The organism is Conyzicola lurida, assembly GCF_014204935.1.
Classification (GTDB): domain Bacteria; phylum Actinomycetota; class Actinomycetes; order Actinomycetales; family Microbacteriaceae; genus Conyzicola; species Conyzicola lurida.
On the sequence record NZ_JACHMJ010000001.1, the window covers coordinates 2053434 to 2109536 of the forward strand.

Consider the following 56103-nt stretch of genomic DNA (forward strand, 5'->3'; position numbering starts at 1 on the left):
GACCGTGCTGCTCGACGAGAACCGCTACTCGGGGCGGCGCGACCGTGACCGCGCCGAGCTCGCCGAAGTCGCCGAGGCGCGCACCGAACTCCGCCGTATCTGGTCGCTCGAGCGCGACGTCATGGTGGTCGAGCTCAACCGCATCCTCGCCGACGTGCACGCCGTGCCCCGGCTCGAACGGCACGACGGTTTCGACTGGCATCTGCACGCCACTCCCCCGGAGGCGCCGCTCGCCGACCGCATCCGCGTGGAGGTCGCGCTCGCCCTGGTCGACGTCGTGCGCGCCGACGAGACCGGCCGGCTCCGCGTCTGCGCGGCGACGGACTGCGACGGGCTGCTCGCCGATCTGTCGAGGAACGGCTCGAAGCGTTTTTGCAGCGTGCGCTGCGGCAACCGCATGAACATGGTCGCGTTCCGCGACCGGCAGGGTTAGACCCCGGTCTCCAGCGGCAGCTCCGGGTTCGCCGACCACTCCTCGAGCGAGCCGTCGTAGATGCGCACCGCTTTCACCCCGATGGCGGCGAGGGTGAGCGCGCCGGCGGAGGCCGAGATACCGCCGCCGCAGTAGAGCAGCACCTCTTCGGTGCCGGTCGCACCGACGGCCTGAGTGTCGACGCCCGCGCCATCGTAGGCGAGGATCACTTCGAGGCGGCTCTTGAGGGTGCCGTCCGCCTTGAACAGGTCGCGGCTCGAGACGTTGACGCTGCCCGGGATGTGCCCGCGGCGCGAGTACCGCGTCGGGTCGGTGCCTGCGAAGTTGCCGGCGGGCAGGCTGCAGACGAGGGGCCGCTCGTCGTCGGCGCTGCGCTCGGCGAGTTCCTGCTGGCTCACCCAGGCCCTGCGCGCGACGGTCGCCTCCCAGCGCGCGACCGGGGCGGACTCGACGGCCTCGCCGCTCTCGGTGGGCTGGCCCGCGGCGGTCCAGGCGCCGTATCCCCCGTCGAGCACGCGGACGTGCACGCCGATCCAGCGCAGCAGGTACCAGAGCCGCGCCGCCCACATCGTGCCGGTCGTGTCGTAGACGACGACCTCGGTGTCGGCCGCGACGCCGAGGCGGGCGAGCTCGTCGGCGAGCTGCTGGGGTTCGGGGTGCGTGTAGTTGAGCTTCGCGGTCGTGTCGCTGAACTGGGTGGGCACGTCGACGTGGTGCGACCCGGGGATGTGCCCGGCGAGCCAGCGCGGCCGGCCGTTGTCGCGGCGGTAGTCGCCGTCGAATCGGGGCGAGTGCAGCTCCAGACTGGCGTCGAACACCACGGGAGGACGGTCGCTGGCGAGGGCGTCGGCGAGCTCGGACACGGAGATGAAGGGAGAGGTCACGCGACCACTCTCGCACCCTCTCGCGGGCGTGTCGACAGGAGCGACCGCCCCTGACGCACGCTCGACAGGGTGAATCGGGCGGCGCCGGACGCGGCATCCTGTCGGCTGGTCGTCGGGAGGCCCGGTTCGGCCGGGCAGCCAGTCGCCGTGACTACCGTTCAACCGCCGAGCAGCGCCCGCCAGCGCGCGAGTCCGACCGTCACGTCGTGGCCGTCGACGATCGCGTCGGCGAGCCCCGCGGGATTCTCACGGGTGAGGAACACGTCCTCCTGCGCCGCCCACTCGTCCCAGTGCGGCGCGTAGGTCTCGCCGTCGCGGGCCAGGGCGCGGCGTTTACGCAGCTCGGGGTCGAGGGCCACCCAGATGCCGAAGGTCGCCAAGGAGCGGTTCTGCCGGCTGAGCGCCCCGCAGCCCTCGATGACGAGCGGCCGGTCGCGATCGAGGGTGTGCCATTCGGCGTGCCGGCCGGTGACCCAGTCCCAACGCCGCCAACGCGGGCTTTCGGCGTCGAGGATCTCGTGCGCGGCCTGGCTGCCGGCTTCGAGGCCGCCCCACCCCGGGTACACGTCGTCGAGCCGCACGAGCTGCGCCGTCGGGTGGCCGGCGACGACGGCGCGGGCGAGCTCGGTCTTGCCCGACCCCGACCGTCCGTCGATCAGCAGCACGGGGGCCCTCACGGCAGAACCGCGATTCCGGCCGGATCGAACCGGACGCCGACGGCCGAACCGACGACCAATGGATGACGCGGGCCGGCGACACCGTCGACCTCGCCGATCCCGTCGAGCAGCACCCGCACGCGCGCGCCGTCGACGGCCGGGGTGCTGGAGACCAGCGTGCCGCGCACGGACGCGTCATCCGTCACCACGACCGCCGCCGCCCGCAGGGCGATCGCACCCGTTGCCTCCGGCACGACCAACCGGGCGCGGTCGGGGTCGAGCACCGTCGTGTACCCGAGGAAGCGCGCGACGGCCGCGTTCACCGGTCGGCGCCACACCTCGGCGGGCGTGCCGACCTGCTCGAGGCGGCCCCGCATCATGACGGCGACGCGGTCGGAGACGGCGAACGCCTCGTCCTGGTCGTGGGTGACGAAGACCGCGGTGGTGCCGGTCGCGACGAGGATGCGACGCAGGTCGCCGGCGAGACGCTCGCGCAGTTCGCGGTCGAGCGAGCTCAGCGGCTCGTCCAGCAGAAGCAGCCGCGGCTTGCCGGCCAGCGATCGCGCGAGGGCCACGCGCTGCTGCTCGCCGCCCGAGAGCTCGGTGACGCGACGCTCGCCGAAGCCCGGCAGCCCGACGAGGTCGAGCAGATCGACGACGCGCTCGGCCTGCCCGGAGGCACGCGTGATGCGCAGCGGGTACGCGATGTTCTGCGCGACGGTGCGGTGAGGAAACAGCTGCCCGTCCTGGAACATCAGCGCGAACCCGCGCCGGTGCACGGCCAGCGCGGTGATGTCGTCGCCATGCCACGAGACCGATCCGCTGCCGAGCCTCTCGAGGCCGGCGACCGCCCGCAGCAGCGTCGACTTGCCGCTGCCGGACGGGCCGAGGATGCCGAGCACTTCGCCGGGTGCGACACCCAGCGTCACGCCGTCGACCGCGGGCACGCCGTCGAAGCTGACGCCGACGCCGTCGATACCCAGTGCGTCCATCAGAAAGCTCCCATCGTTCCCACGCGTAGACGCTCCACGAGCGCGATGACGCCCACCGTGACGGCGGCCAGCACCACGGATGCCGCGAGGGCCATCCCGAAATTGTCCCCGCCCGGCAGCCCGATCAGCCGGAAGATCACGACCGGCAGGGTCGGCCGGTCGGGCCGGGAGAGAAAGCTGGTCGCCCCGAATTCGCCGAGGGCGACGGCGAAGGCGAACCCGGATGCCGCGAGGACCGGCCGCGCCACGATGGCGAGGTCGACGTCGCGCAGTACCCGTCCGGGACCGGCGCCGAGCACCGAGGCCGACTCGCGCAGCCGGCCGTCGATCCCGGTCAGCACCGGCAGAATAGTGCGCACCACGAGCGGCAACGCGACGAGGGCCTGCGCGATCGGCACGAGAATCGGCGACGAGCGGAGGTCGAACGGCGGCTGGTTGAGCGTGATGAGGAATCCGAACCCGACCGTGACCGCGGAGACCCCGAGCGGCAGCATCAGGGCGCCGTCGAACCCGGCGAGGGCGCGGCGGAGCCCCCGAGAGCGAGGTTGGCGCGAGATGACGAGCGCGGCGGCCAGACCGATCACCAGGGCGACGAGCGTCGCCTGCACGGCGATCGTCAGCGAGTTGCCGAGCGCGACCCAGACCGTCACGACGAGGGCGTTGCGGCTGCCGGTCGTGCCGAGGGCGAGGTAGTTGCCGATGCCCCAGCCGTCGGAGGTCTGCAGCGACCGCAGCACGAGCGCGACGATCGGCAGCGCGAGCAGCACCGCGACCACGAGCGTCACCGCGATCGCCGGCCCGTCTCCGAGGCGTGGACGGCGGGAGGCGAGCGCCGCGTCGACTCGGCGCAGGGCGGTGCGGCGGCCCCGGGCCCGCGCCGCGAGCAGCAGTAGCAGCACGACGACGACGAGCTGCGTGACGGAGAGCACGCTCGCGCCGCGCAGGTCGAGGAACTGCGTGGTGAGCAGGTAGATCTCGGTCTCGATCGTGCCGAAGCGCGTTCCGCCGAGCACGAGCACGACCCCGAACGCCGTGGAGCAGAACAGGAAGACGATCGACGCGGCCGACACGATCGCCGGGGCGAGCCGGGGCAGCGTGACCGTGAACCACACGCGCGCCGGGCCGGCGCCGAGCACCCGGGCCGCTTCCTCCTGCCGCGAGTCGAGGCCCTCCCACGAAGTGCCGACGGTGCGCACCACGACGGCCACGTTGAAGAAGACGAGGGCGAGCATGATGGCCGTGAACGTGCCGTCGAGTCCGAGGCCGCCGAACAGACCGCCATCGCGCAGCAGCGTGCGGAATGCCACGCCCACGACCACGGTGGGCAACACGAACGGGAGAATGACGAGGGCCCGCAGCATCCGCTGGCCCCTGAATTTTAATCGGTAGAGAACGTGCGCCATCGGCAGACCGAGCAGCACGCAGATGACGGCCGCGAGTGCGGCCTGCCCGACGGTCAGCCCGATGAGCCGCAGCGTGCGCGGGCGGGCGAGCACCTCGACGAAACCGCCGAGGTCGAGTGCGCCGTCGACGAAGAATCCGCGGCCCACCATCGCGAGCACGGGCCAGGCGAAGAAGACGCCGACGAACGCGAGGGGTACGGCGGCGCCGAGCACGATCGCGAAGATCGTGCCCGGTGCCGGCCGTACGCGGGGCGGGGTCACGGGGTGGCGATCGCCGCCCACTCGGAGAGCCAGGTCTCGCGGTTCGCGTCGATGTCGTCGGGCGAGACCACGAACGGGTCCTCGGCGATCTCGGCGTAGTCGCTCCAGCCGTCGGGCAGGGTGGCGAGCGCGTTCACCGGGAACACGTACATGCTCTCGGGGATGTCGTTCTGCACGTCGACGGAGAACAGGAAGTCGACGAGCTTCTCGGCGAGGGCCTGGTTCTCGGTGCCGGCGATCACGCCCGCGTACTCGGTCTGGCGGAAGCAGGTGTCGAGCAGCGCTCCGGTGGGCGCCTCGGTGTCGCCCTCCTGCACCTCGAACGGCGGGCTCGACGCGTAGGAGACGACGAGCGGACGGTCGCCCTCGCTCGACGGGCCGGAGAAGTCGACGTAGTACGCGTCGCTCCAGCCGGCGTCGATCTTCACGCCGTTGTCCACGAGCTGCTGCCAGTAGTCCTGCCAGCCGTCGTCGCCGTACGCGGCAACGGTAGCCAGCAGGAAGGCGAGTCCGGGCGAGGAGGAATTCGCCGCCGGGGTCACGAACAGGTCCTTGTACTCGGGCTTGACCAGGTCGTCGAGGGTCACGGGTTCGGCGATGCCGGCCTCCGCGAACCACTCGTGGTCGACGTTGACGCACACGTCGCCGTTGTCGATCGGGGTGAGCTGCTCGAGGCCGCTACCCGCGGGGAGCAGGTACTGCGACTCGGCGTCGGTCAGGTCGGGCGACGCGTAGTCGGCGAGGACGCCCTCGTTGACCGCGCGGCTCGCGAAGGTGTTGTCGATGCCGAAGACCACGTCGCCGAGCGGCGAGTCCTTGGTGAGTACGAGCTTGTTGACGAGTTCGCCCGCGTCTCCCGCGGCCTGCACCTCGACCTCGATGCCGGTCTCCTCGGTGAACTTCTCGAGGGTGCCCTCGCTGAGGTTGAACGAGTCGTGCGTGACGAGCACGAGCGGCGCCGGGGCGTCGCTCACGGTCTGGGTGGTTCCGCAGCCGGCGACGCCGACGGCGATGATGCCGACGAGCGCGAGGCCCGCCGTTTTTTTGCGTGTTTGCACTGTTCGTGCCCTTTCAGTCGCTGAAAAGAGGGCACGGGTTCGGGAGAATCGTCTCCCCGTGAGAATGCCTCCCTGCGCTGGCATGATCCAGATCAGGTTCGACGGTCGAAGCTTGGGTTAGCTTCCTCTCAGCCCGGCTCACCGGACTCCCGTGTTCGAGGTCAGTCTAGCGCCGTCGACGGCAGAGGGTTGAGCCCTCGAAACCCCTCCGCCGGCCCGATTGCCACGAATCGACCCGTTTCCCACGCGAATGGGTCGATGTGCGGCATCCGGGCACCGGCTTCGCCCCGCCCGGTACCCGCCGTCGACAGGATGCCGCGGCCGGTGCTGCCCAAAAGACCCTGTCGACCGTGCGTCACAGCCGATCGATCCTGTTGACGAGGGGATTTCGACAGGCTCAATCCGCTAGCGAGCCCCGCAACGGGGATTTCGACAGGCTCAATCCGCGAGGACGACGGGCAACAGACTCGATCCGCGGGTGGGGCTAGCGGCGGTACGCCGCCACCAGCAGCTCCCCCGCGATTGCCGCGAGTTCCTCGTCGAGACGGTCGATCAGCCGGTTCGAGACCGAGCCCACGACCAGATCGTGCGGGCCGAGCGGCTGCAGCCTGCCCGTGCGCACCCGGATCACTTCCCAACCGGCGGCGCGCAGCATACGGTCTTTGCGCCGGTCTTTCTCCTCGTGGCGGCCGACGTGCTCGAGGCCGTGGCGACCGACGCTGTCGTACTCGATCGCGACGCGCAGCTCGGGAACGATGATGTCGGGCCAGATCTCGAGGTTGTTGAAGAACGGTTTGGCCACGCGGATCGCGGTGTTGGCGAGGTCGAAGTCGAAACGCTCGGCGATGCGCGCGCGCAGGTCGGCCTCGACAGACGACGCGGGCTTCGGGGCGAGCGCGCTCACGAACGCCTCGCCCACCGCGACCCGGTCGGCACCCGCGGCCGCGTTGCGACAGACCCGGCATCCGCGGCCGGCGAGCATGCGCTCGACCGTCGACTCCCAGGTGCCGTGACCGCGCGAACACACCCAGCGGTACGCGCGGGCCGTGCCGGTCTCCACCGCGAGGTCGTCGCGTTGACCCGGCGTGACGATGGCGAGCAGCCGCTCCCGGGTGACCGCCGACCCGTCGAGGCGGCGGCAGAGGTAGCAGCGGTCGTCGTCGCCCGCCTCGATGCGGTTCGGGTCGCGCGGGTGCCCGCACGCGTACGGCGGCGCCACGTCGACGGGAGCCGCCGGCTGCACGATCCGCTTCGGCGCGGCGAGGGCGGCGCACTCCGGGCACCAGCTCGACCGCCGCCGCTCGCGGCCCGGACGGTTGCGCTGTTCCTCGGGCGTCGCGACGAAGGTATGGCCGCCGTCGCACTGCCAGACCAGCAGCACCTCGGCGAGCGGCGGTATCTGCGTGAGGGTGATGCCGCCGTTGAGATCGGGGTGGTACTGGCGGATCAGCACGGGGTACCGCTCCCAGTCGCCGCGGTAGGTACCGACGGCGTAGGGCACGGCGGCGCCCTTCGACCACTGGCGGCGCGCCCACCACGCCTCGACCGGCTCTGCCACGAATCCTCCCGCGGCGAGGGTAGGACGGACCACCGACATTCGCTTGGTGAGGGCCTCGACGAGCTCGACCCGCCTGGGTTTCGATACGCGCCCCAGACGGGGCTACTCAGCCACCGACGAGAGCCACCGACGACAACCACCGACGGTGCGTTCAGCCAAGCTCGAATACTCTGGACGCATGGGAGACCCGCAGGCAGCCGAGTACGGACTCTCCCTCGGCGATCTCGTCGACGAGATCCTCCGCCGGGCGGAATCCCCCGAAGCGACCCGCGACCTGCTCGCCCGCCTCATCTCCGCCACCCAGGCCATCTCCTCCGACCTCGAGCTGCCCGCCGCGCTGCACAACGTCGTCCAGGTCGCCTGCGACCTCGTGTCCGCGAGCTACGGTGCGCTCGGCGTCATCTCCCCCGACGGCATGCTCGAGGAGTTCGTCCACGTCGGCATGAGCGACGGCGTCGTCGCCGAACTCGGCACACCGCCATCCGGCCACGGCCTTCTCGGCGCCGTCATCACCGACGCCCGTCCGATTCGCCTCGAGAACATCTCGCACGACGAGCGGTCGGTCGGATTCCCGCACGGCCACCCGCCGATGGAGAGCTTCCTCGGCGTCCCCGTGCGCATCGGCGGCGTCGTCTACGGCAACCTGTACCTCACCGGCGCCCGCCGCGGCTCCTTCGACAGCGTCGACGAGCAGATCATCCTCACCCTCGCCACGATGGCCGGCCAGGCGATCGCCAACGCCCGGCTGTACGAAGAGGCACGCCTCGGGCAACGGTGGCTCGCGGCATCCGAGGAAATCAACCAGCTCCTGCTGTCGGGAGAACTCGCCGACAACGAGGTCGCGCCCATCGCCGGGCTGATCCTCACCCTGGCCGAGGCGTCGTTCGTCGGTCTCGTGCTTCCATCAGATAAGCCGGATGCCGCACCCTACGCCCAGCTCTTCGGACCGCTCGCGGACTCGACCTCGGCCTACGCGGACCAGGAGATCGGCGAACTGCCCGACCGTGTGCGCGCCGCCCTCGAGCTGAAGGAAGACCGACCGGCGGCGTTCCAGGCGATCGAGATCTGGGCGAGCTCGCTGATCGGGTCGACCATGGTGATCCCGTGGGGCGACACCGAGGCCACCCGGGCCGGCGCCCTCGTGATCTCGCGCGACGGCCGGCAGCACCCGTACACGGTCGCCGAGCGGCGCATGACGAAGCGCTTCGCCCGCAGCGTCGCGATCGCCCGCGAACTCGCCGCCGCCCGCAACGACCGCGAGCACGTCGCCCTCACCGATGAGCGCGACCGCATCGCCCGCGACCTGCACGACCACGTCATCCAGAGCCTGTTCGCCGTCGGCCTCGGCCTGCAGAGCATCGTCGGCTCCGCGACCGGCCAGGTGGCGGCGCGCATCGCGTCGCAGGTGGACGCGATCGACGTGACCATCCGGCAGATCCGCCAGACGATCTTCCAGCTCGGCTCGACCCCGAGCGCCACCGCGTGGAGCCAGAAGAAGCGGCTCAACCAACTGGTGCGCGAGATCCTCGAGGGCGAGGGAATCGATTCCTCGCTCGACTTCCGCGGTCCGGTCGACACCTTGATCGACAGCGAGCTCGGCGAAGAGGTCTCGGCGGTGCTGCGCGAGGCGCTCAGCAACGTCGTGCGTCACGCGGAGGCGACGCGCGTCGACATCCTCATCGCGGTCTCGTCGACCGAGGTTCGGGTCGTCGTCACCGACAACGGCCGGGGACTCGGCGAGCTCGGCCGACGCAGCGGGCTCGACAACCTCGACCGACGCGCGACCACCCGCGGTGGTACGTTCACCACGGCGGCACGCGCGCCGTCCGGAACGACTATCGATTGGGCAGTGCCCGTGGTGACCCAGTGACCGACCCCGTCCGCCTCTTCCTGCTCGACGACCACGAGATCGTGCGTCGCGGGCTGATCGACCTGCTCTCGGGCGAACCCGATTTCGCCGTCGTCGGCGAGAGCGGCGTGGCCACGGGGGCCGCGGCCGCGATCGTGGCGTCCGGAGCGACCGTCGCGATCCTCGACGGGCGGCTGCCCGACGGCAGCGGAATCGACGTCTGCCGCGATGTGAAGTCGGCCGATCCCGGCATCCGCTGCCTCATCCTCACCTCGTTCGACGACGACGAAGCGGTGCTCGCGGCGGTGCTCGCCGGCGCCGACGGCTACCTGCTCAAGGAGGTGCGGGCGACGAGCCTGGTCGACGCCATCCGCTCGGTCGCGGCCGGCGCGAAGCTGCTCGACCCGGCGGTCACCGAACGCGTGCTCGACCGCGTGCGCTCCCCCGGCACACACGACTCGCCCCTCGGGCTGCTGACGCCGCGCGAGACCGAGATCCTCGCGCTCATCGCCGAGGGAATGTCGAACCGCGAGATCGCCGGCGCGCTGTTCCTCGCCGAGAAGACGGTCAAGAACAACGTCAGCGGAATCCTGTCGAAGCTCGGCATGCAGCGACGCACGCAGGCGGCGGTGCTCGGCGCCGAGTGGCTGCCGAAGCGCAACCACTAGCTTCCGCTCGCCGGCCGACAGGACGACACACCCCGTTCGCACGATCGACAGGGACGAATGGATGCCGCCGGCCGCGGCATCCTGTCGAGGCAGTCGGCGCTAGCCGGCCGCGGTCACCACACCCTCGTAGTGGCGCAGCGTGGCCACGATGAGGTCCAGGTAGTCGTCGACCTCGTCCTGGTCGTACCCGGTGCGGAGCGAGGTGACCTTGAAGCGCACGTTCACGACGTCGTCGCCCGTGAGCGCGATTCCCGTGGCGGCCGCGCCCTCCCGCTCGTAGGTCGCGATGACCGCGCGGGCGGCGGCGAGGAAGTCGTCGACACCGGCGGTCGAGTACCCCTCGCGGAAGCGGGTGTTCGTGAAGGTCTTGTCGAGGAGGCTCGACGAGCGGAGCGCGGGCCCGCCCTCGTTCTCGGACGGTGCGGGGATAGTCATGCGCCCACCCTAATCGTCGAGCATCGCCAGCAGCTTCTCGACGGTGCGCACGTTGCGCCCCGTGGCGACGGCGCCGAGCGACGTGAAGAAGCGCGGTGGCACCTTCGACTTGGAGATTCCGTCGGGACACCACTGGTAGATCGCGGAATCCCCGAGCGCCAGGCGTTCGGGAGCCAGCGACTCGGCGCTCGGCGCGGCGACGGCCGCGGCATCCAGGGGCCCGTCGAGAAAGCAGACGATCGCCCGGGAGGGGTCGTCGATGACGTCGGCCAGCGGGTTGGCCGCGGCGACCGCGCGGAAACGGTCGGCGGTCAGCAGCACGACGTCGGAGCTCACACCCGTCGCCGCCTCGGTCGCCCGCGAGAGGGTCGCGGCGTCGACCGGGCCGTCGCTGTCGAAGACGACGTTGCCGCTGCGCAGGAGCGTGCGCACGTCGGTGAGTCCGAGCGACTCATAGACCGACGTCAATTCGGACATTGCCAGGGCCTTCGCGGTTCCCACGTTGATGCCGCGCAGCAGGGCGACGTAGCGGTCGGTCATGCGACCCACCATAGGGCTCGGCGGGTGTCAATGGAGTCAGGCTGGATAGCCACGTTCAGGTCGTACGGCTATGTTGAGATTCGGTTTCACCACTCTCAAGGGGATTAATGACTGTCTGGCCCGGATCCGCATACCCGCTCGGCGCGACTTACGACGGGAATGGCACGAACTTCGCACTCTTCAGCGAATCAGCGGAGCGGATCGAGCTCTGTCTGTTCGACGACGACCGCGTGGAGACCCGCTTCGAACTGACCGAGGTCGACGCCTACGTCTGGCACGGCTACCTGCCGCAGGTACAGCCGGGCCAGCGCTACGGCTACCGCGTGTACGGCCCGTACGACCCGCTGAACGGCGAGCGCAGCAACCCGAACAAGCTGCTGCTCGACCCGTACGCCAAGGCGACGACGGGCCGCATCGAGTGGAACCCGGCCGTGTTCCCGTACAACTTCGGCGAGGAGCTCTCGCGCAACGACGAGGATTCCGCGCCGTACACGATGCTCGGCGTCGTCATCAACCCGTTCTTCGACTGGGCCGGCGACCGTCATCCGCGCACGCCGTACTCGGACACGTTCATCTACGAGGCGCACGTCAAGGGCCTCACCAAGCTGCACCCCGGGATCCCCGAGGACCAGCGAGGCAGCTACGGCGGCGTCGCCCACCCGGTCATGATCGAGCACTACCAGAAGCTCGGAGTGACCGCGGTCGAGCTGATGCCCGTGCACCAGTTCATCAACGACTCCTCCCTCGAGGAGAAGGGCCTCAACAACTACTGGGGCTACAACACCATCGGCTTCTTCGCACCGCACTCGGGCTACGCCTCGAACGGCGAACTCGGCCAGCAGGTCCAGGAATTCAAGGGCATGGTGCGCTCGCTCCACGACGCCGGCATCGAGGTCATCCTCGACGTGGTCTACAACCACACCGCGGAGGGCAACCACCTCGGCCCGATGCTGTCCATGCGCGGCATCGACGACAAGGCGTACTACCGTCACGTCGACGGCAGCCCCGAGTACTACATGGACTACACCGGCACGGGCAACTCGCTCAACGTCGGCCACCCGCACACCCTACAGCTCATCATGGACAGCCTGCGCTACTGGGTGACCGAGATGCACGTCGACGGCTTCCGCTTCGACCTCGCCTCCACCCTCGCCCGCGAGTTCTACGACGTCGACAAGCTGTCGACCTTCTTCGAGCTCGTGCAGCAGGACCCGATCGTCTCCCAGGTGAAGCTCATCGCCGAGCCGTGGGATGTCGGCCCCGGCGGCTACCAGGTCGGCAACTTCCCGCCGCAGTGGACGGAGTGGAACGGCAAGTACCGCGACACCGTGCGCGACTTCTGGCGTGGCGAGCACTCCACCCTGGGCGAGTTCGCCGAGCGGCTCACGGGGTCTGCGGACCTGTACGAGCACTCGGGACGCCGCCCCGTGGCATCCATCAACTTCGTCACCGCCCACGACGGGTTCACGCTCGCCGACCTCGTCTCGTACAACGAGAAGCACAACGACGCCAACGGCGAAGACAACAACGACGGCGAATCGCACAACCGCTCGAACAACTTCGGCGTCGAAGGCCCCACCGACGACACCCACGTGCTCGAGATGCGGGCCCGACAGCAGCGCAACTTCCTCGCCACCCTGCTCATCTCGCAGGGTGTGCCGATGATCCTGCACGGCGACGAACTCGGCCGCACGCAGGACGGCAACAACAACGTCTACGCGCAGGACAACGAGCTGAGCTGGGTCGACTGGGAGAAGGCCGACGCGCCGCTCATGGAGTTCGTCTCGGCGATCGCCCACCTGCGCAAGGAACACCCCACCTTCCGCCGCAGCCGTTTCTTCGACGGCCGCCCCGTGCGCCGGGCCGAGGGCGAACCCCTGCCCGACATCGGTTGGCTCGCCCCCGACGGCAGCGCCATGTCGCCGGAAGACTGGGATTCCGGCTTCGGCCGCTCGGTCGGCGTGTTCCTCAACGGCGGCGGAATCCGCGGCAAGGACGTGCGCGGCGAACCGATCACCGATGTGCACTTCCTCATCCTGCTGAACGCGCACGTCGAGTCGGTCGAGTTCACGCTCCCGGAAGACGAGTACGCCTCGGCCTGGGAGATCGTCGTCGACACCGCGGGTGCCGGCGTATCGACAGACCCCCGGATGGCGGGCACCACGGTCACCGCGCAGGCGGTCTCGTTGCTCGTGCTTCGACAGTCGTCCGGTCCGGAACCCGACGGCGACAACTCGGTCGCGGCTTCGCTGATCGCTCTCTCCGGTGCGGCCGCTTCGGCGCCCATCAACAACCCCTCGCGACCGGCGGTCTGAACCATGCCCGACATCACCCCCCTCCCCGTCTCCACCTACCGGCTGCAGATCACCGCGGACTTCACGCTGTTCCACGCCGCCGAACTCGTCGACTACGTCAGCTCCCTCGGCGTGGACTGGGTGTACATCTCGCCGATCCTTCGGTCGGCCGACGGTTCCGACCACGGCTACGACGTCGTCGACAACTCGATCATCGACCCCGCACGCGGTGGAGCCGAGGGCCTCGCCGCGCTGTCGGACGCCTGCCACAGCGCCGGCCTCGGGCTGCTCGTCGACATCGTGCCCAACCACCTCGGCGTCGCCGACGCCACGCAGAACGCGTGGTGGTGGGACGTGCTCGAGAAGGGCCGCGACTCGCGCTACGCCGAGGCGTTCGACATCGACTGGGACTTCGGCGGCGGCAAGCTGCGCATCCCCGTGCTGGGAGACGGGCCGACCGCGCTCGACGACCTCACGATCGTCGGCGACGAACTGCACTACTTCGAGAACCGCTACCCGATCGCGCCCGGCACCGCCGACGACGGCGCCTCCCCCGCCGAGGTGCACGACCGCCAGAACTACGAGCTGATCAACTGGCGCCGTGCCGACTCCGAGCTGAACTACCGCCGCTTCTTCGCCGTCAACACCCTCGCCGGTGTGCGCGTCGAGGTGCCGTGGGTGTTCGAGGAGTCGCACGCCGAGATCCTGCGGTGGATCCGCGAGGGCCTCGCCGACGGCCTCCGCGTGGACCACCCCGACGGACTCGCCGACCCCGGCGGATACCTCGACACTCTCGCCGCGGCGACCGGCGGCACCTACGTGCTCGTCGAGAAGATCCTCGAGGGCGACGAGCGCCTCCCCGCTTTCTGGGCCGCCGCCGGCACCACCGGCTACGACGCCCTCGCCGACATCGACCGCGTGCTCGTCGACCGTTTCGGCCGCAAGCGCCTGGACGCCATCGACACTGCCCTACGCGAGCGTGTGCAGCCGGTCGAGTGGAAGACGCTCATCCACGGCACGAAGCGCGGCATCGCCGACGGCATCCTCAACTCCGAGGTGCAGCGGCTGGCCCGCGAATACCACGCGACCCGCCCGCGCGACGAGAAGGACCTCGTGCCCGACGCCGTCGCCGAACTGCTGGCCTGCTTCCCGGTCTACCGCTCCTACCTGCCGAGCGGCGCCGAGCACCTCGAGGAGGCCGCGGAGCTCGCCCGCCGTCACCGTCCCGAGCTCGCCGCGACGATCGACGAGATCCTCCCCGTCCTGCTCGACCCGGCCGAGCCGATGGCCGTGCGCTTCCAGCAGACCTCGGGCATGGTGATGGCGAAGGGCGTGGAAGACACCGCGTTCTACCGCTACTCGCGTCTCGGTTCGCTCACCGAGGTGGGCGCCGACCCCGAGGAATTCAGCATCGGGGTGCCCGAGTTCCACAGCCGCCAGGCCGACCGCCAGGCCACCCTGCCCGGCTCGATGACCACGCTCTCGACCCACGACACCAAGCGCGGCGAAGACACCCGCACCCGCATCACCGTGCTCTCCGAAGTGCCCGACCGCTGGGAGACCGTGCTCGGCACCCTGCGCGAGCTCGCCCCGCTCGGCGACGGACCGCTCGAGAACCTCCTCTGGGAGGCGACCATCGGCGCGTGGCCGGTGAGCGCGGAACGCCTGCACAACTACGCCGAGAAGGCGTCGCGCGAGGCGGGCAACTCCACCAACTGGCTCGACCCGGACGAAGAGTTCGAGAAGCGCATGCACGCGGTCATCGACGCCGCATTCGATGACTCGCGTGTCACCACGGTGATCGAGGACTTCGTCGCAGAGATCGCTCAGGCCGGCTGGTCGAACTCGCTCTCGGCCAAGCTCATCCAGCTGACCGCGCCGGGCGTGCCCGACGTCTACCAGGGCAGCGAGCTGTGGGAGACCAGCCTGGTCGACCCCGACAACCGCCGCCCGGTCGACTACGACATCCGCCGCCTCTACCTCGCGGCCGTCGACGCCGGAGCGCACCCCGAGATCGACGAGACCGGCGCCGCCAAGCTTCTCGTCACGGCGAACGCCCTGCGACTGCGCCGCGACCGCCCCGAGCTGTTCACCCGCTACGCGCCGCTCGAGGCCATGGGCGAGAAGAGCGCCCACGCGATCATCTTCGACCGCGGCGGCGCCGTCACCATCGCCACGCGCCTCCCCGTCGGCCTCGCCGCGAGCGGCGGGTGGGACGACGCCAGCGTCATGCTGCCCGGCCACGAGCTCGTCGACGTCATCAGCGGACGCCGCTACCCGGGCGGCAACCTGCCGCTCGCCGACCTCTTGCACAAGTACCCGGTCGCGTTGCTCGCACCGGTCATCGAAGGATAGAAAATGACCGACTACCGCGTGTGGGCCCCGACAGCCTCGAGCGTCGAACTCCACGTCGGCGACCAGGTCGTCGCCCTCGAATCCACCACCGGCGGCAACTGGCAGGTGCCCGCGGGCACCGAGGTCCCCACCGCTGCGGGGACCCGCTATTTCTATACGGTGGATGGCGCAGCCGACGAACTGCCCGACCCGCGCTCGCGCCGCCAGCCCGACGGCGTCCACGCGGCGAGCGCCGTCGACGACCCGGCGGCCTTCGCCTGGACCGACGGCGCCTGGACCGGCCGCCAGCTCGCGGGCGGCGTGATCTACGAGCTCCACATCGGCACCTTCACCCCCGAGGGCACCCTCGACTCCGCGATCGACCGTCTCGACCACCTCGTCGAGCTCGGCATCGACTTCGTCGAGGTGCTGCCGGTCAACGCGTTCAACGGCACGCACAACTGGGGCTACGACGGCGTGCTCTGGTACGCGGTGCAGGAGACCTACGGCGGACCGGAGGCGTACCGTCGCTTCGTCGACGCGTGCCACGCTCGCGGGCTCGCCGTGATCCAGGACGTGGTCTACAACCACCTCGGCCCGAGCGGCAACTACCTGCCGAAGTTCGGACCGTACCTGCACGAGGCGAGCGCCAACACCTGGGGTTCCTCGGTCAACCTCGACGAGGTCGAGGTGCGCCGCTACGTGCTCGACAACGTCGCCATGTGGCTGACGGACTTCCACGTCGACGGCCTGCGCCTCGACGCGGTGCACGCCCTCGTCGACGAGTCGACCCCGCACATCCTGCAGGAGATGGCCGAAGAGACCGACGCTCTCAGCGCCCACCTCGGACGCCCGCTCACGCTGATCGCGGAGAGCGACATGAACGACGCCTCGATCGTCGCACCCCGGGAGGCGACCGGCTACGGCCTCGACGCCCAGTGGAGCGACGACTACCACCACGCCCTGCACGTGGCGCTCACCGGCGAGACGACCGGCTACTACGCCGACTTCGCCTCGCTGGGCGCCCTCGCCAAGGTCTCCACCGGCGGCTTCTTCCACGACGGCACCTACTCGTCGTTCCGCGAACGCGACCACGGCCACCCCATCGACCCCGTCACCCCCACCTGGCGGCTCGTCACCTTCTCGCAGGATCACGACCAGATCGGCAACCGCGCCGCCGGCGACCGGCTCACGGCGACGCTCGGCTACGGCCAGCTCGCCGTCGGCGCCGTGCTCACCGTGCTCAGCCCGTTCACCCCGATGCTGTTCATGGGCGAGGAGTGGGGGGCCACCACGCCGTGGCAGTTCTTCACCTCGCACCCCGAGCCCGACCTGGGCAAGGCCACCGCCGAGGGCCGCATCGCCGAGTTCGCGGCCATGGGCTGGGATCCGGACTCCGTGCCCGACCCGCAGGACCCGCAGACCTTCGAGAACTCCAAGCTCGACTGGTCCGAGCTGGCCGGAGTCGACCACGCCCGCCTGCTGGCGCTCTACCGCGAGCTCATCGCCCTCCGTCACACCCTCCCCGCACTCACGCACCCGAGCTTCGAGCGCCTGCGCGCCTCCTACGACGACGAGTCGCGCTGGTTCCGGCTCGAGCGCGACGACGTGTCGGTGGTCGCCAACTTCGGCGACCAGGAGCTCGCGCTGCCGGTGCTGTCCGGCAGCGTCATCCTGAGTACGGATGCCGCGGCCGACCTCTCCGGCACGACGCTGACGCTCCCGGCGCACTCCGCCGTGGTGCTCCAGCACTGACGCCGTTCCCCGCCGACAGTTAATTTAGTTGTCGCTGAAAGTTTTTTGCCGGATCGGGAATAGCTTCCAGGTCCATACGCTTGAATGAAACTATGGGCACCGCCGTGCTCGATATTTCTCTTATCTTCACTGGAGTACACACATGACTATCGACGTAGCCACCATCCCCGCCGGAACCTGGACCCTCGACCCCACGCACTCGGACATCACCTTCTCCGTGCGTCACCTCGCCATCTCCAAGGTGCGCGGCTCGTTCGAGAAGTTCGACGTCACCGTCGTCACCACCGAGAACCCCGCCGACACCAAGATCACCGCTTCGGTCGACGTCGCCTCGGTCAACACCAACCAGGCCGACCGCGACGGCCACCTCAAGACGAGCGACTTCTTCCTCGTCGAAGAATTCCCCACGATGGACTTCGCTTCCACCGGCGTCCGCGTCGAGGACGACACCTTCTTCGTCGACGGCGACCTCACGCTCCGTGGCGTCACCAAGGCAGTCACCCTCAAGGGCGAGCTCGGCGGCATCATCACCGACGGCTACGGCCAGACCAAGCTCGGCGCTTCGGCCTCGACCAAGATCAACCGCCTCGACTACGGCGTCAACTGGAACGCAGCGCTCGAGGCCGGCGGCCTCACGCTCGGCAACGACGTCACCATCAACTTCGAGATCCAGGTCGTTCTCCAGCCGTAAGTCTCACCGCACCACAGCCGTCAGATACCCACGCGGCACTTGCGCCCTCATTCGAACATGTGTTCGAATGAGGGCGTGAGGCGGTTAATGGGATGAGATGGGCCAACCAGGCGATCAGCACCGAACAGAGCAACTCTCTGACGGGGCTGGCCAAACTGAGCAACGTGGTGCGCAGCGTGCAGACGCCGGAGTTCGCGGGCATCACCTTCCACGAGGTGCTGGCGAAGACCGCGCTCAACCACGTACCGGGGGCGAGCAACGCCATGCCGTTCGCGTGGACGATCAACCCGTACCGCGGGTGCAGCCACTCCTGCGTGTACTGCTTCGCCCGCAACACGCACACCTACCTCGAGTTCGACGCGGGTCGTGACTTCGACAACGAGATCATCGTCAAGATCAACGTCGCCGAGGTCGTGGCGAAAGAACTCCGTACCAAGCGCGACCGCGTGCCGGTGGTCGCCCTCGGCACCAACACCGACCCGTACCAGCGGGCCGAGGGCCGTTACCGGCTGATGCCGGGCATCATCGCCGCCCTCGCCGAGGCCGAGACTCCCTTCTCGATCCTCACCAAGGGCACGCTTCTGCGCCGCGACCTTCCGCTGCTGGTCGAGGCGAACAAGCGGGTGCCCGTGTCGCTGGCCATGTCGATCGCGATCTTCGACGACGACCTGCAGCAGTCCGTCGAACCCGGAACCCCCACCGCCAAGGCACGGCTCGCGACGGTCACCGCGGTGCGCGAGGCCGGTCTCGACTGCTCGGTGTTCATGATGCCGATCCTCCCCCACCTCACGGACACCAACGCCCACCTCGACGAGGCGCTACGGCAGATCAAGGCCGCCGGCGCCACGAGCGTGCTGTACACCGCGATGCACCTGCGCCCCGGCACCAAGGAGTGGTTCATGCTCTGGCTCGAACGCGAGCACCCCGACCTCGTCGAGAAGTACCGCTACATGTACTACGGGGTCAACTCCTACGCGCCCAAGGAGTACCGAAAGTGGTTGGCCGCGAAGATCCAGCCGCTGATCCGCAAGCACGGTCTCACCCGCGGCCACGAAGACCCGACGACGGGCGGGGTCGCCGCCGCACCCGTCCGTTCGTTCGGCTACAGCCAGAGCAAGACCGATGCGAGGGGCGAGCGGATGCCGCTGTCCCCACTGATCGCGGAGGAGCTGCCACCCACCGCGGCCATCGCCGCGATCGGCGCGCCCACACTGTTCTGAGGCGGCATCCGCCCTAGCCACACCCGCGCTTTCTTCGCCATGCTGGAATGAACCGGCACCGCGACAGCGTTGACCCATGCACGGCAACACGAGGGAGCAGACCGTGACGAACACGAACGCGACGACCACAGATTTCGACTGGGTGGCACTGCAGCACCGCGCGCACCAGGAATTCGCGAAGCGCATCGCCGCGGTCGACGACTGGTCGGGCCCGACTCCCGACACCGACTGGACGGTCCGCGACCTCGTGGCGCACGTCGTCGAAGAGCAGCAGTGGGTTCCGCACCTGCTGGCCGGCCGCTCGATCGCGCAGGCGAAAGCGAGCATCGAGACCCTGCGCGACGACCTGGCCGAAGAATGGGCCCTGTACTCGCTGGCCGCGTCCGCCGCGTGGAAGAGCACGCCGGCGGACGCCAACGTGCAGCTCTCCTACGACACCGTCACGGTCGAGGCGTACCTGCGCGAGCAGGTGGCCGACGTCACTATCCACGCGTGGGATCTCGCCCGGGCCGTGGGCGCCGACGAGACGCTCGACGACGAGCTCGTGCGCGCGGTGTGGACGGTATTCGAACCGCAGCGCGACGCGCTCGAGGCCAGCGGCCTGTTCGCGTCGCCCGTGCCCGTCGCCGACGACGCCCCGCTGCAGTCACGTCTGCTCGCCATCACGGGCCGCGACGACCGCCGCTAGCGCTATAAGCCGGTTTGCCCGGCTCTACAATCCCTGTCGCCCATAACGACCGGGTGCTTACCATGTGCAGGCATTCTGCTCGCGCGAGGAGGCACGTAGTGAAGGTGGAACAGGACCGACGTCCGATCGCCGTCGACATTCGACTCGACGCACTCTCCGGTACCGAATGGCGAGTCTGCGACAGGAGGGTAGCGGAAAGCGACCACCTGTCTATACTCGGATTCATAGAGTTGAGGAATGGACACTTCGAGGTGACCGCGATGAGTTCGCCCGGGGACCGAGTGATTTTCGATTCGATGGGAGAAGCCCGACAATCGTTCGCGTCGCAGGATGCGACGCTTATTCACAGGGAACAGACTGTGGTCTAGTCTTCATTTCTATACGCGTACCACCCAGTGCGACGGGGCACTGGGCGACTCTCCCGCCCGAGGGGAGAGCACGAACAATGGAAGTGGATATGGGCAAAATACTGTACGGCGAATCAGGCATCGAAGTGGTTTTCGACGACAGGGCGATGGCGCATCTGCAATTGGTCATCGGCGCCAAGCTGCGTCGTCGTGAGAGCTTCTTCTTCTCCTGGAAAGACGATGCGAGCGTCGGCGACGGGCGCAGCAGTATCTGGCTCGACTCCTCGATCCCGCTCTACTTCCGCTACTCGGGCAGCAAGCCCGTCACCATCAACCGCGAATGGCTCGACATCCTCACGCTCTCCGCCCACACCGCACAGGGTCTCCAGTTCACCGGCGAACCGAACGGCGACACCCCGGCGCCGCGGTCGCAGGTCTGACGCCGCCGCGGGCCTGATCCGCCGCAGCCCTAGCAGGGGTCGCGCACGCGGGCTAGCAGGCAAACGTACAGGTCGATATTTGGTTCACTGGGGTGTCCCCCGTTCGAGGGATCACACCCAGAATTGGACCAGAATCACCATGGTGCTCATCTCTCCGAGCCGTCGGCCCCACTCCACCTCCCCCGTCAGCATCGCGATGGTCGACGACGACCTGCTCAGCGTGCTCACCCCCAACGAAACCCTCGGTTTCGTGCACCGTGTCGGGCCGGTCTTCGTCGCCCTCCGCGGTTCCGACCTCGCCCACGCGGTCGAAGTCGGGCAGTCGCTCTCGCGCGAAAGAGCGATCGAACTGGTGCAGAGCGCCTAGCCATTCGGGAGTCGTTCGCATCGTGCGCACGGTGTGAACAATAGAGTGGAGGTCGTGACCGACTACACGCCTCGCCCTTGGCTGGCCAGCTACGCCCCCGGAGTCCCCCACGAGATCGAGCTGCCCGAGGGCTCTCTGTACGACCTCGTGAAGCACTCCGTCGACGAATTCGGCGAGAACGTGGCGCTCGAATTCTTCGGCGCGACCACCACCTACGCCCGACTCGGCGAGCAGATCAACCGCGCGGCCGAGGGCCTCCGCAAGCTCGGCGTGAAGAAGGGCGACCCCGTCGCCCTCGTGCTTCCCAACGCCCCGCAGCACATCGTGGCGTTCTACGCGGTGCTGCGGCTCGGCGCGATCGTGGTCGAGCACAACCCGCTCTACACGCCGCGCGAACTCCGCCACCAGTTCGAAGACCACGGCGCCAAGTTCGTCATCGCCTGGAACAAGGTGGTCGAGACGATCCAGGCTTTCCCCGAGGATGTCGCGGTGGACACCATCGTCTCCGTGGACATCACCCGCGCCATGCCCCTGCTCACGCGCACGATGCTCCGTCTGCCGATCTCGAAGGCGCGTGAGTCGCGCGCGGCCCTGACCACTTCCGTGCGGAACACCGTCCTCTGGAAGGACCTCGTCGCGAACAAGCCGATCGCCGACTCCGTGCCGCGACCCGGCGCCGACGATGTCGCGCTGCTGCAGTACACGAGCGGCACCACGGGCACCCCGAAGGGCGCCACACTGAGCCACGTGAACCTCACCACGAACGCCGCGCAGTCGCGCGCCTGGGTGCCGACGATCCCCCGCGGCACCGCCGTCGTCTACGCGGTGCTCCCGATGTTCCACGCCTACGGGCTCACGCTCTGCCTCACCTTCGCGATGAGCATGGGGTCCCGGCTCGTGCTGTTCCCGAAGTTCGACCCCGACCTCGTGCTCGCCGTCGCGAAGAAGCGTCCGGCCACGTTCCTGCCCGCGGTCCCCCCGATCTACGAGCGGCTCGCGAAGGCCGCGAAGGACAAGGGCGTCTCGCTCCAGGGCATCCAGATCGCCATCTCCGGCGCCATGCCGCTCTCCGCGGCCGTCGTCGAGCCGTGGGAGGCCGAGACCGGCGGGTACCTCGTCGAGGGCTACGGCCTCTCCGAGACGTCGCCCGTGCTGATGGCGAACCCCGTCGGCCCGACGCGTCGCGCCGGCACCGTCGGACTCCCGCTGCCCAACACCGAGGTGCGTGTCGTCGACCCCGAGAACCCCACGGTCGACCGCGCCCCGGGCGAGTCGGGCGAGCTCATCGTGCGCGGCCCCCAGGTGTTCAGCGGCTACTGGCGCAAGCCCGAGGAGAGCGCGGCGGTCTTCGTCGAGTCGACCGACGACGGCGCCCACTGGTTCCGCACCGGCGACATCGTGCGCATCGACGAGGACGGTTTCGTCAGCATCGTCGACCGCATCAAGGAACTGATCATCACCGGCGGGTTCAACGTCGCACCGAGCGAGGTCGAAGAGTGCCTCCGCGGGTTCCCGGGCATCGCCGACGCCGCCGTCGTCGGTCTGCCCGACGCCCACTCCGGCGAGGCTGTCGTCGCCGCGGTCGTGCTCGACGCCGGCGCCACGCTCGACGAGGACGGCGTGCGCGCCCACGTGCGCGCCAACCTCACGCCCTACAAGGTGCCCAAGCGCTTCGTCGTCGTGGAAGAACTGCCCAAGTCGCTCATCGGCAAGGTGCTGCGACGCCAGGTGCGCGACACGCTGCTCGCCGGAGACTGACCGTGACGCAACCACGCGTGATCGGCCGCACGCCGAGCGAACGGTCGGCCCGCTACCTGCGCTGGTCGCTCGGGCCGTTCCTCGCGGGGTTCTCGGCCGCCGTGCTGAGCCCGCTGACCTCGGGCGCCGTCGAGACCGTGCTGTCGCTCGTCGCCCCGGTGCTGCTCGTACTCGCGCTGCTGCTGGTCGGCATCGCCGTGACCCAGACCACCCGGCGCCCAGAGCTGGTCTGGATCGTCGTGGGGATCCTGGTCTTCTGGGTGGTCAACAGTTCGCTCTACCTCCACCTCGTCGACCTCGCAAACAACTCGCTCGACGACGTGCCGAGCGAGGAGGCCATCGCGCTGCTCTCCACCCTGTTCACCGCCGGCGTCGGGGCGCTGGTGGCGGCCGCGCTCATCGTGATCGTGGGCTGGGTGGTGCGCCCCGGCCGCTGGCTCGCGCTGAACGGGCCGGGCGGCCAGTCGTAGCAGTCAGGCGCCAGGGATCGGGAAGACCAGCAGCGTGCTGCTCGCCGTCGCCACGACGCGGTTCTCGCTGTCGGTGACCACGGCCTCCGCGAAGGCGATCCGCGACCCCGGCTTGACCACGGTGCCGACCACGGTCAGCGGGCCCGTCGTCGCGCTCACCGCGCGCAGGTAGCTGACCTTGATCTCGAGCGAGGTGTACCCGGTGCCGGCCGGCAGGGTCGATTGCACGGCACACCCGGCGGCCGAGTCGAGTGCGGTGCAGACGAAACCCCCGTGCACGGCTCCGATCGGGTTGTAGTGCGATTCGTCGGGCTGGCAGGTAAAGGTCGCGCTGCCGCGCTCCACCGACACGAGCGTCATGCTCATCAGTGTGACGATGGGCGGCGGCGGAATCTCCCCGTCGATCATCGCCTGCAGATAGTCGAGTCCCGGCATCGTGGTCGCCTTGGTGGCGCCGATCATCGGGTCGTCCCACTCGATGGTGCGACTACGGACGACGTCGTTCTGTGCGGTCATGACCCCAGTGTGCAACTACCCCGGAGCGGTGACGAAATCGATGAGTTCTTCGACTCTTCCGAGCAGCACGGGCTCGAGATCGTTGTAGGAATTCACCTGACCGAGGATGCGCTTCCACGCCCGGGCGATGTCGGCCTGGTCCGCGTGCGGCCAGCCGAGCGCCTCGCAGATACCGTGCTTCCACTCGGTACCTCGCGGGATCACGGGCCACTCGCGCAGTCCGAGCCTGGCCGGTTTCACCGCCTGCCAGATGTCGATGAACGGGTGCCCCACCACGAGCACGTGCGCACCGTGCGGCCCGCGCGCCACGGCGTCGGCGATGCGGCTCTCCTTCGAGTGGGGAACCAGGTGGTCGACGAGCACCCCGAGCCTGCGGGTCTTTCCCGGGCCGAACTCGGCGACGAGCCCGACGAGGTCGTCGACACCCTCGAGGTACTCGACGACGACGCCCTCGACGCGCAGGTCGTCGCCCCAGACGCGCTCGACGAGTTCCGCATCGTGGCGGCCCTCGACGTAGATCCTGCTCGGGAGCGCGACGCGGGCCGCGGCATCCGCCACTCTGAAGGAGCCGGAGGCGGTCCTGACCGGCCCCGCCATTTTCTTCGCCGGCGGGCCGAGGGTGACACGCTGGCCGTCGACGAGGAATCCGCCGCCGAGGGGGAAGGCCCGGATCTTGCCGTGGCGGTCTTCCAGCTCGACGCTGCTGCTCTCGATACGCACGATGGCGCCGACGAATCCGGTGGCGGCGTGTTCGAGCACGAGGTCGCGCTCGGCGGCCACGGTGGGTGCTGCGCTGAGCACGGGGCGTTTGGAGAACCCGGCGAGCGGGTCGCCGGCGTAGCGGTCGTGCACCGGTCTACTCCGCGTCGACGGGAGGCGCGAGGTGCAGGTACTTCTCGTGCACCTGGGCGCTGGTGTGGCCGTCGGTGCCGTCGAGGTGGGTCTGCGGGGAATCGAACTCGACGACCCAGATGCGGGTCGGGCCGCCCGAGTTGGTGACGCGCTGGATGGCGGCGCCGCCGGTGCCGACGATGATGCCGCTCGGCTCGTCGGGCCACGGGGAGGGGTCGTCGGCGGAGACCGATTCGACGTACACCTGGGCGCCGATGCCGAAGTCGTGGGTGGAACCGGGGCCTGATGCGGTCGTCATGACCCCATTGTCGCCCACACCTCGCTAGACGCCGGCCTGACGTGCCGTGCGTGCCTGCGTCCGTCGGTCACGGACGGCGGCGGGCCAGGTGATCACGAGCGCGCCGAGCACGCCGATGCAGGTTCCGAGCGTGTTGGAGGCGAGGTCGCGGGGGTCGGAGACGCGGTCGGGCAGCCAGACGCTCTGGGCGAGTTCGATCCAGCAGGAGGCGAGCAGACCGACGACGATCGCGGCCCACCAGCGGCGGCGACCGAGCAGGAGGACGACGAAGACCCCCATCGGCATAAAGAGCACGATGTTCGCGATGAACTCGGCGCGGTCCCAGGTCACCCAGTCGGTCGAGTCGTAGCGCTGGAAGAGGTCGACGAGACGGCCGAGCAGCGAGAACGCCCGCTCGCTGTTCGCGGAGGGCGTCAGAGTCACCCAGGCGAGCCCTGCGAGGTACACCACCGTCAGCAAGCTGAGGAGGGGGTGGCGGCGGAACACTCGAAGATCTTCTCAGGTGTGCCTCCGCGCAAAGTGGGAGAACCCCGGGTGCGGCATGTGAGCGAGCCGCTGCTTTTTGCGCGGCCGGACGGCAGGATAGAACCATGACGGAACCCGTGATCAACCAGGTTGCCGAGCGCAACAGATTCACCCTCAGTATCGGCGACGAGGTGATCGGCAAGGCGCTCTACACCGACGCCGACGGCCGACGCACGTTCGTGCACACCGAGGTCGACCCGGCACACGAGGGTCACGGCTACGCCAGCCTGCTCATCTCGACCGCGGTCGCCGAGACCCGCGACCAGAACCTACGCATCGTGGGCCAGTGCCCCATGGTGGCGCACTGGCTCGGCAAGCATCCCGAGTACGACGAGTTCGTCGACCCCGTCGGCAGCTAGATCACCAACAGAAATCCCTCGACGACCAGGTCGCGCACGCTCGGCAACACCTCGGCGAGCAACTCGGACTCGTCCACCTCGAGCAGCTGGGCGACCGCCGAGCAGATCGCGCCGATCGGCAGTTCGCCGTCGCTCGCGCCGACCACGGCGGCGAGTGCGGTGCCGAGCGGGAACGTGCGGCCGAAACCGCCGCCCTGCCGCAGGTCCATCACCGTGGGGTGTTCGTCGCCCGGCCAGTAGTGGCGTTCCTCCGTCACGTCCCCGGCGACAGCGAACGTCGCCTGCGCGAGCGCCGCGTCGTCGAGGCCCGCGACACTGTCGTGTGCGGCCAGCGTCGCCGCGATGTGCACGCCGAGTCCGGCGGCGTTGTGGCCGAGCGGCCCGGTCAGCCGCTCCAGCCGACGAAGGGTGGGCTCGCCGGCGAGCGGACGACGCAGGGTGACGTAGCCGAAGCCCACCGCGGTGGCCCCGCGTGCCGCGAAGTCGTCGAGCCACGCGGTGTAGAGGCGGTCGAACTCTGGCGTGCGCGGCAGGATCCCGCCGTCGCGGATCCAGGTCTCGGCGTAGAGCGCCGCGTCCTGCACCTCGCGCTCCACGATCCAGGCGTCGAGACCGGTGCCGTCGAGCCACTCGTTCAGACGGTCGAATGCGTCGGCGCCGTCGCGGTACTCCCAGTTGCCGAGCAGCTGGGCGACGCCTCCCGGCACCAGGGCGGCAGCCGCGCCCGCGATGACCGACGCGACCAGGTCGTCGCCGGCGAGCCCTCCGTCGCGGTACTCGTACTCGGGCACTCCCTCGACGCGGGGCGTGATCACGAAGGGCGGGTTCGACACGATGTGGTCGACGCGCTCCCCCGCGACCGGCTCGTAGAGGCTGCCCAAACGGAACTCGATCGACGTCACCCCGTTGAGTTCGGCGTTGAACCGGGCGAGTGCGAGTGCGCGCTCGGAGATGTCGGTGGCGATGACCCGTTTGGCGTGACGGGCGGCATGCAGGGCTTGGATGCCGCAGCCGGTGCCCAGGTCGAGCACGGTATCCACGCGGGTGCCGAGCATGAGCCCGGCCAGGGTGGTCGACGCCCCGCCGACGCCGAGCACGTGGTTTTCGCCGATGGCGTGGCCGAGCGCGGCCTCGCCGAGATCGGAGGCGATCCACCAGCTGCCGGGACCGAGAGCGTCGACGAAGGCGTGCGGCCTGAGGTCGACGAGCGGCCGCACCGCGTCGCCGTCACGGACGACGAGACCGAGGGCGACGGCCCCGGCGACTCCGAGCGCGGGCAGGGCGTCGTCGAGCTGCCTCGCCCCCACCGGCAGGCCCAGGATGAAGAGGGTCGCGAGCGTGCCGGCACCCTCCGCCGCGACGAGCGCACGTCTCGCGGGTTCACGCTGGCCTCGGCGAAGGGCTGCCGCGGCATCCTCGCCCCAGAGGTCGTCGATCGCGATCGTGGTGAAGGGAGCCGCGAAGAGGTCGTCGCGTAGACGGGAGATGAGGTCGGAAGTCACTCGAGTCATTCAACCGCATGCCGCGGGTGGCCGTCGCAGTGCGCGTGCCGCAATTGTGAGCGGCGCCCCATGCCCGGTCAAGCCCCGAGTGCCGCCGTGCACGAGTGCCTACCGTTGCTGGTGGGCACGCTGGGGTTGCCCGAACCCCACCCGCAGGAGGTTCCACATGCGCCGCGTCTACTATTCGAGCGGATCCGTCCTCACCGCCGACAGCATCGCCGCCGCGGTGCTCGAGTACGCCGAAGCGCTCGCCAAAAACGGCCGCGCCGACATCGTCGCGGTGCCGGTGGTGCTCGCCTCGGGCCACGTGGGCACCGCCACACTGCTCATCGGGCCGACCAGCCAGCTGGCGAGCGTCACCGAAGAATCGGAACTGCCGTCGCCCGACGACGACCAACTTGTCGCGGACCTCCAGGATCGGTCACGCCGTCTGGGCAGCCCGAAGCCGGCAGCCCACCAGTACGCCGAGTATCTGACGGCGCACGAGGACTACGAGTAGCGGGAGGTCAGGACGCGGGCTCTTCGACGATCCGCAGGCCGCCGGGGCTGTTGGCGCTGACGGTGAGGGCTTCGAGCCAGAGCCGGTTGACGGCGGGCGGCTGTGAGGCCGGGTACTTGAAGTAGAGGGGGATCGAACGGTGCATCCAGATGCAGCTTCGTCCGTCGCCGACACCGGGCTCGTCTTTCCACGAGAACAGGAAGCCTTCGTCACGACGGAGTTTCGCCACGATCACTGCCTGAAGATGTGCGAGCACCCGGTCGTCGAATTCGATTTCCAAATTCGAGTTGCCATATACCAGCGTTCCCACGTGGCCCCCACTTCCTTGCTCTACCTCGTCGTGCAGGCGCGCAGGAACCCTGCGATACCTGACCCGAGCGTATCCCGGAATCCCCGCCAACGCGGATTGAGACCCCGGGGGTGGTGGCTGCCCAAGACCCCCGGTAGGGTTCTCCGTCGTCTCGAACGCCCCGCGAGCATGTGTACGCTGTCCACGAGATCCGCGCTTTCCGCTCGACCACCGCACAGGAGCCCCGTTGGACGCCAGCACCGCAGCCTCGAACCGCGCCACGTACCGGCACGGAGATTTGCGCCAGGCGCTGCTCGCCGCGGGTCTCGAACTGGCCCGGTCGGGCGGGCCCGACGCCGTTGTGCTGCGGGAGTCGACGCGCCAGGTGGGCGTCTCCCCCAACGCTGCCTACCGGCACTTCGCCGACCGGTTCGCCCTGCTCGCCGCTGTCTCGGCCACCGCGCAGGGCCTCGTCGCCGACGCCATGCTCGACGAGGTTCACGCGGTGACCGAGACCCCGGACGCCGCGGCCGACGCCCGCGCCCGGCTGCGGGCCGTCGGCACCGGCTACCTCCGGTTCGCCCGCGAAGAACCCGGCCTGTTCCGGACGGCGTTCTCCGTCCCCGACAATCTCGCGAATTCCGCGTCGCCGTCGAAGGCCGGCGCGGCCGGTCTCACGCCCTTCGAGGTGCTGGCCTCCGCCTTGGACGAGCTCGAGCGCGTCGGTGCGCTGCCGTCCGACCGCCGGCAGGGCAGCGAGCTGCTCGCCTGGTCGGCGGTGCACGGGCTCGGCATGCTCGTGATCGACGGCCCGCTGCGGGGGCTCACCGACGCCATGATCGACGGGGCCACCACGCGGTTGCTCGACCTGGTGGAACGCGGGCTCTGACCGGGGACGATCCACGGCCGCGGCCCGGGGTACGCTGAAATCACCGACCACGCCGACGAGGAGATCGTGAAGCCACTCAGCGAGACCGACATCCGCTCCAGCATCGTCAATGCCTCGCGTGGGGACATCGACCGGATGCCCCTCCCCGGCCTGCACGAGGTCATGTGGGACGACCGGGAATACCTCGGCTGGCGCGATCCGCAGTCGCGGCTCCGTGGCTACCTCGTGCACTGGGCGGGCGACGTGCCCGTCGGCATCGTGCTGCGTGCCTCCGAGGTCGGGCTCACCCGGGGCATCTCGGCCATGTGCGCGTTCTGCCGTACCCCGCAACCCTCGCACCAGGTCACCATGTTCACAGCCCCGCGTGCCGGCCAGGCCGGGCGCGACGGCAACACGATCGGCACCTATATCTGCGACGACCTCGCCTGCTCGCTCATGATCCGCATCCTCCCCGCCGCGCACCCGCTGAACCCCGACCCGGCCGACGTCGTCGCCGCGCGTGCCGAGGGGCTTCTCACCCGGGTGCAGAACTTCACCGCCGACATCCTGCGCACCGCCTGACCCATGCCCACCCGGTTGCTGCTGCTTGCCGACACGCACGTGCCGAAGCGCGCACGGGCGCTGTCGCCGCAGGTGTGGGCCGCGGTCGACGCGGCCGACCTCGTCGTGCACGCGGGCGACTGGGTCGAACCGCCGCTGCTCGACGAGCTCGAGGCCCGTGCGGCTCGACTCGTCGGCGTGTGGGGCAACAACGACGGCCCCGAACTGCGGCGACGGCTGCCGGAGGTCGCCCGGTTCACGGTCGACGGTCTGCGCTTCGCCGTCGTACACGAGACGGGATCCGCGGCGGGCCGGGAGGAGCGCTGCGATCACGACTACCCCGACACCGACGTCCTCGTATTCGGGCACAGTCACATCCCGTGGGACACGGTGGCCCCGGGCGGGCTGCGCCTGCTCAACCCCGGCTCCCCCACCGACCGCCGCCGCCAGCCGGTGTGCACCATGATGACGGCGACGGTGGATGCCGGGCGGCTCTCGCAGCTCACCCTCGTACCGGTCGACCGCTAGGGGCTTGCCGGGCTCCACGCCCGGTGAGACCGTGGAGGCATGACTGACGACACCGACCTCGAGACCATCCGCACGATCATCGGAGCAGCGAAGGTCGCGGTACTCACGACCACCTCCGCGTCCGGCGAGCTGCACAGCCGCCCGCTCGCCGTCCTCGACGCACCGTTCGAGGGTTCGCTCTGGTTCTTCACCGCCGACCCCAGCCCGAAGACCGACGATATCCAGGGCAACCCCGAGGTCAACGTGGCCTACGCCGACGGCAAGGGCTACCTGTCGATCGCCGGCACCGCGACCGTCGAGCACAACCCCACGCGCATCGACCAGTTGTGGACGCCGATGGCCGAGGCATGGTTCGAGCAGGGCAAGTCCGACCCCAGCGTCGCGCTGCTGCGCGTCGACGCCCGCAGCGCCGAATACTGGTCGGTCGACAAGCCGGGAGTGGTGCGCGCGTTCGAGATCGCCAAGGCCGTGATCACCAAGACCCAGCCCGACATCGGGGAAAACCGCACCGTCGCGCTCTGAGAGATACTGCCATGGAATTCCGGACCGGCCAGCCTCGCTGGGCCGACCTCGTCTCTCGGGATACAGACAGGGCCGTCGACTTCTACACCGGGCTCTTCGGCTGGCAGGCGACGGCCGCGCCATCCGAGTTCGGCGGGTACATCACCTTCAGCCGCGACGGCCATAACGTCGGCGGCCTCATGGAGAACGGGCCGGACCCCGGGGTGGACGACATCTGGACGGTCTACCTGGAGGTGGACGATGCCCGGGAGACCGCGGAGGCTGCACAGACGGAGGGCGCCGAGGTGCTCGAACTCGAGGACCTCGCCGACCTCGGCACGTGGCTCGTGATCACCGACCCGACCGGCGCCCGCGTCGGAGGCTGGCAGAACATCGCCCACACAGGGTTCGAGACGACCCGCGGGGCGGGCGCACCCGTGTGGGCAGAGGAGCACACCCGCGACTACCGCGCCGCCGTGGCCTTCTACGAGACGGTCTTCGGCTGGGAGACCGAAGTGCTGAGCGACACCGACGACTACCGCTTCACCACGCTGGGCCGCGGCGCCGACGCTGTCGCCGGCATCCAAGACGACAGCGCGACTCTCGCCGAGATCGAGCCGTCGTACTGGGAACTGTACTTCGGGGTCGCCAACGCCAACGAGACGGCGGTGCGGATCACCGAACTCGGCGGCGCACTCCTCGAACGGGTCGCCGACACCGAGTACGGCCGCATGGGTCACGCTGTCGACCCCACCGGAGCGCGGTTCGCCATATTGCAAGTGGCGTAGCTGTTGTAGCGTCTGATCATGGCGCAGTTCACCGCAACCCTGATCCAGCAGGGCACGTCCGCTACCGGCTTCGAGGTTCCCGACGAGGTGATCGCGAGCTTCAACGCCGGCAAGCGCGTCGCCGTCGTCGCGACGTTCGGCGGCCACAGCTACCGCACGACCGTGGGCCCGTACCGCGGCGCCAACATGATGCCGGTGAGTGCCGCCGTTAGGGAGGCGTCGGGCGTCTCCGCGGGTGACGAGGTGCTCGTCACCCTCGAGCTCGACGACCAGCCGCGCACCGTCGAGGTGCCGGCCGACCTGGCCGCGGCCCTCGACGCCGACCCCGCGGTGCGCGCCGCGTTCGACACGCTGTCGTACAGCAACCAGCGCGCCCACGTGCTCTCTGTCGAGGGAGCGAAGACCGACGAGACGCGGCAGCGCCGCATCGCGAAGGTCGTGGACTCCTTCTAGTCCGCGCGTTACCCCTTGAGCACCGAGAGCACGTTGCCGGCGGGGTCGCGGAACCAGGCGATGTCGGGCCCGTTGCCCCGCATGATCCCCTTGCCGTCGACGGGCATCTCCGAGCTGTCGTAGATCGTCGTCACGACGCCGCGTGCGTTGAGGTCGTCGACCGCCGACTCCACGTCGTCGACGTCGAAGTTGAGGATCGTGAACGTGGCCGGCTCGTGGTTCGGCTTGGGGTAGGCGATCACCGTCGCCCCGCTGTCCAGGTGCAGCTCGAGGATCCCCATGCCGTTCCGGCTCACGGTGAGCCCGAGCGTGTTTCCGTAGAACTCGGCTGCCGCGTCGATGTCGTCGACGGAGAAGCCGCTGAAGGCTCCGCTCGGTGTGAACATGGTGGTTCTCCTTCGCTCGATGTGGTCGGTGTCCACATCTACCCCCTTCGCGGCCGATTATCTACCCGTGCGAGGGCGCGTACCGGCGGCGCAGCAGAGCGCGCTCGACCAGCGTCCACGTGGTGGTGACGGTGAGATACAGGGTCGCGGCCAGTGGCACGATCGCGGCGAAGACGACGGTGATGAACGGCAGCCAGCTGAGGACCGCGTTCGCCCTCGTCATGGCGGGAGCCGCGTCATCCGCCATCGGTGTCGCGAACCGCAGCGCGACCCGGCGCGACGTGAACGCCACGGCCGCGATCACGAGCAGCAGCACCGCGTAGACCAGCAGATCGGTCGAGAACACCCCCGTCGTCAGCAGGTGCGACAGCGAGGTGCCGAGCGGCACCCCGAACAGGTGCTCGGTGAGCAGGTCGTTCGGGTGCCCGTTGATGGTGGGCAGGATGAACAGCCCGTAGACGACGGAGAGCACCGGGGCCTGGGCGAGCGTGGGCAGGATGCCGGCGATGGGGCTGGCTTTCTCGCTCGTGTACAGCTCCATCATCTTCTTCTGCAGCAGCTCGGGATTCTTCTTGTACTTCTTCTGGATCTCGGCGAGTCGCGGTGCGAGGCGGCGGCGGGTGAATTCGGCGCGCACCTGGGAGGCGCCGACGGGGATGAGCAGCAGTCGCAGGGCGAGCGTGATGAGCACGATGGCGACGGCGGCGCTCGCCGGGCCCGCGATCGGGTCGAGCAGGCCGGCGAGCCCGGAGACGACGGAGTAGGCCGCGTCGAGCACGGCGGCGATGGGGGCGAACGAGTAGATATCCACGAAAAGGGTTCCTTGCAGTCAGGAGGATGGGTGGGCCGTATGGCCGCGCATCCTGCTGGAGGAACTACGCGGCCGCGGTGACTGCCGAGGGAGCCCGGGTACGCGGGCGGCCGGGGGTGTCGGGATGACGCGGCTGGGGCATCTCGACGAGCGACTGGCGGTGCTCGCGGGCACGCTCGCCCACGGTGATCTCGCGGGAGCGGATGATCACGGCGGCGTAGCGCGCGGCGAGCACGGTCGATACCGCGAGGGCCGCGATTCCGGCGAAGACGAGCGACGACGGTTCCGACTGCGAGACGGCGAGCACGAGGAAGGACACCGTCATGATCATGACGAGCCTCTCGGTCAACCAGCGCATGACCCAACACTAGTCGGGAGTCGGTGGAACACTGGGGGTATGACTACTTCTGAAAACCAGCCCGTCCGCATCGCCATCGTCGGGGGAACCGGCAAGGTCGCCAAGGAGATCATCCGCCAGCTGCACGCCCGCGGCGACGAGGCCGTCGCGATCTTCCGCAACGCAGACCGCACCGACGAACTGATCGACCTCGGCGCGATCCCCGTCGTCCTCGACATCGAGACGGCCGACGTCGACGCGCTCGCCGCGGTCTTCTCCGGCGCGGACGCGGTCGTGTTCTCGGCCGGTGCCGGCGGCGGCGACCCGAAGCGCACCCGCGCCGTCGACTACGACGGAGCGGTCAAGGCCATCGCAGCCGCCGAGCAGGCCGCCGTGTCGCGCTTCGTCATGGTCTCCGCCATCGGCGCCGGCAACAAGCCCACCGGCGATCTCGGCTCGATGAAGCCCTATTACGAGGCCAAGCACGACGCCGACGTCGCTGTCACCAAGTCGTCGCTCGAGTACACGATCGTGCGTCCGGGCGGCCTGCTGGACGAGCCGGCCACCGGGCTGGTCACGGTCGGCGAGACCGTCGAGCGTGGCGATATCCCCCGGGCGGATGTCGCGGCCACGGTCGTCGCAGCGCTCGACGACCCGCGCACCATCGGCACCGCGTTCGAGATCGTGAGCGGCGACACCCCGATCACCACGGCGGTCGCCACCCTCGGCTGATCTCGTGGAGCCGCCTACTCAACCAGCGGTGGTTGAGCGGGCCGGCCACGGCCGAATCGAAACCCCTCCGACCTCGCCACCGCCACCCGCTTCCGCCATGTCGGCGGCGTGCGGCATCCTGTTGTCATTCGACAGCAAGGGAGCCGTCCATGGACTGGAAAATCGAACTACTGTCGGTGCCCGTCACCGACATCGACCGCTCGAAGGCGTTCTACGAAAAGCTCGGCTTCCACGCCGACCACGATGTGCGCGTCGACGAGACGATGCGCTTCGTGCAGCTGACGCCGCCGGGCTCCGCCTGCTCGATCGTGCTCGACAAGGATCTGGGCGGCACGATGGAGCCGGGGTCGCTCGAGGGCATCCAGGTGGTGGTCGCGAGCGCCGACGACGCTCTACGCCAGCTCGCCGACGCCGGGGTCGAGGCCCGCGGCGTCGAGGAATACCCGTGGGGCCGGTTCGTATTCTTCACCGACCCCGACGGCAACGGATGGGCCGTGCAGGAGCTGCCGCCGCGCGAGTGACCGGTCAGTCCTCGAAGGGCCAGGCCGGCCGGATCTCCACCCGGCCGTATCTGGCCATCGGGTGCAGGGAGGCGATCTGGATCGCCTCGTCGAGGTCGACGCACTCGATCACGTCGTAGCCGACGGTCCAGTCGCGGCCCTCGGTGATCGCGCCGTCCGTCACGAGCAGGTCGTGGCCGCGCAACCGCACGGTCGTGGCCTCCGCCGCCGGGCGCAGCCGGTTGCCGCGCACCCGTACCCCGCGCGCGTCCATCTCGCCTCCCCAGTCGCCCGCCGGCGGTTCCTCGGGCCAGGGCTCGGCGTCGGGCGCATCCGCGATGATGAAGAGAAATTCCATTCCTGAGGTCTACAGGCTCGTCATCGGCGAAACAAGGGGCGGTTTCCAGCCGGATGCGCGACACTGACGTCATGCGCCGATCGATCCGCCCCGTGCCGCCCGCCCCCGGACAGGAATCCGTGTGGGAGTACCCGCGCCCGCCGAGGGTCGAACCGACCGCCGAACGCGTCGTCATCACGCTCGGCGGCCAGACCATCGTCGACACCACCGATGCCGTGCGCGTTCTCGAGACGAGCCACCCGCCGGTCTACTACGTGCCGCGCATCGGGTTCGTGCCGGGCTCGTTGGAGCCGGCACCCGGCACCAGCTACTGCGAATTCAAGGGTGTCGCCGGCTACCTGACGATCCGCGGCGGCGACCGCGTCGCCGAGAGCGCCGGCTGGTTCTACCCCGATCCGAGCCCCGGATTCGAGTCGCTCGTCGGCCTCGTCGCCGTCTACCCGGGCCGCATGGATCGCTGCGAGGTCGCCGGCGAGACGGTGCAGCCGCAGGCCGGCGGGTTCTACGGCGGCTGGATCACCGCCCGCGTCGTCGGCCCGTTCAAGGGCGAACCCGGCACCATGGGATGGTGACCGCCGCGGCTCGGTAGGCTGACGGGATGCCCCGCCGCTCCCCCGTCGCCCGCCGCATCCGCACCGCCCTCGTCGCCCTCGCGGTGGTGGTCGTGCTCGCCGTCGTAGCGTTCATGGTCTGGGCGAACATGGTGATGCAGGGCGACCGCGACGCTGCCGTCGAGGTGTGGACGAACCCCCACGTCGAGGTGACGAGCACCGACCACTCGGTGGTGCTCGCGCCGACGGGCGTCGCCTCGGGCACGGGACTCGTGTTCATCCCCGGTGCGAAGGTCGACCCCTACGCGTACATGTTCAAGCTCTCGGGAATCGTCGAGCGTACGGGCGCCACGATCGTGATCACCGAACCGACGCTGAACCTCGCGTTCTTCGATCAGCGCCCGTTGGCGACGTTCACCGACGACGCCCCGGGCGTCGACGAGTGGTTCGTCGGCGGTCACTCGCTCGGCGGCGTCCGCGCGTGCATGCTCGCCGACGACCCCGCGGTGACCGGGCTGGTGCTGTTCGGCAGCTACTGCGCCGACGACCTGACCGGCTCCGGCCTCGAGGTGCTGAGCATCGCCGGCAGCGAGGACGGTCTGAGCACGCCGGAGAAGATCGCGGACGCCCGCGGAATGCTGCCCGACGACGCGGAGCTCGTCGAGATCGACGGCCTCAACCACGCCGGTTTCGGCGACTACGGCGTGCAGCCGGGCGACAACGCGGCGTCCATCGACCGTGACGAGGCGCGCACGGCGATCACCGACGCGCTCGCCACGGTGCTGACGAGGTAGTTACTCCGAGGGGAACACGACCCAGAGGATCAGGTAGATGATCACCTGCGGTCCGGGGATCAGGACCGAAGCCACGGTGAGCACGCGGACGAGCGTGACCGAGATTCCGAATCGGTTGGCGATCGCGGCGCAGACGCCGGCGATCATGCGGCCGTTTTTGGGACGTGCGAGTGAACTCATGCCCCCAAGTCTGCCGGTCGGGCGCTGAAAGGTCATCGGGGTTAACCCCCGTATCCGCCACCGGTCGACAGGATGCCGCGGCCGACGCGCCGCGGATCGTCCTGTCGACGGGGCCATCGCGTCCTGTCGACCGTGCGACAACGGCAGCGTTACTTGGCGGCGCTCTTGTCCTTCTTCACGAACAGGGTCTGCGCCTCTTCGAGCGAGAGGCCGTTGGTCTCGGGCACGACCTTGAACACGAAGACGAACGACAGGGCCGCGAACAGCGCGTACATGCCGTAGGTGATCACGAGCGAGATCTCGGCGAGCGGAGGGAACGAGACGGTGATGACGAAGTTCGCGATCCACTGCGCGGCGGCGGCGATGCCGAGCGCGCGCGCGCGGATGCGGTTCGGGAAGATCTCGCCGAGCAGCACCCAGACGACGGGGCCCCAGGATGCTCCGAAGCTGACGACGAAGAGGTTCGCGGCGACGAGGGCGACCGGTCCCCACGCGCCGGGGAGGCTCGGAGCGCCATCCACCTGGACTGCCTGGCTGAACGAGATCGCCATCGTGGCGAGCGCGACGGTCATGCCGACGGAACCGAACAGCAGGATCGGGCGGCGGCCGACGCGGTCGACCAGCGCGATCGCGACGAACGTCACGGCGATGTTGGTCACCGAGGTGATGACGGAGATGGTGAGCGAGTCGCTCTCCTCGAAACCGACCGAGCGCCAGAGCGTCGTGGAGTAGTAGAAGATCACGTTGATGCCGACGAACTGCTGCAGCACCGACAGGATGATGCCGACCCAGACGATCGGCTTGAGGCCGAAACGGTTACCGCGCAGGGCGCCCTTCTTCGACCCCAGGGCGTCGGTCTCGATACCGGCACGCATGTCGCGGATGGCGCGCTCGACGTCGTCGTTCGGCCAGAGCTTCGCGAACACCCCGCGGGCGTCGTCGTCGCGGCCCTTGAGCACGAGGAAGCGGGGCGACTCGGGAAGCTTGAGGGCGATTAGGCCGTAGACCACGGCGGGCACGATGCCGGCGAGGAACATCCAGCGCCACGCCTCGAGGCCGAGCCAGAGTTCCTGACCGGCGCCACCCGCCCACTCGGCGAACACGGCGTCGCTCAGCAGGGCGGCGAAGATACCGATCGTGATGGCGAGCTGCTGGAGCGAACCGAGGCGGCCGCGCAGGTTCTTGGGCGAGATCTCCGCGATGTAGGCGGGGGCGATCACCGAGGCGATACCGATGCCGAGGCCGCCGACGAGGCGCCAGGCGATCAGGTCCCAGACGTTGAAGGCGAGGCCGGTGCCAACGGCACTGACGAAGAACAGGATGGCGCCCACGATCATCGCGGGGATGCGGCCCTTCCAGTCGGCGAGGCGTCCGGCGACGTAGGCGCCGATCGCACAGCCGATGAGCGCGCTCGCCACGGCGAGGCCGGTGAGCGACTCGGAGAGGCCGAATTGCTCGCGGATCGGTTCGACGGCGCCGTTGACGACCGACGAGTCGAAGCCGAAGAGGAAACCTCCGACGGCACCCGCAATCGCGAGGGCGATCACCTTGACGTTTGTGCTGGACTTAGGCTTCGTGTCGCCGCTCATCGGGGATTCTCTTTCGCATGGTGGGCCGTACATCACCACACGGGCACACCATCGGGTCGTCCGGCAACCCGTCGACTCTACTCCGCAGAGATGACTTTCGTTCGGCGATGCCAGGATGACGGACCCGACGATCCCGCCGGGTAGCCGTCGAGCGGCACGGCGCCGTCCGACCACGCGCGCACGAACGGCGCGATGATGCGCCAGCATTCCTCGGCGACGTCCCCGCGTACCGAGAGGGTCGGATCGCCGTCGAGCAGCCCCGCGAGAACCTCTCCGTAGGCGTTGAGCTCGCCCGACCGCATGTCGGAGGCGAGCACGACCTTCTCCAGCACGAACGGGTCGTCTTCGCCGTTGATGCGCAGGTCGAGTTCGAGTGTCGCCGGCTTCATCGAAATGCGCAGCTGGGTCGGACCACTCTGGCCGTGCAGTCCCTTCGGCAGGTGCGGCACGTCCTTGAGCGTGACCACGACCTCCTGCTTCGCTCCCCCGAGCGCCTTGCCGGAGCGCAGCACGAACGGCACGCCGGCCCAGCGCCAGTTGTCGATCGCGAGCGTCACCTCGGCGAGGGTCTCGGTGCCACGGGCCGGGTCGACGCCCTCTTCCGCGGTGTAGGCGGGTAGCGTGCGGCCGTCGATTTCGCCGGCGGTGTAGTGCGCGCGGTGACTCGAAGTACCGTCCTTCTCCCACGCCCGGGTGGCCCGCAGCACCTGCGCCATGCCGCCGCGCAGGTCGTCGGCGTCGACGCTCGCGGGAGGTTCCATCGTGGTGAGGGCGAGCACCAGCAGCAGATGGCTCTGGATCATGTCGGTGAGCGCGCCCGCTTTGTCGTAGTAGCCGGCGCGGCCCTCGAGGGCGAGCTGCTCGTCGAAGGTGATCTCGACCTTCTCCACGTTGGGCGCGGAGAGCAGCGGCTCGAAGATGCGGTTGGCGAACCGCAGACCGAGCAGGTTGAGCACCGTCGATTTGCCGAGGAAGTGGTCGACCCGGAACACCTGCTCCTCGGGCACGAGCGTCTCGAGCCGGCGGTTGAGGGCGCGGGCGCTCGCCAGGTCGGTGCCGAAGGGCTTCTCCAGTGCGAAAACGATGCCCTTCGGTAGGTCGATCTTCGCGAGCGCCTTCACCACGAGGATGGTCACCGCGGGAGGCAGCGCGAAGTACAGGGCGATGCGCCCCTGCGCCTCGCCGAGCACGCGGCGGAGGTCGTCGGCGTCGGTCGCGTCGCCGCGCAGGTACCGTGATTTCTCCGCGACTGTCGTGCCGAGAGGCGACGGCGTCGTCGCGAAGGCGACCGACACTTTCTGCTGCCACGCGGCATCCGTGATCTCTGCCCGGTCCACGCCGAGGACGGTGACGGCGTCGCCGCGGCTGGACGCCAACAGCGAGGCGAGGCCGGGCAGGAGCAGGCGCGACGTGAGGTCGCCCCCGGCGCCGAGGATGATGAGTGTGTCGATGCGGTCGGTCATGCTGCCGACCCTACTTGGCGGGGGTGGGAACTCCTACGGTCGATGCGCCGGTCACGCTTTCGCCGAGTTCTTCGGCGGCAGCAGCGTGTTGGCCTCCTCGAGCGACATCCCGTTGGTCTCCGGCACGAACCGCAGGACGAACACGAACGACAGCGCCGCGAACAGGGCGTACATGCCGTAGGTGAAGATCAGCGAGAACGCGGCGAGCGGCGGGAACGTGACCGTGATGACGAAGTTCGCGATCCACTGGGCGGCCGCGGCGATGCCGAGCGCCCGCGCCCGGATCTTGGTCGGGAAGATCTCCCCCAGCAACACCCAGACGACGGGCCCCCAGGACGCACCGAAGCTGACCACGAAGACGTTGGCCGCGACGAGGGCGACCGGCCCCCAGGCACCCGGGAGGCTCGGGGCGCCGTCGACGATGTCCGCCTGGCTGAACGCCACCGACATGGTCGCGAGCGAGATCGCCATCCCGGCCGAGCCGAACAGCAGGATCGGGCGCCGCCCAACCCGGTCGACCAGCGCGATCGCCACGAACGTCACCGCGATGTTCGTGACCGAGGTGATCACCGAGATCGTGAACGAGTCGCTCTCCTGGAACCCCACCGACTTCCAGAGGGTGGTCGAGTAGTAGAAGATCACGTTGATGCCGACGAACTGTTGGAACACCGACAGGATGATGCCGATCCAGACGATGGGTTTGAGGCCGAGGGCGGGGCCGCGCAGCGCGCCCTTCTGCGAGCCGAGCGCGTCGGCCTGGATCGCGTCTCGCATCTCGCGGATGGCACGCTCGACGTCGTCGCCCGGCCAGAGCCGCGCGAAGATGCCGCGCACCTCGTCGTCGCGCTCCTTGAGCACGAGGAACCGCGGGGACTCCGGCAGCAGGAAGGCGATCACCCCGTAGACGACCGCGGGCAGTGCGCCCGCGAGGAACATCCAGCGCCACGCCTCGAGACCGAACCAGAACTCGCCCGAGGCACCGCCCGCCGCGTTCGCGAACAGCGCGTCGCTGAGCAGGGCCGCGAAGATACCGACGGTGATCGCGAGCTGCTGCAGCGAGGCCAGACGCCCGCGCATGTGCTTGGGCGAGATCTCGGCGATGTAGGCCGGGGCGATCACCGAGGCGATGCCGATGCCGAGCCCGCCGACGAGCCGCCACAGCACGAGGTCCCACACGCCGAACGCGAAACCGCAGCCGAGGGCGCTGGCGAGGAACAGCACGGCCCCGACGATCATCGCCGGGATGCGGCCCCAGCGGTCGGCGATGCGGCCGGCGAGATACGCGCCGACGGCGCAGCCGAGCAGCGCGCTCGCCACCGCGAACCCGGTGAGCGAGGCCGAGAGGTCGAACTGGCCTTGCACGGCGTCGACGGCGCCGTTGACCACCGAGGAGTCGAAACCGAAGAGGAATCCGCCGACGGCTCCAGCCACGGCGAGGGCGATCACCTTGAAACTGGTGCGGGGCGTTGTCGTGTCAGGCATATTCAGACCTCCGTCGTCGTTGAGGGGAGAGATTTCACCCTACGACCGGGCGATTTCTCCGCACGAGGCATTGCCATCCGGGATGCCATGATGAACAAGCCCCCCTTGCCCGCGCGTCCGGCACCCTCGAAAGGACAGTGCTCATCGATATCGACATCGTCACCGCCATCATCTGGGCCGTGTCGTTCGTGCTCGTGACGGTCACCGTCACGGGGTTCGCCGGCCGCGCCGGGTGGTCCGCGCCCGTCGCCCTCGTCGCCGTGGGCGGCGTCGTGTCGTTCATCCCCGGTGTGCCCGGGATCACGGTCGAGCCCGATCTCGTCCTGTACGGGATCCTCCCACCGCTACTGTTCGCGGCCGCCATCCGGACGCCCCTCAAGGACATCCTCGCGAGACGGGACAGCATCCTGGTGCTGTCGGTCGGGCTCGTGGCGTTCACGGTCGTGGCCGTCGGGTTCTCGCTCTGGTGGCTCGTGCCCTCGGTCGGGCTCGCGGCGGCCTTCGCGTTCGGCGCCGTCGTCGCGCCCACCGACGCCGTGGCTGTCACCGCCATCGCCGGCAAGCTACGGCTGCCGCGGCGGGTGGTGACGGTGCTCGAGAGCGAGAGCCTGCTGAACGACGCCACCGCGCTCGTGGCGCTCAACGCGTCGATCGCCGCGATCGTCAGCGTGCTGCACCCGTGGGACGTCGTCGGCGAGTTCGGCATCGCGGTCGTCGGCGGGGTCGCGGTCGGATTCGCTGTCGGGTTCGTAGTCTCCGCCATCCGCAAGCGGCTCCGCGCACCCGTGCTCGACACCAGCCTCTCGCTCGTCATCCCGTACGTGGCCTTTATCCCCGCCCAGCTCCTCGGCGGGTCCGGTGTGCTCGCCGTCGTGATCGCGGGACTCTTTCTCGGGCAGCGCTCGCCGCAGGTGCAGACCGCGGAGGCGCGCATCGCCGAATCGATCAACTGGCGCACGATCCGATTCCTGCTCGAGAACGCCGTGTTCCTGTTCATCGGCCTGAGCCTCGCCGGCATCCTGGACAGCGTGCGCGACTCCGACTTCGGCGTCTGGCAGATCGTGGGCATCTCGGCCGTCGTGCTCGGAATCCTCGTCGTCTCACGTTTCGCGTTCGTCGGTGTGACGACGCTGCTCTACGAGTACGGTCCCGGCTTCCTGCGGCGACGCGCCTGGGGCTGGCGCACGTCGATCGCGGTCTCCGCGGCCGGCATCCGCGGCGTGGTCACCCTCGCCGCGGTGTTCCTGTTGCCCACAGGAACGCCGCAGCGCGAGCTGCTGCAGTTCCTGGCCTTCGTGGTGGTCGCGGGCACCCTGCTCGAGGGACTCGCCCTGCCCGCCGTCATCCGCCGTCTCAAGCTCCCGCCGCCCAATGCGATGCAGGAGCGCACCGAGAAGCACAACCTGCTCGCCGAGGCGCAGACGGCGGGACTCGCGACGCTCGACCAGGCCGTCACCGACGCCGACGACGACGCGGTCGTCACACGGCTGCGGGTCAATGCCGAGTTCCTGTCGAGGGCGATCGAACAGGCGGGCCCGGATGACGCGGAGCCGAGCCCCGCAGCGTACAACCGGCTGCGCCGCCTGATGATCGACGCCGAACGCGAAGCGGTGCTGGCCGCGCGCTCCGAGGGCCGGTACCAGGAGCGTGCGGTGCGCGACGTGCTGCGCAGCATCGACGCCGAGGAGACGGCTCTCGCCGCGCACCGCCCGAAGGACGACTGACTACTTCGCCCCGGCCACCTCGATCAGGGACAGCGAGGCGCCTCCGGTCTCCGAGAGCGCGTCGGTCGTGACGAACAGCCGGTTCGAGCGCACCTCGATCGCCGCGGGCGACGGCACCTGCGTCAGCGGGGTCGGCGTGGTCGAGCCCTTCCAGAGCGCCGAGATCTGTCCGCCGCCGGTCGGTCCGCCGAACAGCTCGGCCACGTAGACGTTGCCCGCGGGTGAGACCGCGAGCCCGGTCGCACCGACGAAGCCGGTGGCGAGCAGGCGCACCTCGCCCGACTTCTGGTTGACCTTGTAGACGCTGCCGCGGGCCCCGAACGACGGGTCCTCCGGCCCGCCGGGCAGCGTCGTCACGTACAGCCACCCGTCGGGGCCGATCTCCACGTCGGTGGGTACCGCCTCGGTGATGTAGTCGTATCCCGCCGCGCAGGCCGGCAGGCCAACCGTCGCGAGGAACTCGGCGGTCGCCGTGATCGCCGGCTGCGCGGGCAACACCGCGACCGTCGACACCGCTCCGTCGTACCCCACCCGCAGAACCGCGTTCATACCGGCATCCGCTACGAAGACGGCGTTGTTCAGTGCCAGCGACGCGTAGGGGTGGGTGTCGACGATGCCGGTGTACTCGGGCGGCGTCACCATGCCCCCGGGCGGCGGGAACTGCGCCGCGCACTCGGCCGGAAGGCCCTGGAATCCGTAGGACTGGCCCGAATCCGGGTTCGCGGTCGACTCGTAGGCGAAGAGGTCGGCGACCTGCGTCGGCGCACCGCCCGCGGCGGGCACCGCCATGAGCGCGGCGGCGGAGTGGTCCATGGCGACCTGCGCGTAGTACACGACGCCGTCGCGGGTGGAAACGGCGCTGATCTCCTGGCCGGGCGCGCTCGCGAGCTCGGTGACCGTTCCGTCGCGGGCGACCCGCGTGAGCTGGCCGGTGAAGTTCTGGCTGAGGTAGGCGACGCGGCCGGAGTCGATTTCGAGGCTGAGCGGGGCCACGAATCCGCTCGCGACGGTCGTCGGCGGGCCGGCCGTGGGTGTTCCGCCTCCCCCGGCGGCCGCGGGTCCGGCCACGGCGACCGCGGATACGAGCAATGCCGCACAGGCGGCGCTGGGCACGAGCAATCTCTTCACGGTGTTCTCCTCGAGTTCGAGTCTCTGCGGGACCGGTGAAGTCGTGACCGGGTGGTACTCGCGTCGGAACCGCGCCGCGTCGTTGCGACCGTCCGAAATCCCGCTCCGGTGCCGGCACGCTCGGCCGACACCCGGGACGTTAGTACGGGCGCGGCGCTCGGCCGCCGGGGCTTGACAGAAACGAGCGGCGTTCGGCTTGCGGGCCCTCGCGACGCGTGCCCCTAGAGTGATCGCATGATGGTCGCCGAGGTCCGCACAGCCCGCCCGCCCCGGATCGGCGACGGAAGGTGAGCGGCGCGTCGTCGGCCGCCTCCTCGATCGATCTCTCCAAGCGCGACCTCACACTCGACATCGCGCGCGTCTTCTGCGTGCTGCTCGTCGTGGTCATCCACCTGCTCATGGTGGGGGTCGGTTTCGACGAGGGCGGCGGACTCGCCATCACCCGCCCGCTCGAGGAACAGCCGTGGTTCGCGATCGGCACGTGGGCCGGCCAGATCATGCCGCTGTTCTTCGTGGTCGGCGGATTCGCCAGCCTCACCGCGTGGCGCAGCCTGCGACGCCGCGGCGAGGGCGCCTCGCAGTATGTGCGCAACCGCGTGCTGCGGCTCGCCCAGCCCGCGCTCCCCCTGTTCCTGTTCTACGTCGTGGTGATCGGCGTCGCCCGACTGGTCGGAGTCGACGCGGGCCTCCTCGACGTGGTCGTCGAGGGCGCGGGCTTCCCGCTCTGGTTCCTCGCCGCCTACACCCTCTGCCAGACCTTCGTGCCGATCATGGCCGGGTGGCACACGCGTGCGCCCCGCGCCACTCTCGCCGTGCTGCTCGCCGGCGTCATCGTGATCGACGCGCTGCGGTATTCCACGGGTATCACCGAGATCGGTCTCGTCAATCTGTTCTTCGTCTGGATTCTCGTGCAACAGCTCGGCTTCTGGTACGCCGACGGCTGGTTCGCGGCCCGCACCGTCTGGCAGCTCGTGCTGATCGCCGCGGTCGCCTACGCGACGCTCGTGCCGATGACGGCCGTCGGACCGTACAGCGACGACATGCTGACCAACCTCAACCCGCCCACGCTGCCGCTGGTGGCGCTCGCGGTCGCGCAGGCCTGTGCCCTCCGGCTCATCCGGCCCGCGCTCGCCGCGCTGATGAACACGCACGCCGCCCGCGCCGTCGTCTTCGTCGTCGGCTCCCGCCTCATGACCATCTACCTCTGGCACCTGCCGGTCATCCTCGCGGTCTCCGGCCTTGCCCTGCTCATCCCCGGCGCCAGCCCGTTCCCGGGCAGCTCGGCGTGGTGGTGGACGCGCCCCGTGTTCTTCGTCATCGTGATGGCGGCCGTGTTCGGCCTCTCGTTCATCGTCGCCCGTTGGGAGGCCCCTCGCGAGATCGGCGCCACGCCGCCCGGCCCCGTGGTCGCGATCGCGGCGGCGCTGACCTTCATCCCGGCGTTCTGCGTCATGCAGTGGTTCCTCGACTTCCCGCTGGCCGTGCTCGGTTCGGCCTGCTTCGGCGGCGCCATCCTTCTCCTCGGTCGGTGGCCGGCCAAGGCCCGCATTACGGTTGACGCATGACGAGCTTTCCCCGCAGCACCCCCGAGGCGCAGGGCGTCTCCTCCGCGGCGATCGGCCGGTTCGTCGACGCCCTCGAGCGCGAGGTACACGACCTGCACAGTCTCATGCTCGTGCGTCACGGTCATGTGATCGCCGAGGGCTGGTGGGCGCCGTACAGCGCCGCCGCCCCGCACGCGCTGTTCTCGATCAGCAAGAGTTTCGTCTCGACCGCGGTCGGTTTCGCCATCGAGGAGGGGCTGCTGGCTCTCGACGACCGCGTCGTCGACCTGCTGCCCGACGACCTGCCCGAAGCCGTGGGCGACAACCTCGCCGCGATGCGCCTACGCCACCTGCTCACCATGACCACCGGCCACGCCGTCGACACGATCGGCCGGGTCGACGAGAGCCAGCACAACTGGTCGCGTGCCCTGCTGGCTCTGCCCGTCGAACTCGCCCCGGGCAGCACCTTCGTCTACAACACCGGCGCGACCTACCTGATCTCGGCCATCCTGCAGCGGCTCACCGGCCAGCGCGTGCTCGACTACCTCACGCCCCGGCTGTTCGAGCCCCTGGGCATCGCGGATGCCGCCTGGGAACAGTGCCCGCGGGGAATCGACGTCGGCGGCTGGGGCCTCTCGGTGACGACCGAGGACATCGCCCGCTTCGGCCAGACCTACCTGCGCGGCGGCGAGTGGCAGGGCACGCAGGTCGTGCCGGCGCACTGGGTCGCGGAGGCGACAGCTCGCCAGGTGCCCAACGCCACGCCCGACGCACCGGCCGACAACGACCAGGGTTACGGCTACCAGTTCTGGCGCAACCGGCACGGCAGCTACCGCGCCGACGGCGCGTTCGGCCAGCTGTCGATCGCCTTCCCCGAGCAGGACGCGCTGCTCGTGCTCACCTCGGGCGTGCAGAGCGCGCAGATCGAACTCGACCTCGTCTGGGAACACTTGCTGCCGGTGCTCGGCAACCACGAGATTCTGACTCCGGATGCCGCGGCCGACGCCGCCCTCACGGCACGCCTGCGCGGCCTCACCATCCCCGCTCCCCCGGGCGCCGCGACGTCTCCCGCCGCCATCCGGGTCAGCGGCCGCGAGTACTCGCTGCCGACGAACTCGTTCGGCCTCACCACGGTCGCACTCACGGAGAATCTCGACGGCACGACCCTCGCGCTCACCACCGCGACGGGCGTCCACGAGCTGCGCTGCGGCTACGGCGTCTGGGAGCCCGCGGAGTCGGCGCTCGTCGAACGCCCGCAGCCCGTCGCCGCGGCGGGCGCCTGGGTCGACGACTCGGCATACCTCGCGAAGATCTGCCTCACCGGCACGCCGTTCGCCCTGACGGTGTCGCTCGACTTCCGGGCCGACGAGGTCACGGTGAACATCGAGCAGAACGTGTCGTTCGGCCCGACGCAACTGCTGCACACCAACGGCTCCGCCGCCTGAAACTCTTGCTTGTGGACACCGTCCACTTCGTGGCAGCCTGATGTTCATGAGCAAATAGGAATAAGCGGTGACCGTTCCCGCTTGATTCGAAGTGACGCACGATTCCGCGTGAGCAGATCCGCGGCATCCGGGTACCGTCGCCCGACTCTCTTTCCCGTAGCAGTTTGTACGACAGGACTACAGCTTTGTCTGATACCTCCACCATTCCCACCGTGCCCGATTCCTCCGCCACCGACAGCGCAGCCTCCGCCGCCGAAACCAAGCGGGTCGGTGCGCGCAACATGCTCGCCATCACGATCCTGCTCGTGTCGACCTTCGTCGTGATCCTCAACGAGACGATCATGAGCGTGGCCCTGCCACACCTCATGGACGACCTCGGCATCACCGCGAGTGCGGCGCAGTGGCTCACCACCGCATTCCTGCTCACGATGGCCGTCGTCATCCCGATCACCGGATTCCTGCTGCAGCGCTTCACCACCCGCGGCATCTTCATCACCGCGATGGCGGTGTTCAGCGCCGGCACCCTGGTGGCGGCGCTCGCGCCCGGCTTCGAGGTCCTGCTCGCGGCCCGCATCGTGCAGGCGGTCGGTACCGCGATCATGATCCCGCTGCTGTTCACCACGGTGCTCACCCTCGTGCCCGAGCAGAACCGCGGGCGCATCATGGGCAATATCTCGATCGTCATCTCGGTGGCGCCCGCCGTCGGTCCGACGATCTCCGGCCTGATCCTCAGCGTGCTCGACTGGCGCTGGATGTTCATCATCGTGCTGCCCATCGCCGTCGCCGCTCTGGTGCTCGGCGCCCTGCGCATCCCGAACGTCTCCGAGCCGCGCAAGACCCCGCTCGACGTGCTCTCGGTCATCCTCGCCGCGTTCGGCTTCGGCGGACTCGTCTTCGGCCTCAGCAGCATCGGCGAGGCCGAGGGCGGCATCACGGCCGTCGAGGCCTGGCTGCCCCTCGCCGTCGGTGTCGTCGCGATCGTGGTCTTCGTGCTGCGCCAGCTCAGCCTGCAGAAGCGCGACATCGCCCTGCTCGACCTGCGCACCTTCACCACGAAGTCGTTCTCGCTGTCGATCGGCATGGTCATGATCAGCATGATCGCGCTGTTCGGAACACTCATCCTGCTGCCGCTCTACACGCAGGACGTGCTCGGTCTCGACACTCTCTCCACCGGCCTGCTGCTGCTCCCCGGCGGTCTCGTCATGGGTCTTCTCGCGCCGTTCGTCGGCCGTCTCTACGACCGAAACGGACCGACCGTGCTGGTCGTCGCCGGTTCGATCATCGTGAGCGCCGCTCTCTGGGGCATGACCATGCTCGGCGAGAACACGCCGTTCTGGTGGGTGCTCGTGGCGCACGTGCTGCTCAGCATCGGCCTGGCCCTGCTGTTCACGCCGCTGTTCACCTCCGGCCTCGCCGGACTCGCGCCGAAGATGTACTCGCACGGCAGTGCCATCCTCAGCACGGTGCAGCAGCTCGCGGGTGCGGCCGGAATCGCCGTGTTCATCACGGTGCTCTCGTCGCGCGCGGCGACCATGGTCGCGGACGGTTCCACCGTCGTGTCGGCGACGGCCGGCGGCATCCACTCGGCCTTCGTCTACGGAGCGATCATCTCGCTCGTCGCGATCCCGATCGCGTTCTTCATCCGCAAGCCGGCGTCGACCGGTGCGGCGGCGCCGATGGGCCACTGAGAACCGGCGGATTGAGCCTGTCGAAATCCTTCATGGGTTTCGACAGGCTCAACCCGCTTAACGCGGTTTCGACAGGCTCAACCCGCCTGCCGGCTCAGGACAGCTCGACCCGACGACCCTGCCCGAACTCCTCGGCCTCGTCGTCGGTGACCATCGCGTAGACCCCGGCAGGAACGCCCGGCAGGTCCGCGATACGTGCCGCGACCGAGAGCAGACGCTCTTCGGATGCCGCGTTGATGAGGAACACGTAGACGTCGCCGAATTCGCCGCCGTCGTCGTACAGCGCCGCTTCGCCTCGCTCGTCGAGCTCGGTGATGTAGTCCATGATCTCGTCGATCCACGGGAAGGGGTCTTCGCCCTCAGGCAGCCCGATGAGCGGGGTCAGCGGAACGTGGATCTCCACGACGGTGTTCGAGATGTCGGAAATGATTGCCTCCTTGGCTACTCCCACCAGCCTAGGCCGCGTCAGGCTAGCAGCGCGCGAGCACGGATGCGAGCCAGGCGCCCGCCTCGACCACGAGTTGGGACACGACCCGGTTGGCGCCGTCCTATCCCCTTTTGTGGAAACCGCACAAGATGATTGCAAGCGCTTACGGCCTGCGATATTTCTTGAATCGTCGTCACAGCGACGCGCAAACGAGACGGCAACGGGGCCGCTCGTGAACGAGAGGCACACCAATGACGGTGAACATCCGCAACCTCATCCGCGCGGGGGCCATCGCCTCCGTCGCCGCTCTCGCACTCGCGGGGTGCTCGGGAGGCGGCGACGATACCGCCGACTCCGAGAACACGCTCGTGGTGTGGGTGGACGCCAACCGCGCCGAGGCGATCAAAGACGTCGTCTCCGATTTCGAGTCGGAGAACGACGTCACCGTGACGCTCGTGCAGAAGGAGTTCGGCGACACCCTGCGCGAGGACTTCATCAAGCAGGCACCCACCGGCAAGGGACCCGACGTCGTCGTCGGCGCCCACGACTGGCTGGGCAGCTGGGTGCAGAACGGCGTGGTCGCTCCCCTCACGGTCGACAACGCCGGCGACTTCGAAGAGGTCGCCACCCAGGCCATGAGCTACGAGGGCCAGCAGTACGGGCTTCCCGTCTCGATCGAGAACGTGGCGCTGATCCGCAACACCGACCTCGACCCCAGCGCGCACGACACCTTCGACGAGATGATCGCCGCGGGCCAGGGCATCGTCTCGGCGGGCCAGGCTGAATTCCCCTTCATCGTGCAGCTCGGCCCGACCGCCGACCCGTACCACCTGTACCCGATCCAGACCTCGTTCGGTGCGCCGGTCTTCGGCACCAACGCCGACGGCAGCTACAACCCCGACGACCTGCAGCTCGCCAACGCGGGCGGCGACGAGTTCGCCGCGAAGCTCGCCGAGTGGGGCAGCACCGGAGTGCTGAACATCAACGTCGACGGCGACATCGCCATCGAGACCTTCGTCGACAAGAAGACGCCGTACATCATCACCGGCCCGTGGAACCTCGAGCGCATCAAAGAGGCGGGCATCAATTACTCGATCGAGGGCGTCCCGAGCGCCGGCGGCGAACCGTCGACGCCGTTCGTGGGCGTGCAGGGCTTCTTCGTCAGCGCGAAGAGCAACAACGCGCTGCTCGCCAACAAGTTCGTGGTGAGCTACCTCGGCACCGAAGAGGTGCAGACCGCGATCTTCGAGGCCGGCAAGCGGGCGCCCGCCCTGAAGAGCGCCTTCGAGGCGGCACAGTCCGACCCGGATGTCGCCGCCTTCGGCGAGGTCGGAGCGGCCGGGGTGCCCCAGCCCTCGATCCCCGCGATGGGCCAGGTCTGGGGCGACTGGGGTGCCACCGAGGCCGCGCTGATCTCTGGCACGGCCGGTGACACGACGGCCGCGTGGCAGGCGATGGCAGCGAGCATCACCGCGAAGATCGCCGGCTGATGACGCAGCTCGCGGGGGCACCGGGCACCACCCCGGCGCCCCCGGCACCGGCCGTGCGGCGCCGGGAGAAAGCGCCGCTCAGTCTCTCCGGCATCCTGATCAAGATCATCGCGCTGAGCGTGCTCAATGCCATCGGCGTCTACGCGCTGTTCGTGCTGTTCGTCGCCGGCAGCTGGCTGGTCTTCGGTCTCGGCGTCGCCACCTTGCTCGTGCTCGACTGGATCTACCTGAGCAGGCGCGCCCTACCGGCGAAGTACCTCGCGCCCGGGGTGTTCTTCCTCGTGATCTTCCAGATCTTCGTGGTCGTCTACACGGGCTACATCGCGTTCACCAACTACGGCGACGGCCACAACAGCACCAAGGACGACGCCATCAACGCGATCGTGGCCAAGTCGCTGGTGCGCGTCGAGGACTCTCCCGCCTACCAACTCACCGTGGTGCAGCAGCTCGGCACCTTCAGCTTCCTGGTCACCGACCCCGACGGCGAAGTGAGCCTCGGCGGCGAGGGCCGGCCGCTCGAGGAGGTCGACTCCGACGGCACGTCGCTCGACGGCTACGAGACCCTGAGCTTCAACGACATCCTCAACAACCAGGAGGCGATCAGCGCCATCTCCGTGCCGCTGACCGACAACCCGAGCGACGGCGCCCTGCGCACGCCCGACGGCACGAGCGCGTTCCTCTACGAGTCGACGCTGCTCTACGACGAGGCGTCCGACAGCTTCACCGACCAGGCCACGGGGACGGTGTACAGCGACGCGGGCAACGGCGAGTTCGCCTCGGCCGAGGGGGAAGCGCTCACCCCCGGGTGGACGATCACCGTCGGGTTCGACAATTTCGTGCGGGCGGTGACCGACGAGTCGATCCGCGGGCCGCTGCTCGGCGTCGTGCTGTGGACCTTCGCCTTCGCCTTCCTGTCGGTGGCGACGACGTTCGCGCTCGGACTGTTCCTCGCGATCGTGTTCAACGACTCGCGCATGCGCGGCCGCAAGGTCTACCGGGTGCTGGCGATTCTCCCGTACGCGTTCCCGTCGTTCCTGTCGGCGCTCGTCTGGGCCGGGCTCCTCAACCCGCAGTTCGGCTTCGTCAACAACGTGCTGCTCGGCGGCGCCGACGTGCCCTGGCTCACCGACCCGACGCTTGCCAAGATCAGCATCCTGTTCGTGAACCTCTGGCTCGGGTTCCCCTACATGTTCCTGGTCTGCACCGGGGCGCTGCAGGCGATCCCCGACGACGTGATCGAGGCGGCGCGGGTCGACGGGGCGCGCAACTGGGGCATCTTCCGTCTGATCAAGCTGCCGCTGTTGATGGTGTCGCTCGCACCCCTGCTGATCTCGTCGTTCGCGTTCAACTTCAACAATTTCAATCTCATCTACATGCTGACCGCGGGAGGCCCACGCGATATTTCGGCGGGGGTGAATGTCGGCGCCACCGACATCCTGATCACGCTCGTCTACAAGGTGGCATTCGGCGCCGTCGCCGGCCGTGACTACGGGCTCGCGAGCGCCTTCGCGATCATCATCTTCATCGTCGTCGCCACCGTGTCGATCATCGGCTACCGGCGCACCCGCGTACTGGAGGACATCAATTGAGCACCCCGACCGTCGTCCGGAAACGCAAGCCGACCCTCGCGAAGTGGTTCAGGGCGACCGGATGGCGCCACCTCGTCGGCATCGCGGTGGTGATCTTCGCGGCCTTCCCGCTGCTCTACGTGCTGTCGTCGTCGCTCAACCCGAACGGCACGCTCGTCGGGTCGAACGACCTGTTCGCCACGGTCGACTTCGAGAACTACATCGCCCTGTTCCAGCGGCCCCAGCAGCCGTACGCCGCCTGGTTCCTCAACACCCTGCTGATCGGCGGCATCTCGGCGCTGTGCACCGTGTTCCTCGGGGCACTCGCCGCCTACGCGTTCTCGCGCATGCGGTTCACGGGGCGTCGGGTCGGGCTGCTCACGCTGCTGCTGGTGCAGATGTTCCCGCAGCTGCTCGCGGTCGTCGCGATCTTCCTGCTGCTCAACGGCATCAGCGACATCTTCCCGGCGATCGGCCTCGACACCCAGATCGGGCTGATCCTCGTCTACCTCGGCGGCGCGCTCGGCGTGAACACCTACCTGATGTACGGCTTCTTCAACACGGTGCCCGCCTCGATCGACGAGGCGGCGAAGATCGACGGAGCCGGTCACGCGCGCATTTTCTTCACGATCATCCTGCGGCTGGTGGCGCCGATCCTCGCGGTCGTCGGCCTGCTGTCGTTCATCGGCACGACCAGCGAGTTCGTGATCGCGAGCATCGTGCTCACCGATCCCGCCAAGCAGACGCTCGCGGTCGGGCTATTCCAGTTCGTCTCCGACGAGACCAGCAAGAACTGGAGCCTGTTCGCCGCCGGCGCGGTGATGGCGGCGATCCCCGTGATGGCGCTGTTCCTCTTCCTGCAGAAGTACATCGTGAGCGGGCTGACGGCGGGCTCGGTCAAGTAACGCTGTCGGCGGCGCCCCGTAGTGTCGGTGCCATGGGTGCCATGAACGAACTGATCGACGAGGATGCCATCGGCCGCTTGCGAGGGCATCTCCGGTCGGCGGGCGAGGGGCTGGCCTTCGCACGCCTCGAGCAGCTCGGCGCGCAACTCGGTCGCGGCGACCTCGGCGACCCGAGCCTGCGGGAGCGCACCGATCTGGTCAGCGCCGCGCTGCTCGTCGACCTGCCGAGCGATTACGGCGCGGCATCCGGCATCATTCGCACCGCTCTCGACGACCCCTCGTTCGCCGGCTGGACGATCTGGCCGGTCGGCGAGACCGTCACCACGCTCGCGCTCGCATCGCCGTCGCACTTCGACGACGCGCTCGGGCTGCTCGCCGAGCTGACGCCGCGGCTGACCTCGGAGTTCTCGATCCGCCGGTTGCTCGAGCACGACCTCGAGCGCGCGCTGCCCGTGGTTCACGGGTGGACGTCGCACCCGAACGAGCACGTGCGCCGGCTCGCGAGCGAGGGAACCCGCGCGTTCCTGCCGTGGGCCATCCGGGTGCGGTCGCTACTCGCCTCCCCCGAGGCGACGGTGCCGATCCTCGACGCGCTGTACCGCGACGAGACCGACTACGTGCGCCGCTCCGTCGCCAACCACCTCAACGACCTGGCCCGGCAGAACCCCGACCTCGTGGTCGAGGTGGCCGGACGCTGGCTCGCCGACCCCGACGAGAACACCGCGTGGGTCGTGCGGCACGGCCTGCGCACGCTCGTGAAGAAGGCGCACCCCGGCGCGCTCGCGCTGCTCGGCTTCACGCCCGTCGTGGTGACGGTGGGCGCGCCCGTGCTCGAGAGCACGGCGATCACCCTGCCGGGCAGCCTCGCCTTCAGCTTCGCGCTCACCAACGAGGGCGACGTTCCCGCCCGCCTCGCCGTGGACTACGTCGTGCACTTCATGAAGAGCAACGGCAGCCAGGCCGAGAAGGTGTTCAAGCTGACGTCGACGACCCTCGCCGCCGGGGAGAGCGTCACCCTGAGCAAGCGCCACGCCCTGCGCCAGATGACGACGCGCGTGCACTACGCGGGCACGCACTCGCTCGAGCTGCAGATCAACGGGCAGCGGCACACCCGCACCGACTTCGAGTTGGCGCTGTAGCGCAGCTGGCTCGCGGCTCCGCCGAGAGATGTCCGACAACGCTATGCCACCCGCACGTGGCATACCGGTTTCGGGAACCTCCCGGTCCGCCCGCCTACGCTTGCGGCATGACACAGCTGCGCTTCGACGGTTCCATCGCGGGCTTCGGCACCGCCTCCGGCACGCGCATCGTGGTCGGCATCTGGGCGGACTCGCCCCTCGGGCGCTTCGCCGACGTCATGATCGAGGATGCCGCGGGCACACGTCTCCTCATCGCCCCGAGTGACTCCGTGGCCGAGTTCGTCTCCACGACCTACGTATTCGACGAGGTCGTGGTCGCACCGGTCACCGTGACCCGGGTCGCGGAACGGATCAGTGTCGCGGCCGGCCCGCTCGCGGCATCCTTCGTCGTCGGCGGGGTCTCGCCGCTCGGCCGGTTGTTGCGGCTCGTGCCGCGGTCGATCGCGACCCGTCCCGGCTGGTTGCGGCTGATCGACCCGGTCGCGTCGTTGATCGTGCCCGGAGCGCGCACCGCGGGCTCGGCGGGCACGGGGCGGCGCGAGTTCTACGGCGTCACGTCTGCCCGGCGCATTTCGTCGATCGAGGCGCAACTGCGCGGGGTCGACCTCGGCGTACTCGCGCCGCTGACTCCGCCGGTGCGATTCGGCTTCGGCTCGGCGCCGGCCGACCCGAGCCTGGTGCGCGTGGTGACGACGATCGTCGACACCCCCGCGGGTTGAGCCTGTCGAAACCCCTTCGCCGCGTGTCACCGCCGGGTGAAATACTGTCAGGCATGACCGACGCTGCCGCCGCCATGCCCGCCGACCGCCACGACACCATCACCGTGCGTGGTGCGCGTGAGAACAATCTCCGTAACGTCTCCGTCGACATCCCGAAACGCCGGCTCACCGTTTTCACGGGCGTCTCCGGTTCCGGCAAGTCCAGCCTCGTCTTCGGCACGATCGCCGCCGAGTCGCAGCGGCTGATCAACGAGACCTACTCCGCGTTCCTCCAGTCGTTTATGGCCAGCCAGAGCCGACCGGACGTCGACGAGCTCTCGGGACTCAGCGCCGCGATCGTCGTCGACCAGGAGCGCATGGGCTCGAACTCGCGGTCGACCGTCGGCACCGCGACCGACGCGTACGCGATGCTCCGCATCATCTACAGCCGGCTCGGCGTACCGCACGCCGGATCCTCCGGCGCCTTCAGCTTCAACCTGCCCGAAGGCATGTGCCCCGAGTGCGAGGGTACCGGGCGGGTGTCGAGCATCGACGTCGCCCAGCTGGTCGACGAGGAGAAGTCGCTGCTCGAGGGCGCGATCACCGTGCCGAACTTCAGCGCCGACGGCTGGTACGTGAAGGGGTACATCGACTCCGGGTTCGTCGACCCCGAGGCGAAGATCAAGGACTACACGCCGCAGCAGCGCGAAGACTTCCTTTACAAGGAAGCCACGAAGATGAAGCTCAACGGCATCAACACGACCTACGAAGGGCTCGTTCCCAAGGTCAACCGCATGTACATCGCGAAGGGCGGCGAGGCGGCGCAGGCGCACATCCGCGCGTTCGTCGAGCGCGCGGTGACCTTCACGACCTGCCCTCTCTGCAACGGGGCGCGCCTCAAGCAGGAGGCACTGGCATCTCGTATCGAGGGTCTGAACATCGCCGAGTGCTCGGCCATGCAGATCAACGACCTCGCGAAATTCATCGACACGGTCACCGACGAGGAGGTCGGGCCGCTCGTCGCGAACCTCAAGGGCACGCTCGACTCGCTCGTCGAGATCGGGCTGGGCTACCTGTCGCTCGACCGCGAATCGGCGACGCTCTCGGGCGGGGAGGCGCAGCGCGTGAAGATGGTGCGCCACCTCGGATCGTCGCTCACCGACATCACCTATGTCTTCGACGAGCCGACGATCGGGCTGCACCCGCACGATATCCAGCGCATGAACAGGCTGCTGCTCCTGCTGCGGGACAAGGGCAACACCGTGCTCGTGGTCGAGCACAAGCCCGAGACGATCGCCATCGCCGACAACGTCGTGGATCTCGGTCCGGGCGCCGGTCCGTTCGGCGGGGAGATCCAGTTCGTCGGAACCGTGGAGGGGCTGCGGGCCTCCGGAACCCTCACCGGCCGCCACCTCGACCACCGCGTTTCGCTGCGCCCCGACCCGCGTGCCGCGACCGAGCACCTGCGCATCTCGGGCGCGAGCCTGCACAATCTCAAGGACGTCTCGGTCGACATCCCGCTCG

At 69.1% G+C, this 56103-nt stretch carries 58 protein-coding genes and 2 pseudogenes (2 of these 60 running past the window's edge); 35 read left to right on the forward strand and 25 right to left on the reverse strand.

Going from position 1 to position 56103, the window contains the following annotated elements:
• On the forward strand, positions 1–433 hold the 3' portion of the coding sequence (locus HD599_RS09950; protein WP_184236767.1) for a CGNR zinc finger domain-containing protein. It extends 113 nt beyond the left edge of the window; 433 of the gene's 546 nt are visible here — the last part of the coding sequence; its start codon lies off the left edge, out of view; it ends in the stop codon at positions 431–433.
• On the opposite strand, the gene HD599_RS09955 is transcribed toward HD599_RS09950, so the two are convergent.
• The 6 genes from HD599_RS09955 to HD599_RS09980 all read right to left on the reverse strand — a co-directional run bounded on the left by HD599_RS09955 (position 430) and on the right by HD599_RS09980 (position 7278).
• Positions 430–1317 (reverse strand): rhodanese-like domain-containing protein, encoded by an 888-nt coding sequence (locus HD599_RS09955; protein WP_184236770.1) that lies wholly within the window; start codon positions 1315–1317, stop codon positions 430–432. The two genes, HD599_RS09950 and HD599_RS09955, sit on opposite strands and share 4 nt — an antisense overlap.
• A gap of 158 nt (positions 1318–1475) precedes the next feature.
• Entirely contained in the window at positions 1476–1994 is a 519-nt protein-coding gene (locus HD599_RS09960) for a nucleoside/nucleotide kinase family protein (RefSeq protein WP_184236773.1), read from the reverse strand.
• On the reverse strand, positions 1991–2965 hold the full coding sequence (locus HD599_RS09965; protein WP_184236776.1) for an ABC transporter ATP-binding protein: 975 nt from the start codon (positions 2963–2965) through the stop codon (positions 1991–1993). The genes HD599_RS09960 and HD599_RS09965 overlap by 4 nt, the downstream gene beginning before the upstream one ends.
• Positions 2965–4629 carry an ABC transporter permease gene (locus HD599_RS09970; protein WP_343061999.1) on the reverse strand — a complete coding sequence of 555 codons (1665 nt, stop codon included), beginning with the start codon at positions 4627–4629 and terminating at the stop codon, positions 2965–2967. The genes HD599_RS09965 and HD599_RS09970 overlap by 1 nt, the downstream gene beginning before the upstream one ends.
• Positions 4626–5687 carry a thiamine ABC transporter substrate-binding protein gene (locus tag HD599_RS09975; protein ID WP_343062000.1) on the reverse strand — a complete coding sequence of 354 codons (1062 nt, stop codon included), beginning with the start codon at positions 5685–5687 and terminating at the stop codon, positions 4626–4628. Before HD599_RS09975 ends, HD599_RS09970 begins: the two co-directional genes overlap by 4 nt.
• 484 nt (positions 5688–6171) lie before the next feature.
• Entirely contained in the window at positions 6172–7278 is a 1107-nt protein-coding gene (locus HD599_RS09980; protein ID WP_425489158.1) for a zinc-ribbon domain-containing protein, read from the reverse strand.
• A gap of 145 nt (positions 7279–7423) precedes the next feature.
• On the opposite strand from HD599_RS09980, the gene HD599_RS09985 reads away from it, so the two are divergent.
• Together HD599_RS09985 and HD599_RS09990 are read left to right on the forward strand one after the other, a co-directional pair.
• Positions 7424–9115 carry a GAF domain-containing sensor histidine kinase gene (locus HD599_RS09985; RefSeq protein ID WP_184236781.1) on the forward strand — a complete coding sequence of 564 codons (1692 nt, stop codon included), beginning with the start codon at positions 7424–7426 and terminating at the stop codon, positions 9113–9115.
• Positions 9112–9762: a LuxR C-terminal-related transcriptional regulator gene (locus HD599_RS09990; protein ID WP_184236783.1), complete on the forward strand. Its 651-nt coding sequence runs from the start codon at positions 9112–9114 to the stop codon at positions 9760–9762. The genes HD599_RS09985 and HD599_RS09990 overlap by 4 nt, the downstream gene beginning before the upstream one ends.
• Before the next feature lie 132 nt (positions 9763–9894).
• On the opposite strand, the pseudogene HD599_RS18005 reads toward HD599_RS09990, so the two are convergent.
• The 3 genes and pseudogenes from HD599_RS18005 to HD599_RS10000 form a co-directional block, all read right to left on the reverse strand.
• Positions 9895–10011 (reverse strand): annotated as a pseudogene (locus HD599_RS18005) (DivIVA domain-containing protein); the annotation flags it as partial.
• A 66-nt stretch (positions 10012–10077) separates the two neighbouring features.
• Positions 10078–10197, reverse strand: a pseudogene (locus HD599_RS18010) (hypothetical protein); the annotation flags it as partial.
• Between the two features lie 9 nt (positions 10198–10206).
• Entirely contained in the window at positions 10207–10737 is a 531-nt protein-coding gene (locus tag HD599_RS10000) for a DUF1697 domain-containing protein (protein WP_184236787.1), read from the reverse strand.
• A gap of 107 nt (positions 10738–10844) precedes the next feature.
• Between HD599_RS10000 and glgX the strand changes: the two genes are divergently transcribed.
• The 10 genes from glgX (at position 10845) to HD599_RS10050 (ending at position 23101) form a co-directional block, all read left to right on the forward strand.
• Positions 10845–13052, forward strand: a complete 2208-nt coding sequence (gene glgX / locus HD599_RS10005) for a glycogen debranching protein GlgX (protein WP_184236789.1) — start codon at positions 10845–10847, stop codon at positions 13050–13052.
• 3 nt (positions 13053–13055) lie between these two features.
• Positions 13056–15386 carry a malto-oligosyltrehalose synthase gene (gene treY, locus HD599_RS10010; protein WP_184236791.1) on the forward strand — a complete coding sequence of 777 codons (2331 nt, stop codon included), beginning with the start codon at positions 13056–13058 and terminating at the stop codon, positions 15384–15386.
• A 3-nt stretch (positions 15387–15389) separates the two neighbouring features.
• Positions 15390–17120: a malto-oligosyltrehalose trehalohydrolase gene (treZ, locus tag HD599_RS10015; protein WP_184236793.1), complete on the forward strand. Its 1731-nt coding sequence runs from the start codon at positions 15390–15392 to the stop codon at positions 17118–17120.
• Between the two features lie 142 nt (positions 17121–17262).
• The gene (locus tag HD599_RS10020; RefSeq protein WP_184236796.1) at positions 17263–17811 is read left to right on the forward strand and encodes a YceI family protein; all 549 of its coding nucleotides are present in this window, start codon (positions 17263–17265) and stop codon (positions 17809–17811) included.
• A 92-nt stretch (positions 17812–17903) separates the two neighbouring features.
• Positions 17904–19031 (forward strand): Rv2578c family radical SAM protein, encoded by a 1128-nt coding sequence (locus tag HD599_RS10025; protein ID WP_184236799.1) that lies wholly within the window; start codon positions 17904–17906, stop codon positions 19029–19031.
• A gap of 103 nt (positions 19032–19134) precedes the next feature.
• The gene (locus tag HD599_RS10030) at positions 19135–19719 is read left to right on the forward strand and encodes a TIGR03086 family metal-binding protein (RefSeq protein WP_343062001.1); all 585 of its coding nucleotides are present in this window, start codon (positions 19135–19137) and stop codon (positions 19717–19719) included.
• Between the two features lie 457 nt (positions 19720–20176).
• Positions 20177–20506, forward strand: coding sequence for a DUF7882 family protein (locus HD599_RS10035; protein ID WP_184236804.1), 330 nt, complete (start codon positions 20177–20179; stop codon positions 20504–20506).
• Positions 20507–20645: 139 nt separating this feature from the next.
• Positions 20646–20873, forward strand: a complete 228-nt coding sequence (locus tag HD599_RS10040; protein WP_184236807.1) for a hypothetical protein — start codon at positions 20646–20648, stop codon at positions 20871–20873.
• A gap of 54 nt (positions 20874–20927) precedes the next feature.
• Positions 20928–22631, forward strand: a complete 1704-nt coding sequence (locus HD599_RS10045) for a long-chain-fatty-acid--CoA ligase (RefSeq protein ID WP_184236810.1) — start codon at positions 20928–20930, stop codon at positions 22629–22631.
• A gap of 2 nt (positions 22632–22633) precedes the next feature.
• Positions 22634–23101 (forward strand): hypothetical protein, encoded by a 468-nt coding sequence (locus tag HD599_RS10050; protein WP_184236813.1) that lies wholly within the window; start codon positions 22634–22636, stop codon positions 23099–23101.
• A gap of 3 nt (positions 23102–23104) precedes the next feature.
• On the opposite strand, the gene HD599_RS10055 is transcribed toward HD599_RS10050, so the two are convergent.
• Genes HD599_RS10055 through HD599_RS10070 form a run of 4 tightly spaced genes read right to left on the reverse strand, consistent with a single transcriptional unit; the run spans position 23105 to position 25253 of the window.
• Complete coding sequence (locus HD599_RS10055; protein WP_184236816.1) at positions 23105–23617, reverse strand: PaaI family thioesterase; 513 nt, start codon at positions 23615–23617, stop codon at positions 23105–23107.
• Positions 23618–23632: 15 nt separating this feature from the next.
• Positions 23633–24469 (reverse strand): DUF3097 family protein, encoded by an 837-nt coding sequence (locus HD599_RS10060; RefSeq protein WP_184236820.1) that lies wholly within the window; start codon positions 24467–24469, stop codon positions 23633–23635.
• Positions 24470–24473: 4 nt separating this feature from the next.
• Complete coding sequence (locus HD599_RS10065; RefSeq protein WP_184236824.1) at positions 24474–24767, reverse strand: hypothetical protein; 294 nt, start codon at positions 24765–24767, stop codon at positions 24474–24476.
• Positions 24768–24791: 24 nt separating this feature from the next.
• Complete coding sequence (locus HD599_RS10070) at positions 24792–25253, reverse strand: VanZ family protein (RefSeq protein ID WP_184236827.1); 462 nt, start codon at positions 25251–25253, stop codon at positions 24792–24794.
• A 104-nt stretch (positions 25254–25357) separates the two neighbouring features.
• Between HD599_RS10070 and HD599_RS10075 the strand changes: the two genes are divergently transcribed.
• On the forward strand, positions 25358–25651 hold the full coding sequence (locus HD599_RS10075) for a GNAT family N-acetyltransferase (protein ID WP_184236830.1): 294 nt from the start codon (positions 25358–25360) through the stop codon (positions 25649–25651).
• Here HD599_RS10075 and HD599_RS10080 read toward each other — a convergent pair.
• On the reverse strand, positions 25648–27153 hold the full coding sequence (locus HD599_RS10080) for a DUF7059 domain-containing protein (protein ID WP_343062002.1): 1506 nt from the start codon (positions 27151–27153) through the stop codon (positions 25648–25650). The genes HD599_RS10075 and HD599_RS10080 overlap by 4 nt on opposite strands.
• A gap of 166 nt (positions 27154–27319) precedes the next feature.
• On the opposite strand from HD599_RS10080, the gene HD599_RS10085 reads away from it, so the two are divergent.
• A complete protein-coding gene (locus tag HD599_RS10085) occupies positions 27320–27652 on the forward strand; it encodes a hypothetical protein (RefSeq protein ID WP_184236836.1) in 333 nt (110 codons plus the stop codon).
• Between the two features lie 7 nt (positions 27653–27659).
• Here the strand turns inward: HD599_RS10085 and HD599_RS10090 are convergent, their stop codons facing one another.
• The gene (locus HD599_RS10090) at positions 27660–27962 is read right to left on the reverse strand and encodes a DUF7882 family protein (protein WP_184236839.1); all 303 of its coding nucleotides are present in this window, start codon (positions 27960–27962) and stop codon (positions 27660–27662) included.
• A 226-nt stretch (positions 27963–28188) separates the two neighbouring features.
• Between HD599_RS10090 and HD599_RS10095 the strand changes: the two genes are divergently transcribed.
• The 6 genes from HD599_RS10095 to HD599_RS10120 all read left to right on the forward strand — a co-directional run bounded on the left by HD599_RS10095 (position 28189) and on the right by HD599_RS10120 (position 31640).
• Positions 28189–28830: a TetR-like C-terminal domain-containing protein gene (locus HD599_RS10095; RefSeq protein ID WP_184236841.1), complete on the forward strand. Its 642-nt coding sequence runs from the start codon at positions 28189–28191 to the stop codon at positions 28828–28830.
• Positions 28831–28896: 66 nt separating this feature from the next.
• A complete protein-coding gene (locus tag HD599_RS10100) occupies positions 28897–29391 on the forward strand; it encodes an FBP domain-containing protein (protein WP_184236844.1) in 495 nt (164 codons plus the stop codon).
• Positions 29392–29394: 3 nt separating this feature from the next.
• Positions 29395–29898, forward strand: coding sequence for a metallophosphoesterase family protein (locus tag HD599_RS10105; RefSeq protein WP_184236847.1), 504 nt, complete (start codon positions 29395–29397; stop codon positions 29896–29898).
• Between the two features lie 39 nt (positions 29899–29937).
• A complete protein-coding gene (locus tag HD599_RS10110; protein ID WP_184236850.1) occupies positions 29938–30420 on the forward strand; it encodes a pyridoxamine 5'-phosphate oxidase family protein in 483 nt (160 codons plus the stop codon).
• Between the two features lie 11 nt (positions 30421–30431).
• Positions 30432–31187 carry a VOC family protein gene (locus tag HD599_RS10115; protein WP_184236853.1) on the forward strand — a complete coding sequence of 252 codons (756 nt, stop codon included), beginning with the start codon at positions 30432–30434 and terminating at the stop codon, positions 31185–31187.
• A gap of 18 nt (positions 31188–31205) precedes the next feature.
• Complete coding sequence (locus tag HD599_RS10120) at positions 31206–31640, forward strand: YdeI/OmpD-associated family protein (RefSeq protein WP_184236856.1); 435 nt, start codon at positions 31206–31208, stop codon at positions 31638–31640.
• A gap of 8 nt (positions 31641–31648) precedes the next feature.
• Here HD599_RS10120 and HD599_RS10125 read toward each other — a convergent pair whose 3' ends face one another.
• The 3 genes from HD599_RS10125 to HD599_RS10135 form a co-directional block, all read right to left on the reverse strand.
• The gene (locus HD599_RS10125) at positions 31649–32026 is read right to left on the reverse strand and encodes a VOC family protein (protein ID WP_184236859.1); all 378 of its coding nucleotides are present in this window, start codon (positions 32024–32026) and stop codon (positions 31649–31651) included.
• A 61-nt stretch (positions 32027–32087) separates the two neighbouring features.
• Complete coding sequence (gene yidC, locus HD599_RS10130; RefSeq protein ID WP_184236862.1) at positions 32088–32837, reverse strand: membrane protein insertase YidC; 750 nt, start codon at positions 32835–32837, stop codon at positions 32088–32090.
• A gap of 64 nt (positions 32838–32901) precedes the next feature.
• The gene (locus tag HD599_RS10135; RefSeq protein WP_184236865.1) at positions 32902–33195 is read right to left on the reverse strand and encodes a DUF6412 domain-containing protein; all 294 of its coding nucleotides are present in this window, start codon (positions 33193–33195) and stop codon (positions 32902–32904) included.
• Between the two features lie 39 nt (positions 33196–33234).
• On the opposite strand from HD599_RS10135, the gene HD599_RS10140 reads away from it, so the two are divergent.
• Entirely contained in the window at positions 33235–33906 is a 672-nt protein-coding gene (locus tag HD599_RS10140; protein ID WP_184236868.1) for an SDR family oxidoreductase, read from the forward strand.
• 149 nt (positions 33907–34055) lie between these two features.
• Positions 34056–34427 (forward strand): VOC family protein, encoded by a 372-nt coding sequence (locus HD599_RS10145; protein WP_184236871.1) that lies wholly within the window; start codon positions 34056–34058, stop codon positions 34425–34427.
• A 4-nt stretch (positions 34428–34431) separates the two neighbouring features.
• Here HD599_RS10145 and HD599_RS10150 read toward each other — a convergent pair whose 3' ends face one another.
• Positions 34432–34764 carry a YciI family protein gene (locus tag HD599_RS10150; RefSeq protein WP_184236875.1) on the reverse strand — a complete coding sequence of 111 codons (333 nt, stop codon included), beginning with the start codon at positions 34762–34764 and terminating at the stop codon, positions 34432–34434.
• Between the two features lie 71 nt (positions 34765–34835).
• On the opposite strand from HD599_RS10150, the gene HD599_RS10155 reads away from it, so the two are divergent.
• On the forward strand, positions 34836–35336 hold the full coding sequence (locus HD599_RS10155) for a DUF427 domain-containing protein (RefSeq protein ID WP_184236878.1): 501 nt from the start codon (positions 34836–34838) through the stop codon (positions 35334–35336).
• Positions 35337–35362: 26 nt separating this feature from the next.
• Entirely contained in the window at positions 35363–36109 is a 747-nt protein-coding gene (locus HD599_RS10160; RefSeq protein ID WP_184236881.1) for an alpha/beta hydrolase, read from the forward strand.
• Here the strand turns inward: HD599_RS10160 and HD599_RS10165 are convergent, their stop codons facing one another.
• From HD599_RS10165 to HD599_RS10180, 4 genes are all read right to left on the reverse strand, one after another.
• Positions 36110–36289 (reverse strand): PspC domain-containing protein, encoded by a 180-nt coding sequence (locus tag HD599_RS10165; RefSeq protein WP_184236884.1) that lies wholly within the window; start codon positions 36287–36289, stop codon positions 36110–36112.
• A gap of 149 nt (positions 36290–36438) precedes the next feature.
• Positions 36439–37878, reverse strand: coding sequence for a sugar porter family MFS transporter (locus tag HD599_RS10170; RefSeq protein ID WP_184236887.1), 1440 nt, complete (start codon positions 37876–37878; stop codon positions 36439–36441).
• Between the two features lie 77 nt (positions 37879–37955).
• Positions 37956–39341 carry a glucose-6-phosphate dehydrogenase gene (locus tag HD599_RS10175; RefSeq protein WP_184236891.1) on the reverse strand — a complete coding sequence of 462 codons (1386 nt, stop codon included), beginning with the start codon at positions 39339–39341 and terminating at the stop codon, positions 37956–37958.
• 51 nt (positions 39342–39392) lie between these two features.
• Positions 39393–40823, reverse strand: coding sequence for a sugar porter family MFS transporter (locus HD599_RS10180; RefSeq protein WP_184236894.1), 1431 nt, complete (start codon positions 40821–40823; stop codon positions 39393–39395).
• Positions 40824–40960: 137 nt separating this feature from the next.
• Between HD599_RS10180 and HD599_RS10185 the strand changes: the two genes are divergently transcribed.
• Positions 40961–42547 (forward strand): Na+/H+ antiporter, encoded by a 1587-nt coding sequence (locus tag HD599_RS10185; protein WP_343062004.1) that lies wholly within the window; start codon positions 40961–40963, stop codon positions 42545–42547.
• Here the strand turns inward: HD599_RS10185 and HD599_RS10190 are convergent, their stop codons facing one another.
• Positions 42548–43675 carry a ScyD/ScyE family protein gene (locus HD599_RS10190; protein ID WP_184236897.1) on the reverse strand — a complete coding sequence of 376 codons (1128 nt, stop codon included), beginning with the start codon at positions 43673–43675 and terminating at the stop codon, positions 42548–42550.
• Positions 43676–43962: 287 nt separating this feature from the next.
• Here HD599_RS10190 and HD599_RS10195 point away from each other — a divergent pair, with 287 nt between their 5' ends.
• From HD599_RS10195 to HD599_RS10205, 3 genes are all read left to right on the forward strand, one after another.
• On the forward strand, positions 43963–45240 hold the full coding sequence (locus HD599_RS10195) for an acyltransferase family protein (protein WP_184236900.1): 1278 nt from the start codon (positions 43963–43965) through the stop codon (positions 45238–45240).
• Positions 45237–46664, forward strand: a complete 1428-nt coding sequence (locus tag HD599_RS10200; RefSeq protein WP_184236903.1) for a serine hydrolase domain-containing protein — start codon at positions 45237–45239, stop codon at positions 46662–46664. The genes HD599_RS10195 and HD599_RS10200 overlap by 4 nt, the downstream gene beginning before the upstream one ends.
• A gap of 281 nt (positions 46665–46945) precedes the next feature.
• Positions 46946–48352, forward strand: coding sequence for an MDR family MFS transporter (locus HD599_RS10205; RefSeq protein ID WP_184240530.1), 1407 nt, complete (start codon positions 46946–46948; stop codon positions 48350–48352).
• Between the two features lie 94 nt (positions 48353–48446).
• Here HD599_RS10205 and HD599_RS10210 read toward each other — a convergent pair whose 3' ends face one another.
• The gene (locus HD599_RS10210) at positions 48447–48803 is read right to left on the reverse strand and encodes a glutamyl-tRNA amidotransferase (protein WP_246376161.1); all 357 of its coding nucleotides are present in this window, start codon (positions 48801–48803) and stop codon (positions 48447–48449) included.
• A 227-nt stretch (positions 48804–49030) separates the two neighbouring features.
• On the opposite strand from HD599_RS10210, the gene HD599_RS10215 reads away from it, so the two are divergent.
• From HD599_RS10215 to HD599_RS10240, 6 genes are all read left to right on the forward strand, one after another.
• Positions 49031–50269, forward strand: coding sequence for a sugar ABC transporter substrate-binding protein (locus tag HD599_RS10215; RefSeq protein WP_184236906.1), 1239 nt, complete (start codon positions 49031–49033; stop codon positions 50267–50269).
• Entirely contained in the window at positions 50269–51858 is a 1590-nt protein-coding gene (locus HD599_RS10220) for an ABC transporter permease subunit (RefSeq protein ID WP_184236909.1), read from the forward strand. Before HD599_RS10215 ends, HD599_RS10220 begins: the two co-directional genes overlap by 1 nt.
• Positions 51855–52742, forward strand: a complete 888-nt coding sequence (locus tag HD599_RS10225; protein ID WP_184236911.1) for a sugar ABC transporter permease — start codon at positions 51855–51857, stop codon at positions 52740–52742. Before HD599_RS10220 ends, HD599_RS10225 begins: the two co-directional genes overlap by 4 nt.
• Before the next feature lie 41 nt (positions 52743–52783).
• A complete protein-coding gene (locus HD599_RS10230; protein ID WP_246376163.1) occupies positions 52784–53881 on the forward strand; it encodes a DNA alkylation repair protein in 1098 nt (365 codons plus the stop codon).
• Positions 53882–53988: 107 nt separating this feature from the next.
• On the forward strand, positions 53989–54600 hold the full coding sequence (locus tag HD599_RS10235; protein ID WP_184236917.1) for a hypothetical protein: 612 nt from the start codon (positions 53989–53991) through the stop codon (positions 54598–54600).
• Between the two features lie 53 nt (positions 54601–54653).
• Positions 54654–56103, forward strand: the 5' portion of a protein-coding gene (locus HD599_RS10240; protein WP_221420481.1) for an ATP-binding cassette domain-containing protein. 827 nt of this gene lie beyond the right edge of the window; 1450 of the gene's 2277 nt are visible here — the first part of the coding sequence; its start codon is at positions 54654–54656; its stop codon lies off the right edge, out of view.

Excerpts from the sequence above, each read along its gene's own strand:
- HD599_RS09965 (WP_184236776.1), bottom strand. The coding sequence starts at position 2,965 with ATGGACGCACTGGGTATCGACGGCGTCGGCGTCAGCTTCGACGGCGTG.
- HD599_RS09985 (WP_184236781.1), top strand. The coding sequence starts at position 7,424 with ATGGGAGACCCGCAGGCAGCCGAGTACGGACTCTCCCTCGGCGATCTC.
- HD599_RS10000 (WP_184236787.1), bottom strand. The coding sequence starts at position 10,737 with ATGACCGACCGCTACGTCGCCCTGCTGCGCGGCATCAACGTGGGAACC.
- glgX (WP_184236789.1), top strand. The coding sequence starts at position 10,845 with ATGACTGTCTGGCCCGGATCCGCATACCCGCTCGGCGCGACTTACGAC.
- treY (WP_184236791.1), top strand. The coding sequence starts at position 13,056 with ATGCCCGACATCACCCCCCTCCCCGTCTCCACCTACCGGCTGCAGATC.
- treZ (WP_184236793.1), top strand. The coding sequence starts at position 15,390 with ATGACCGACTACCGCGTGTGGGCCCCGACAGCCTCGAGCGTCGAACTC.
- HD599_RS10020 (WP_184236796.1), top strand. The coding sequence starts at position 17,263 with ATGACTATCGACGTAGCCACCATCCCCGCCGGAACCTGGACCCTCGAC.
- HD599_RS10025 (WP_184236799.1), top strand. The coding sequence starts at position 17,904 with ATGAGATGGGCCAACCAGGCGATCAGCACCGAACAGAGCAACTCTCTG.
- HD599_RS10035 (WP_184236804.1), top strand. The coding sequence starts at position 20,177 with ATGGGCAAAATACTGTACGGCGAATCAGGCATCGAAGTGGTTTTCGAC.
- HD599_RS10040 (WP_184236807.1), top strand. The coding sequence starts at position 20,646 with ATGGTGCTCATCTCTCCGAGCCGTCGGCCCCACTCCACCTCCCCCGTC.
- HD599_RS10055 (WP_184236816.1), bottom strand. The coding sequence starts at position 23,617 with ATGACCGCACAGAACGACGTCGTCCGTAGTCGCACCATCGAGTGGGAC.
- HD599_RS10065 (WP_184236824.1), bottom strand. The coding sequence starts at position 24,767 with ATGACGACCGCATCAGGCCCCGGTTCCACCCACGACTTCGGCATCGGC.
- HD599_RS10075 (WP_184236830.1), top strand. The coding sequence starts at position 25,358 with ATGACGGAACCCGTGATCAACCAGGTTGCCGAGCGCAACAGATTCACC.
- HD599_RS10085 (WP_184236836.1), top strand. The coding sequence starts at position 27,320 with ATGCGCCGCGTCTACTATTCGAGCGGATCCGTCCTCACCGCCGACAGC.
- HD599_RS10105 (WP_184236847.1), top strand. The coding sequence starts at position 29,395 with ATGCCCACCCGGTTGCTGCTGCTTGCCGACACGCACGTGCCGAAGCGC.
- HD599_RS10110 (WP_184236850.1), top strand. The coding sequence starts at position 29,938 with ATGACTGACGACACCGACCTCGAGACCATCCGCACGATCATCGGAGCA.
- HD599_RS10115 (WP_184236853.1), top strand. The coding sequence starts at position 30,432 with ATGGAATTCCGGACCGGCCAGCCTCGCTGGGCCGACCTCGTCTCTCGG.
- HD599_RS10120 (WP_184236856.1), top strand. The coding sequence starts at position 31,206 with ATGGCGCAGTTCACCGCAACCCTGATCCAGCAGGGCACGTCCGCTACC.
- HD599_RS10125 (WP_184236859.1), bottom strand. The coding sequence starts at position 32,026 with ATGTTCACACCGAGCGGAGCCTTCAGCGGCTTCTCCGTCGACGACATC.
- HD599_RS10135 (WP_184236865.1), bottom strand. The coding sequence starts at position 33,195 with ATGCGCTGGTTGACCGAGAGGCTCGTCATGATCATGACGGTGTCCTTC.
- HD599_RS10140 (WP_184236868.1), top strand. The coding sequence starts at position 33,235 with ATGACTACTTCTGAAAACCAGCCCGTCCGCATCGCCATCGTCGGGGGA.
- HD599_RS10145 (WP_184236871.1), top strand. The coding sequence starts at position 34,056 with ATGGACTGGAAAATCGAACTACTGTCGGTGCCCGTCACCGACATCGAC.
- HD599_RS10150 (WP_184236875.1), bottom strand. The coding sequence starts at position 34,764 with ATGGAATTTCTCTTCATCATCGCGGATGCGCCCGACGCCGAGCCCTGG.
- HD599_RS10155 (WP_184236878.1), top strand. The coding sequence starts at position 34,836 with ATGCGCCGATCGATCCGCCCCGTGCCGCCCGCCCCCGGACAGGAATCC.
- HD599_RS10160 (WP_184236881.1), top strand. The coding sequence starts at position 35,363 with ATGCCCCGCCGCTCCCCCGTCGCCCGCCGCATCCGCACCGCCCTCGTC.
- HD599_RS10165 (WP_184236884.1), bottom strand. The coding sequence starts at position 36,289 with ATGAGTTCACTCGCACGTCCCAAAAACGGCCGCATGATCGCCGGCGTC.
- HD599_RS10170 (WP_184236887.1), bottom strand. The coding sequence starts at position 37,878 with ATGAGCGGCGACACGAAGCCTAAGTCCAGCACAAACGTCAAGGTGATC.
- HD599_RS10175 (WP_184236891.1), bottom strand. The coding sequence starts at position 39,341 with ATGACCGACCGCATCGACACACTCATCATCCTCGGCGCCGGGGGCGAC.
- HD599_RS10180 (WP_184236894.1), bottom strand. The coding sequence starts at position 40,823 with ATGCCTGACACGACAACGCCCCGCACCAGTTTCAAGGTGATCGCCCTC.
- HD599_RS10200 (WP_184236903.1), top strand. The coding sequence starts at position 45,237 with ATGACGAGCTTTCCCCGCAGCACCCCCGAGGCGCAGGGCGTCTCCTCC.
- HD599_RS10205 (WP_184240530.1), top strand. The coding sequence starts at position 46,946 with ATGCTCGCCATCACGATCCTGCTCGTGTCGACCTTCGTCGTGATCCTC.
- HD599_RS10215 (WP_184236906.1), top strand. The coding sequence starts at position 49,031 with ATGACGGTGAACATCCGCAACCTCATCCGCGCGGGGGCCATCGCCTCC.
- HD599_RS10220 (WP_184236909.1), top strand. The coding sequence starts at position 50,269 with ATGACGCAGCTCGCGGGGGCACCGGGCACCACCCCGGCGCCCCCGGCA.
- HD599_RS10230 (WP_246376163.1), top strand. The coding sequence starts at position 52,784 with ATGAACGAACTGATCGACGAGGATGCCATCGGCCGCTTGCGAGGGCAT.
- HD599_RS10235 (WP_184236917.1), top strand. The coding sequence starts at position 53,989 with ATGACACAGCTGCGCTTCGACGGTTCCATCGCGGGCTTCGGCACCGCC.